Annotated in this window: 52 protein-coding genes and 2 pseudogenes (2 of these 54 running past the window's edge); 23 read left to right on the top strand and 31 right to left on the bottom strand. The window is 56.9% G+C overall.

All coding sequences use genetic code 11. The features are described 5' to 3' along the window. From potF to nfsA, 4 genes are all read right to left on the bottom strand, one after another. A protein-coding gene (potF, locus tag VPX56_RS07695) for a spermidine/putrescine ABC transporter substrate-binding protein PotF (RefSeq protein ID WP_131632879.1) crosses the window boundary here: on the bottom strand, positions 1–280 show its start. 833 nt of this gene lie to the left of the window's left edge; the window shows 280 of its 1,113 coding nt (coding positions 1–280); its start codon is at positions 278–280; the stop codon falls past the left edge of the window. Positions 281–631: 351 nt separating this feature from the next. Further along, positions 632–1,108, bottom strand: a complete 477-nt coding sequence (locus VPX56_RS07690) for a YbjN domain-containing protein (RefSeq protein WP_131632881.1) — start codon at positions 1,106–1,108, stop codon at positions 632–634. Positions 1,109–1,171: 63 nt separating this feature from the next. Then, entirely contained in the window at positions 1,172–2,074 is a 903-nt protein-coding gene (rimK, locus tag VPX56_RS07685; protein WP_131632882.1) for a 30S ribosomal protein S6--L-glutamate ligase, read from the bottom strand. Positions 2,075–2,125: 51 nt separating this feature from the next. Next, positions 2,126–2,848, bottom strand: coding sequence for a nitroreductase NfsA (gene nfsA / locus VPX56_RS07680; RefSeq protein WP_131632883.1), 723 nt, complete (start codon positions 2,846–2,848; stop codon positions 2,126–2,128). A gap of 185 nt (positions 2,849–3,033) precedes the next feature. Between nfsA and VPX56_RS07675 the strand changes: the two genes are divergently transcribed. Next, positions 3,034–3,303, top strand: a complete 270-nt coding sequence (locus VPX56_RS07675) for a GrxA family glutaredoxin (protein WP_014069504.1) — start codon at positions 3,034–3,036, stop codon at positions 3,301–3,303. A gap of 30 nt (positions 3,304–3,333) precedes the next feature. On the opposite strand, the gene VPX56_RS07670 is transcribed toward VPX56_RS07675, so the two are convergent. Next, positions 3,334–3,708, bottom strand: a complete 375-nt coding sequence (locus VPX56_RS07670; RefSeq protein WP_131632884.1) for an inner membrane protein YbjM — start codon at positions 3,706–3,708, stop codon at positions 3,334–3,336. A 273-nt stretch (positions 3,709–3,981) separates the two neighbouring features. Between VPX56_RS07670 and VPX56_RS07665 the strand changes: the two genes are divergently transcribed. After that, positions 3,982–5,667 carry an aspartate:alanine antiporter gene (locus VPX56_RS07665; RefSeq protein ID WP_119934927.1) on the top strand — a complete coding sequence of 562 codons (1,686 nt, stop codon included), beginning with the start codon at positions 3,982–3,984 and terminating at the stop codon, positions 5,665–5,667. Positions 5,668–6,281: 614 nt separating this feature from the next. Here VPX56_RS07665 and VPX56_RS07660 read toward each other — a convergent pair. Continuing rightward, positions 6,282–6,482 (bottom strand): ogr/Delta-like zinc finger family protein, encoded by a 201-nt coding sequence (locus tag VPX56_RS07660; RefSeq protein ID WP_326470890.1) that lies wholly within the window; start codon positions 6,480–6,482, stop codon positions 6,282–6,284. On the opposite strand from VPX56_RS07660, the pseudogene VPX56_RS07655 reads away from it, so the two are divergent. Continuing rightward, positions 6,462–7,461, top strand: a pseudogene (locus VPX56_RS07655) (phage portal protein). The gene VPX56_RS07660 and the pseudogene VPX56_RS07655 sit on opposite strands and share 21 nt — an antisense overlap. Before the next feature lie 29 nt (positions 7,462–7,490). Here VPX56_RS07655 and VPX56_RS07650 read toward each other — a convergent pair. From VPX56_RS07650 to VPX56_RS07635, 3 genes are all read right to left on the bottom strand, one after another. Continuing rightward, a complete protein-coding gene (locus tag VPX56_RS07650; protein ID WP_326470888.1) occupies positions 7,491–8,162 on the bottom strand; it encodes an HNH endonuclease in 672 nt (223 codons plus the stop codon). Beyond that, complete coding sequence (locus tag VPX56_RS07645) at positions 8,155–9,393, bottom strand: AAA family ATPase (RefSeq protein ID WP_326470887.1); 1,239 nt, start codon at positions 9,391–9,393, stop codon at positions 8,155–8,157. The genes VPX56_RS07650 and VPX56_RS07645 overlap by 8 nt, the downstream gene beginning before the upstream one ends. 592 nt (positions 9,394–9,985) lie before the next feature. After that, the gene (locus VPX56_RS07635; RefSeq protein WP_218401841.1) at positions 9,986–10,129 is read right to left on the bottom strand and encodes a hypothetical protein; all 144 of its coding nucleotides are present in this window, start codon (positions 10,127–10,129) and stop codon (positions 9,986–9,988) included. A 254-nt stretch (positions 10,130–10,383) separates the two neighbouring features. Here VPX56_RS07635 and VPX56_RS07630 point away from each other — a divergent pair, with 254 nt between their 5' ends. The 3 genes from VPX56_RS07630 to arsC are packed head-to-tail and all read left to right on the top strand — an operon-like array spanning position 10,384 to position 12,478. Further along, complete coding sequence (locus VPX56_RS07630) at positions 10,384–10,704, top strand: metalloregulator ArsR/SmtB family transcription factor (RefSeq protein WP_131632918.1); 321 nt, start codon at positions 10,384–10,386, stop codon at positions 10,702–10,704. Between the two features lie 40 nt (positions 10,705–10,744). Continuing rightward, on the top strand, positions 10,745–12,034 hold the full coding sequence (locus VPX56_RS07625; protein WP_131632919.1) for an arsenic transporter: 1,290 nt from the start codon (positions 10,745–10,747) through the stop codon (positions 12,032–12,034). A gap of 12 nt (positions 12,035–12,046) precedes the next feature. Then, positions 12,047–12,478 carry a glutaredoxin-dependent arsenate reductase gene (gene arsC / locus VPX56_RS07620; protein ID WP_131632920.1) on the top strand — a complete coding sequence of 144 codons (432 nt, stop codon included), beginning with the start codon at positions 12,047–12,049 and terminating at the stop codon, positions 12,476–12,478. 22 nt (positions 12,479–12,500) lie between these two features. Here arsC and VPX56_RS07615 read toward each other — a convergent pair whose 3' ends face one another. After that, entirely contained in the window at positions 12,501–13,052 is a 552-nt protein-coding gene (locus VPX56_RS07615) for a TetR/AcrR family transcriptional regulator (RefSeq protein ID WP_326470880.1), read from the bottom strand. 81 nt (positions 13,053–13,133) lie between these two features. Here VPX56_RS07615 and VPX56_RS07610 point away from each other — a divergent pair, with 81 nt between their 5' ends. Beyond that, positions 13,134–14,348, top strand: a complete 1,215-nt coding sequence (locus VPX56_RS07610) for an MFS transporter (RefSeq protein ID WP_131632922.1) — start codon at positions 13,134–13,136, stop codon at positions 14,346–14,348. Continuing rightward, the gene (locus VPX56_RS07605) at positions 14,338–15,150 is read left to right on the top strand and encodes a Cof-type HAD-IIB family hydrolase (RefSeq protein ID WP_326470877.1); all 813 of its coding nucleotides are present in this window, start codon (positions 14,338–14,340) and stop codon (positions 15,148–15,150) included. Before VPX56_RS07610 ends, VPX56_RS07605 begins: the two co-directional genes overlap by 11 nt. A gap of 60 nt (positions 15,151–15,210) precedes the next feature. Here VPX56_RS07605 and VPX56_RS07600 read toward each other — a convergent pair whose 3' ends face one another. Beyond that, positions 15,211–16,443 (bottom strand): MFS transporter, encoded by a 1,233-nt coding sequence (locus tag VPX56_RS07600; protein ID WP_131632923.1) that lies wholly within the window; start codon positions 16,441–16,443, stop codon positions 15,211–15,213. Between the two features lie 167 nt (positions 16,444–16,610). On the opposite strand from VPX56_RS07600, the gene VPX56_RS07595 reads away from it, so the two are divergent. The 3 genes from VPX56_RS07595 (at position 16,611) to deoR (ending at position 18,781) form a co-directional block, all read left to right on the top strand. Further along, positions 16,611–17,339 (top strand): phosphatase PAP2 family protein, encoded by a 729-nt coding sequence (locus tag VPX56_RS07595; RefSeq protein ID WP_131632924.1) that lies wholly within the window; start codon positions 16,611–16,613, stop codon positions 17,337–17,339. Positions 17,340–17,346: 7 nt separating this feature from the next. Continuing rightward, a complete protein-coding gene (gene ybjG, locus VPX56_RS07590) occupies positions 17,347–17,955 on the top strand; it encodes an undecaprenyl-diphosphate phosphatase (RefSeq protein ID WP_131632925.1) in 609 nt (202 codons plus the stop codon). A 67-nt stretch (positions 17,956–18,022) separates the two neighbouring features. Beyond that, complete coding sequence (gene deoR / locus VPX56_RS07585; protein ID WP_131632926.1) at positions 18,023–18,781, top strand: DNA-binding transcriptional repressor DeoR; 759 nt, start codon at positions 18,023–18,025, stop codon at positions 18,779–18,781. A gap of 67 nt (positions 18,782–18,848) precedes the next feature. Here deoR and dacC read toward each other — a convergent pair whose 3' ends face one another. Beyond that, positions 18,849–20,054, bottom strand: coding sequence for a serine-type D-Ala-D-Ala carboxypeptidase (gene dacC, locus VPX56_RS07580; protein ID WP_131632927.1), 1,206 nt, complete (start codon positions 20,052–20,054; stop codon positions 18,849–18,851). A gap of 242 nt (positions 20,055–20,296) precedes the next feature. Between dacC and VPX56_RS07575 the strand changes: the two genes are divergently transcribed. Next, entirely contained in the window at positions 20,297–20,923 is a 627-nt protein-coding gene (locus VPX56_RS07575) for a glutathione S-transferase family protein (protein ID WP_131632928.1), read from the top strand. Here the strand turns inward: VPX56_RS07575 and VPX56_RS07570 are convergent, their stop codons facing one another. Then, the gene (locus VPX56_RS07570; protein WP_326470872.1) at positions 20,924–22,042 is read right to left on the bottom strand and encodes a PQQ-dependent sugar dehydrogenase; all 1,119 of its coding nucleotides are present in this window, start codon (positions 22,040–22,042) and stop codon (positions 20,924–20,926) included. A 106-nt stretch (positions 22,043–22,148) separates the two neighbouring features. After that, on the bottom strand, positions 22,149–22,532 hold the full coding sequence (gene bssR, locus VPX56_RS07565) for a biofilm formation regulator BssR (protein ID WP_131632930.1): 384 nt from the start codon (positions 22,530–22,532) through the stop codon (positions 22,149–22,151). Between the two features lie 216 nt (positions 22,533–22,748). On the opposite strand from bssR, the gene rimO reads away from it, so the two are divergent. Next, positions 22,749–24,074, top strand: coding sequence for a 30S ribosomal protein S12 methylthiotransferase RimO (gene rimO / locus VPX56_RS07560; RefSeq protein WP_326470869.1), 1,326 nt, complete (start codon positions 22,749–22,751; stop codon positions 24,072–24,074). A gap of 108 nt (positions 24,075–24,182) precedes the next feature. Here the strand turns inward: rimO and gsiD are convergent, their stop codons facing one another. The 5 genes and pseudogenes from gsiD to iaaA all read right to left on the bottom strand — a co-directional run bounded on the left by gsiD (position 24,183) and on the right by iaaA (position 30,398). Then, complete coding sequence (gene gsiD, locus VPX56_RS07555; RefSeq protein ID WP_131632932.1) at positions 24,183–25,094, bottom strand: glutathione ABC transporter permease GsiD; 912 nt, start codon at positions 25,092–25,094, stop codon at positions 24,183–24,185. A gap of 1 nt (position 25,095) precedes the next feature. Continuing rightward, a complete protein-coding gene (gene gsiC, locus VPX56_RS07550) occupies positions 25,096–26,016 on the bottom strand; it encodes a glutathione ABC transporter permease GsiC (RefSeq protein ID WP_131632933.1) in 921 nt (306 codons plus the stop codon). A 4-nt stretch (positions 26,017–26,020) separates the two neighbouring features. Continuing rightward, positions 26,021–27,559, bottom strand: coding sequence for a glutathione ABC transporter substrate-binding protein GsiB (gsiB, locus tag VPX56_RS07545; RefSeq protein WP_326470866.1), 1,539 nt, complete (start codon positions 27,557–27,559; stop codon positions 26,021–26,023). Between the two features lie 23 nt (positions 27,560–27,582). Next, on the bottom strand, positions 27,583–29,448 hold the full coding sequence (gsiA, locus tag VPX56_RS07540; RefSeq protein WP_326470864.1) for a glutathione ABC transporter ATP-binding protein GsiA: 1,866 nt from the start codon (positions 29,446–29,448) through the stop codon (positions 27,583–27,585). After that, a pseudogene (gene iaaA, locus VPX56_RS07535) lies at positions 29,435–30,398 on the bottom strand (beta-aspartyl-peptidase). Before iaaA ends, gsiA begins: the two are co-directional and overlap by 14 nt. 189 nt (positions 30,399–30,587) lie before the next feature. Between iaaA and moeA the strand changes: the two are divergent. Together moeA and moeB are read left to right on the top strand one after the other, a co-directional pair. Continuing rightward, complete coding sequence (gene moeA / locus VPX56_RS07530) at positions 30,588–31,820, top strand: molybdopterin molybdotransferase MoeA (RefSeq protein ID WP_326470860.1); 1,233 nt, start codon at positions 30,588–30,590, stop codon at positions 31,818–31,820. Position 31,821: 1 nt separating this feature from the next. Continuing rightward, the gene (gene moeB / locus VPX56_RS07525; protein WP_326470858.1) at positions 31,822–32,574 is read left to right on the top strand and encodes a molybdopterin-synthase adenylyltransferase MoeB; all 753 of its coding nucleotides are present in this window, start codon (positions 31,822–31,824) and stop codon (positions 32,572–32,574) included. 98 nt (positions 32,575–32,672) lie between these two features. Here moeB and fsa read toward each other — a convergent pair whose 3' ends face one another. After that, the gene (gene fsa, locus VPX56_RS07520; RefSeq protein ID WP_010428983.1) at positions 32,673–33,335 is read right to left on the bottom strand and encodes a fructose-6-phosphate aldolase; all 663 of its coding nucleotides are present in this window, start codon (positions 33,333–33,335) and stop codon (positions 32,673–32,675) included. Positions 33,336–33,463: 128 nt separating this feature from the next. Here fsa and VPX56_RS07515 point away from each other — a divergent pair, with 128 nt between their 5' ends. The 4 genes from VPX56_RS07515 (at position 33,464) to VPX56_RS07500 (ending at position 39,215) form a co-directional block, all read left to right on the top strand. Continuing rightward, a complete protein-coding gene (locus VPX56_RS07515) occupies positions 33,464–34,363 on the top strand; it encodes a glycyl-radical enzyme activating protein (RefSeq protein ID WP_326470856.1) in 900 nt (299 codons plus the stop codon). 4 nt (positions 34,364–34,367) lie between these two features. Next, a complete protein-coding gene (locus tag VPX56_RS07510; RefSeq protein WP_326470854.1) occupies positions 34,368–36,800 on the top strand; it encodes a formate C-acetyltransferase/glycerol dehydratase family glycyl radical enzyme in 2,433 nt (810 codons plus the stop codon). A 193-nt stretch (positions 36,801–36,993) separates the two neighbouring features. After that, positions 36,994–37,809 carry a Cof-type HAD-IIB family hydrolase gene (locus VPX56_RS07505; protein WP_326470852.1) on the top strand — a complete coding sequence of 272 codons (816 nt, stop codon included), beginning with the start codon at positions 36,994–36,996 and terminating at the stop codon, positions 37,807–37,809. 149 nt (positions 37,810–37,958) lie between these two features. Then, entirely contained in the window at positions 37,959–39,215 is a 1,257-nt protein-coding gene (locus tag VPX56_RS07500) for a DUF1479 domain-containing protein (protein ID WP_131632942.1), read from the top strand. Here VPX56_RS07500 and VPX56_RS07495 read toward each other — a convergent pair. Further along, positions 39,212–40,285: a LacI family DNA-binding transcriptional regulator gene (locus tag VPX56_RS07495; protein WP_326470849.1), complete on the bottom strand. Its 1,074-nt coding sequence runs from the start codon at positions 40,283–40,285 to the stop codon at positions 39,212–39,214. The two genes, VPX56_RS07500 and VPX56_RS07495, sit on opposite strands and share 4 nt — an antisense overlap. Positions 40,286–40,572: 287 nt before the next feature. Here VPX56_RS07495 and VPX56_RS07490 point away from each other — a divergent pair, with 287 nt between their 5' ends. Further along, on the top strand, positions 40,573–41,874 hold the full coding sequence (locus tag VPX56_RS07490; protein ID WP_263611173.1) for an MFS transporter: 1,302 nt from the start codon (positions 40,573–40,575) through the stop codon (positions 41,872–41,874). Positions 41,875–41,891: 17 nt separating this feature from the next. Beyond that, positions 41,892–44,255 carry a glycoside hydrolase family 31 protein gene (locus tag VPX56_RS07485; protein ID WP_326470847.1) on the top strand — a complete coding sequence of 788 codons (2,364 nt, stop codon included), beginning with the start codon at positions 41,892–41,894 and terminating at the stop codon, positions 44,253–44,255. 85 nt (positions 44,256–44,340) lie between these two features. Here VPX56_RS07485 and VPX56_RS07480 read toward each other — a convergent pair whose 3' ends face one another. Continuing rightward, entirely contained in the window at positions 44,341–45,936 is a 1,596-nt protein-coding gene (locus VPX56_RS07480) for an ABC-F family ATPase (protein WP_131632946.1), read from the bottom strand. A gap of 222 nt (positions 45,937–46,158) precedes the next feature. Between VPX56_RS07480 and ldtB the strand changes: the two genes are divergently transcribed. Beyond that, positions 46,159–47,079, top strand: coding sequence for a L,D-transpeptidase (gene ldtB / locus VPX56_RS07475; RefSeq protein WP_131632947.1), 921 nt, complete (start codon positions 46,159–46,161; stop codon positions 47,077–47,079). Between the two features lie 337 nt (positions 47,080–47,416). Next, positions 47,417–48,124 (top strand): hypothetical protein, encoded by a 708-nt coding sequence (locus VPX56_RS07470; RefSeq protein ID WP_242673386.1) that lies wholly within the window; start codon positions 47,417–47,419, stop codon positions 48,122–48,124. On the opposite strand, the gene VPX56_RS07465 is transcribed toward VPX56_RS07470, so the two are convergent. From VPX56_RS07465 to VPX56_RS07425, 9 genes are all read right to left on the bottom strand, one after another. Beyond that, entirely contained in the window at positions 48,125–48,841 is a 717-nt protein-coding gene (locus VPX56_RS07465; RefSeq protein ID WP_326470843.1) for a GntR family transcriptional regulator, read from the bottom strand. It lies immediately after the preceding gene. Between the two features lie 16 nt (positions 48,842–48,857). Then, a complete protein-coding gene (locus tag VPX56_RS07460; protein WP_131632950.1) occupies positions 48,858–50,180 on the bottom strand; it encodes a PTS sugar transporter subunit IIC in 1,323 nt (440 codons plus the stop codon). A gap of 51 nt (positions 50,181–50,231) precedes the next feature. Beyond that, positions 50,232–51,608, bottom strand: coding sequence for a glycoside hydrolase family 1 protein (locus VPX56_RS07455; protein WP_326470841.1), 1,377 nt, complete (start codon positions 51,606–51,608; stop codon positions 50,232–50,234). A gap of 150 nt (positions 51,609–51,758) precedes the next feature. Next, positions 51,759–52,256, bottom strand: coding sequence for a YqhG/Tai3 family protein (locus VPX56_RS07450; RefSeq protein WP_131632952.1), 498 nt, complete (start codon positions 52,254–52,256; stop codon positions 51,759–51,761). Beyond that, a complete protein-coding gene (locus VPX56_RS07445) occupies positions 52,256–52,624 on the bottom strand; it encodes a hypothetical protein (protein WP_326470839.1) in 369 nt (122 codons plus the stop codon). Before VPX56_RS07445 ends, VPX56_RS07450 begins: the two co-directional genes overlap by 1 nt. 163 nt (positions 52,625–52,787) lie before the next feature. Next, entirely contained in the window at positions 52,788–54,311 is a 1,524-nt protein-coding gene (locus VPX56_RS07440) for an efflux transporter outer membrane subunit (protein ID WP_326470837.1), read from the bottom strand. After that, the gene (locus VPX56_RS07435; protein ID WP_263611180.1) at positions 54,311–55,882 is read right to left on the bottom strand and encodes a DHA2 family efflux MFS transporter permease subunit; all 1,572 of its coding nucleotides are present in this window, start codon (positions 55,880–55,882) and stop codon (positions 54,311–54,313) included. The genes VPX56_RS07440 and VPX56_RS07435 overlap by 1 nt, the downstream gene beginning before the upstream one ends. Then, positions 55,879–56,973 (bottom strand): HlyD family secretion protein, encoded by a 1,095-nt coding sequence (locus VPX56_RS07430; protein WP_326470835.1) that lies wholly within the window; start codon positions 56,971–56,973, stop codon positions 55,879–55,881. The genes VPX56_RS07435 and VPX56_RS07430 overlap by 4 nt, the downstream gene beginning before the upstream one ends. Positions 56,974–57,074: 101 nt before the next feature. Further along, on the bottom strand, positions 57,075–57,671 hold the 3' portion of the coding sequence (locus VPX56_RS07425) for an anion transporter (protein WP_326470833.1). Its footprint extends 513 nt past the window's final position; 597 of the gene's 1,110 nt are visible here — the last part of the coding sequence; the start codon falls outside the window, past its right edge; its stop codon occupies positions 57,075–57,077.

The raw sequence follows: 57,671 nt of genomic DNA, 5'->3' as shown, positions 1-57,671 counted from the left end.
TGAGCTGACGCTCCAGGAAGCTCGCAGATGGCACCACGAGATCAAAGCCGGTGCTGCCTGCCATCAGCTTGCCTTCCAGCACTTCGTTGGAATCGAACACGTCATAGACCACTTTAATGCCGGTCTCTTTTTCAAAATTGGCGACGGTATCCGGCGCAATATAGTCAGACCAGTTATAAACGTGGAGCGTTTTTTGTTCCGCAGCGAGCGTGCCGGCAGAGACGGCCATCAGAGCACCCGCAACCAGACCCGATAACCATTTTTTATTCAAGGCGATCATATCTTTATTCCTTCTGAAAGCTCGTTAACAAACGAGCTAAAACTGTGCAATCTGAAGATATGCAATAATCATGCATAGTTTGTCGCTCTGCCCGAAATAAAAATAACGCCCTTTATCCGGCAGGATCCGCTCGCTTTTTTAAGCATCGCAAGAATAACTGTAGCCCGTGTCTCCGGCTATAGCCCAGATGAAAAAACGCCTTTTATCAATTTTTTATGCAGGTTATGTCTACGGGATAAGCCGAAATGGCCTCAGAGGAGGTGAAAAATTCTTTACAGGAAGGTTAAAAGCAGCAGAAAAAATGGTGTTACGCAGCCGCTCTGGCAGCGACTGCGCAAAAGTCAGGCAGGCTTAGTGAAGAAAATTGGGAGATGCATCATTATTCTCTGCATCGTCTTCGGTGCTGTACAGCAGATGATGCGCGTTGGCTTCCATCATCACCATCGAAATTTGCTCTTCGCTCAGGCGCATAAACCAGGCAAACTGCTTGAACGAAAGCCCGGCACCGGAGAATAAAGACTGGCAAACCACCAGCTTCGGCAGATTATCATCCTGTATGTCCAGAAACGCTTTCACCGTCAAAGAACTGGCGTTAATCGCTGACAGGTCGGAGGCCAGCGCCAGCAGCGCAGAGGGTTTCACCTCAGCCAGCGCCGAGAAAAGAATGACGTCGTTAATCAGATCGACTTTGGCATCGAAAATACCGTCGAAATTTTGCATATGAGGCAGATGCAGCGCCTGGCAGGAGTCGCATTCAAAGAAGGTGATACCGGCATCATCAAGCCATTGACGTAACGTATCCAGTGTAGGGACGACCTGTAAATCCATCGCTGTGCAGCCTCTTCAATATAATCTGTGCATAGGGTACGCAAAAAGCGCGCGGTAATCTATTCAACCACCCGTTTTAAGACAGTAGCCCGGCGTCGCATGACGCTCGATCCATGCGATCATTTTACCCGCAATATCGACGCCTGTGGTTTTTTCCACGCCTTCGAGCCCCGGCGAGGCGTTAACTTCCATCACCAGCGGCCCGCGCGTCGCCCGCAGCAGGTCAACGCCCGCCACGTCCAGCCCCAGCGTTTGCGCCGCCTTTACGGCAATCTCGCGTTCACGCTCGCTGATCTCTGCCACCCGCGCCACGCCCCCGCGATGGAGATTTGAACGGAAATCGCCCTCTTTCGCCTGACGCTCAATGGCGGCGACCACCTCATTTCCAACCACGAAGCAGCGAATATCGCGCCCTTTGGCCTCTTCGATATACTCCTGCACCAGAATGTGAGCGTTAAGGCCGCGAAAGGCGTCAATCACGCTTTCAGCCGCCTGGCGCGTTTCCGCCAGCACCACGCCAATGCCTTGGGTGCCTTCCACCAGCTTGATAACCAGCGGCGCACCGCCCACCATGTCGATCAGGTCGCTGGTGTCGTCCGGCGAATGGGCAATCCCGGTGACGGGCAGATCGATCCCCTGACGCGCAAGCAGCTGCAGCGAGCGCAGCTTATCGCGGGCGCGGGAGATAGCGACGGATTCATTGAGGGGGTAACTGCCCAGCATTTCAAACTGGCGCAGCGCGGCGGTGCCGTAATAGGTAATCTGGGAGCCAATGCGCGGGATCACCGCATCAAAGTGGGGAAGCTTGCGGCCTTTGTAATGAATCGACGACGCGGCGGGGTCGATGTTCATATAGCAGGACATCGGATCGAGGATCTCGATCTGATGCCCGCGTTTCGCCGCTGCTTCTCGCAGGCGTTTACATGAATAGAGCGTTCCATCCCGGGACAATATGGCAATTTTCACCCTGCACCTCTCTAACGACATGGGAAAAGCCTGCATATCATACAGAAGGAACTATCGCGTCGCCCAGCCTTGTTTATGCAGATAATCGAGAATAAACGGGCGATTTTCCTTGATGATGGTGCGACGAATATGGTCGGTCCAGGTATCGCGGCGGTTGTTGCTGTCGCGCGTCAGGTAATAGTTCGCCAGCTCTTCGTCGTATTGATTCAGCACGTCCTGATCCACCGGCTGGTAGTGATTTTCATGTACCAGCATCGCGGCGGGAATGCGCGGCTTCAGATCCGGGTTATCCGCCGGCCAGCCGAGGCACAGGCCGAACAGCGGCAGGACATGTTTTGGCAGCTTGAGCAGCTCGGTCACGCTTTCGATGTTGTTACGCAGGCCGCCGATATAGACGCCGCCTAATCCCAGCGATTCCGCCGCCGTGAAGGCATTTTGCGCCATCAGCGCGGTATCCACCACGCCCAGCAGCAGCTGTTCGGCCAGGCCCAGTTCCGCTTCAGGGCAGATCTGCAGATGGCGGTTAAAGTCGGCGCAGAACACCCAAAATTCGGCAGCCTGGGCCACGTGCTTCTGCCCGCCCGTCAGCGTCACCAGCTGTTCGCGCATCGCCGGATCGGTGATGCGGATAATAGAGCTGCACTGCAGGAAACTTGAGCTGGACGTGCCTCTCGCGCTGTCGACGATCGCTTCGCGCTGGGCCTGGGTGATTGGCTCATCGGTAAAATGGCGAATGGAGCGGTGGGAACGGAGCAGGTCAATAGTTGGCGTCATTCTTTCTCTCTTTGTCTGTCTTTACGCGGTATGGCTGCCAGTATAGGCAAAGATGAAGAGCATGTAATTGGCGAAACATAGCTCGTAGATATTAAAGCGACAGGCGAAACCTTCTTTCCATGACGGCAGGTTATCGTGCACTATAGCGTTATTCGCCGTCAGGCTTGTTTTTTGAGGAGAGAGAAATGTTTGCAGTAATTTTTGGTCGTCCAGGATGCCCTTACTGCGTGCGCGCAAAAGAGCTGGCTGAGAAACTGACAGAAGAGCGTGATGACTTCAACTTCCGCTACGTGGACATTCACGCGGAAGGCATCAGCAAAGCGGATCTGGAAAAAACCGTGGGTAAACCGGTTGAAACCGTACCGCAGATCTTCCTCGATCAGAAACACATTGGCGGCTGCACTGATTTCGAAGCCTACGCCAAAGAAAATCTGGGCCTGTTTGCCGCTCAGTAATGCACAGACGCCCTCTCCGCGAGGGCGTTTTTAGTTTTGCCGTTTCCGTCTGTGCAGCAGGCTACGCACAAAAAGGAAGCAGAGCGCGCCCAGCGCGCACCAGAATACCCCGCTCAGCAACCACGCCAGCTCCTGCCAGACGCTTCTGGATGAGATATACATTAAGCGCATCATGAGCAGGCACAGAGGCGCGGCAAGCATCGCCCCCAGCAGCGGCTTTACCACCTCGCCATTACGCGAGAGAAAGCTTGCCACCGCCCCAGGCAAAAGGAAAAAGAGCAGCCCGAGTTCAGGATGACCTGACGCTCTGAACGCACCCTTCACATTAAATGCGAGCGACATACACACGACCGTGAACAGCAAAAAGCAGCTGACCACACCCGCCCAGTTTCGTTTATTGTTCACACAATCCTCCTGACTACATCTCTATCAAATACACATTCGTCCGGTGGACGCCCAGTCAGATAAAGCAATGTGGCAATCCGTGCCAAAGCCCGCATACGGTTATGCGATAATAGGTAGCTGTCGATAGCTAATACGATTAAACTATCCGCTTGCTATTGTTTTAGGGAATTTATTAGGAAGCAGGGAATGTTGTCGTTTTCCCTGACGCTAAAAACAGTAGCCCAAATAGTCCTTTCATTCAACAACTTACTGGTAAACAAGAAGTTAGCCTCCGTGAATATAAACGTCGCAGACTTGTTAAATGGGAATTACATCCTGTTATTATTTGTGGTACTGGCGTTGGGCCTCTGCCTGGGTAAATTGCGCCTGGGGTCAGTTCAACTTGGTAATTCCATTGGCGTTTTAGTCGTCTCCTTATTATTAGGTCAGCAGCATTTCAGCATTAACACGGACGCGCTCAACTTAGGCTTTATGCTGTTTATTTTTTGTGTTGGCGTGGAAGCGGGGCCGAACTTTTTTTCGATTTTCTTCCGCGACGGCAAAAATTATCTGATGCTGGCGCTGGTGATGGTCGGCAGCGCCCTGCTGATTGCGTTAGGGCTGGGCAAACTGTTTGGCTGGGATATCGGGTTAACGGCCGGTATGCTGGCCGGCGCTATGACCTCCACGCCGGTTCTGGTCGGTGCGGGTGATACGTTACGCCATTCCGGCATGGCCGGTTCCCAACTCTCTACTGCACTTGACCACCTGAGCCTGGGCTATGCCCTGACCTATCTGATTGGTCTTGTGAGCCTGATTGTCGGCGCGCGCTACCTGCCGAAGCTGCAGCATCAGGACCTGCAGACCAGCGCCCAGACCATCGCCCGCGAGCGCGGCCTGGATACTGACTCCAAGCGTAAAGTCTACCTCCCGGTGATCCGCGCCTATCGCGTTGGGCCTGAGCTGGTGGCCTGGGCGGACGGTAAAAACCTGCGCGAGCTGGGTATTTATCGCCAGACCGGCTGCTACATCGAGCGTATTCGCCGCAACGGCATTCTGGCGAACCCGGACGGCGACGCGGTGCTGCAGATGGGCGATGACATCGCGCTGGTGGGTTACCCGGATGCGCACGCGCGCCTCGACCCCAGCTTCCGTAACGGCAAAGAGGTGTTCGACCGCGACCTGCTCGACATGCGCATCGTTACCGAAGAGATCGTGGTGAAAAACCATAACGCCGTGGGCCGCCGTCTGGCGCAGCTGAAGCTGACCGACCACGGCTGCTTCCTCAACCGCGTGATCCGCAGCCAGATTGAGATGCCTATCGACGATAACGTCGTGCTCAACAAAGGCGACGTTCTGCAGGTCAGCGGCGACGCGCGACGCGTGAAAACCGTTGCCGACCGCATCGGCTTTATCTCCATTCACAGCCAGGTCACCGATCTGCTGGCCTTCTGCGCCTTCTTTATTGTTGGCCTGATGATCGGGATGATCACCTTCCAGTTCAGCAACTTTAGCTTCGGCATCGGTAACGCCGCCGGACTGCTGTTCGCCGGGATCATGCTGGGCTTCCTGCGAGCGAACCATCCAACCTTCGGCTATATCCCGCAGGGGGCGCTGAACATGGTGAAAGAGTTCGGTCTGATGGTGTTTATGGCAGGCGTTGGCTTGAGTGCCGGTAGCGGCATTGGCCATAGCCTTGGCGCCGTCGGCTGGCAGATGTTGGTTTCCGGACTTATCGTCAGCCTGGTACCGGTCGTTATCTGTTTCCTGTTCGGCGCCTACGTGCTGCGCATGAACCGCGCCCTGCTCTTCGGGGCCATGATGGGCGCGCGTACCTGTGCGCCTGCCATGGAAATCATCAGCGATACCGCGCGCAGCAACATCCCGGCCCTGGGGTATGCAGGCACCTATGCCATCGCTAACGTACTGCTCACGCTGGCGGGTACGCTGATCATCATCATCTGGCCAGGACTCGGATAAGTCTCAAGTTTGCGCGTGGTGAAAATTATTTTCGTTACGCGCAGAACTTTTTTATCAGGGGGCAGTCATAACTAGTGCCACTGCTTTTCTTTGATGTCCCCAATTTGTGGAGCCCATCAACCCCGCCGTTTTGGTTCAAGGTTGATGGGTTTTTTGTTGCCTGAAATTCAGACCCTGTAAAATCAATCGTTTACAACATCACTTTCACTTGCATGGCGACAAAGTGGCGGCAGCGCTAAGACAGCCATGGTAGCTCCAGACCGGAAGGTCCGTAGATATAGCCACCACTTATCCAAAACTTCCCACCGTGTTTAGATCCGTATATGTAGTTACCACTTATCCAGTATTTCCCAGAATTCCTTGGCCCATAGATGTATCCTCCTGAAATCCAGAAGCGGCCTGAATCTTTAGGCCCGTAAATGTAGTTGTTACTTATCCAATACTTACCAGAACTCATAGACTCTCCCTACTTACGATTCCTCACATTGCAGACGAAAGAAAAGTTAACATGCATCAATCGCCTGAAATGATTTGCGGGTAGCAAATTGGCGTTACAACGTAAGTTCGTTTTGCGGATATCAGTCATAAAAAAAACCGCCACTGGCGGGTTAGTATCAGTAAGCTAATTGTTCCTGCATTCCTTTCGGATGAGGTGGTGCGGCGCTGATTTTTTGCGGACGGCAGACAGAACGGACAAAAATTTCATGCGTCACGAACGTATGCCCGCACTCGATATTAGCACACTGGTTGTATCGTTCTTTGGTTTCGCTGGAAACCTGAAAGCTACTGCGTGTATGCGCGGCCTGGCCGCACATCAGAAGAACCCGACTCACGCCGAAGCGTTCAGCTTTGGCGACCCGATCCCGGTGCTGAACCGCCGCGAACTGCTGGACTATGTGGAATGCGTGCAGATAGGTAAGTGGTATGAGCCGCCAGTGAGTTTTGACGGGCTGGCGCGGACCTATCGTGCGGCCGTGCATCACAGCTCACCGATTGCCGTGAAGCGCAACATCCTGACCAGCACGTTTCCCGCACCCGCTGCTGAGCCAGCAGGCATTCAGCCGCTTTGTGGAGGATTATTTGGTGTTCGGTAATGCATATCTGGAGAAACGGACGAACCGGCTAGGCGGCATTCTGTCGCTGGAGCCATCGCTGGCGAAATACACCCGCCGCGGAATCGATCTCGATACCTACTGATTTGTGCAATACGGCATGACTACACAGCCCTATGAGTTTACCAAAGGCAGCATATTTCACCTGATGGAGCCGGACCTGAACCAGGAGATTTACGGCCTCCCGGAATACCTGTCCGCCATCCCTTCCGGCCTGCTCAACGAGTCCGCCACCCTGTTCCGCCGCAAGTATTACATCAACGGCAGCCACGCGGGGTTCATCATGTACATGACCGATGCCGCGCAGAACCAGGAGGACGTGAACAATATCCGCCAGGCGATGAAAAGCGCCAAAGGGCCGGGCAACTTCCGCAACCTGTTTATGTACTCGCCCAACGGCAAAAAGGACGGGATTCTGATCATCCCGCTGTCAGAGGTCGCGGCAAAGGATGAGTTTCTGAACATCAAGAACGTGAGCCGGGACGACATGATGGCGGCGCACCGCGTTCCGCCGCAGATGATGGGGATTATGCCGAGTAACGTTGGGGGGTTTGGGGATGTGGAGAAGGCAAGTGTGGTATTTGTCAGAAACGAGTTGTCGCCCCTTCAGAAACGATTGCAGGAAATTAATGGCTGGATAGGCGATAATATAATAAAACTCGAGAACTATAATCTAACTTAATTATCAGGGCCGTAACACGGCCCTACCACCTAAAAATCAAGGTCTACTCGAATATCCGGATATTTTTTCATCACCCTAATATCAGTTAGTAAATGCCAGCGCCAGAATACTGAAAACGGGTATGATACACTGCACATTGCTGCTAATTTTTCTTTTGCCTCCTGAATTTCAGCAAGGGTACTTCTCGCACTAACAAGTTTCATACGCCAACCAGTAAAGTAATATAACTCCTCTTGTAACTTCTCTGTTAAGTTTACCTTTGTAATACCTCTCAAACCAGTAGTAGATGAATTAAAACATTTATCTATTAACTCGACAGTATTTAAAACCTTTCTGCTGGCCCTTTTTCTTCTAGGGTAAACCTGAACACCACTAGTTATAGCGTTCCCAGCTAAATGGACTATTTCGCTAAAAACGTCAAAATTATCATCTGTACAATCTAGTAAATTTTCATAAGAATCACTTTTAATACTATTACAGCGACTACACGCAAGGAATAAATTATCCCAATCATATTTTATGGCAGCAATACCTCGATGAGGTATAAAATGCTCGATCTCTGGATCCATAAGATTACCTTGCTCACACAAATAACACTTCCCATGAAATATGGTTTCCAAGGCATTTACCACAGTAACATGATTATAGACATTTCTTGCCAAGCATGCAGGCGCAGAGATATTTCTTTTGACATTAAACATCTTCTTCCCTTTCGCTATAATCTAAATGTTTACTTTTAGCGAGCATAACTGCAGCTTTCGCAGACTTATCTAAAAAGTCAATGTTTTTTTCCAATAAGTTAAGTACTTTATCAAATCTATCATCGAAGATATTTTTTTCAGTAAAACCTATCAACTCTTCGACCATAGAATTTAATCTATTTGAAGATACATCCTCTCCGAGCAATCCTTTTATAATAGATGTGTATGAGTAGAGTGATAAATCACCCATCTGATCCAATGTTGAAAGATTGAATACAACTGCATCAGAAACTGACTGAATTACAAAAGGCGAATGGGTAGTAACAATAAATTGCATATTTGGGAAGGAGGATGAAAAAAAGCTGAATACTTTCTTTTGAAGTGTAACGTGAAGGTGAGCATCAATCTCATCGATTAATACAATCCCGTTCATATCATGTTTATTAATCTTGTCCAATTCAGCTTTAATTAATAAATCAGCGTATATAGAGAGAATTGATGAAAATCCAGAAGATAACTGGTCTAATCCAAATGGTTCTTTATTATCTTGTAAAAGATAGATTTTGAGCTTTTCCAAATCAAAATCCATTTTTAGACTATCATCTTCAAACAGCTCTTTTAAATCATTATTGATACTCTCTATAATATTAAAAACCCGCTGAGAGTCACTTTCATTTCCTGAACCCTTACTAACAAGCGCATAATTCCACAATGCAACAATATATCTTTCAAAATACATACCAGCATCTATTTTAGAATTGTTATCTTGAGCTTGTGAATATTCACTCAGCAACAAGTTTAAGCTACTAATCCTCCCGTCATTTTTTATATTAGCCTCACGAATAGCAGGGAACAACCTTATTATTGATTTCTTTTCCTTTACAGAAACCCTAAAATCAACCAATTCATTAAATATAATATTAAAATCATCAAAATCAGCTAATTGCTGTGTTAGAGATTCGACTGTGGATAAAAAATAGCTATAATTCCCTTCTCCACGATTACTATACTCCAGATTTTGCTTGTAATTTTCAAGCTCCTTTATAAGCTGGTCTTTAGTGAATGGATTATGAGAATCGACTGATTTTTCAATAAAATTAAATATCCTTTCAATCAGCTTTGTTTTCCCCGAACCATTGTTACCTGAGATTATTAGATTTTTACCTCCAAGTTTTAGCTCGTAAGGCCCTTCGTTTCTCTTAAAAAGAATATTTTCAATAAAATATCGCATTAGACATACCTTCCTTTGGATAGATGCTGGCAATAATATATTACTAGGTATGGATTTTCATCTTTTGGTAGATGTTTATGATTACGCGCGCTCGTATCCCCGCCACGCCTGCCCGCTTTGTGTAGTGGTTTTCATGCAGGTGCATGACAGGCCGGAAAGCGCGCCAGTTCTGGCGGCCCCGACCCATTGCGATCCTTTTTAGATCATGCGAATCCATGCACCATAGACATGCACTGCGTTCTCAAACCGCAGGGTGCCATATGAGAGGGAGTTTCCCATCGTGCGGAATCACTAATGCGTACTCTCATCCTGCCCTACTCCATATTCATTCAGCCTGATAACCAGATCGCTTGTCAGCTCCGACAGTCACGAAATCGCAACCTCCTTGTCGTCATCGCTACAATCTGAGCTGGCAACCAGCTGGGCCATAAGTTCTATCCGCTGCAGTGCAAGTGACTCCATGAACAAATCGTTCACAACTCCCTCCCAATATTACTGTTTATATACACAGAAAATCATGTAATTTTAAAGCTGAAATAGTTTTTTACTCAGCTAACTCTTTGATTAATAGATATGCCATTTCTCTGCGCTGTCAGTACCACTGACGCCATTTGTCATCCTCCTGTAGGCGCTGGTTCCGGTAGAACAGGCGCAGCCCGGCTCCAGATGGCAGGCTGCCGCCACGCAGAAGCAGATCCACTTCCGTTTCACTGGCGTCAAAGCCTCTGGACAGCAACTCCGCATCAAGCTGTAGCTACATTGCCAAATGGCGACAAAGTGGCGACAGCGGTTGGCATTGCCCCGTAATCACCGCTCCTAATAACCAATATAACTATTTGATTATATAGAAATTGTTATTTTCACTAACCCGATTGCATAAATGGGTTTTTTGTTGCCTGAAATTCCCGTACCTCTCATCTCTGCTTCTCTCCTGCAATCAAAACATATATGATTATACATATATAAACTATTACACCTGCAGGAACTCCCATGCTCCACCCGCTCCAGCTCTTCAAAACCCTCGCCGACGAAACGCGGCTCGCCATCGTCATGCTGCTCCGTGAAGCGGGAGAATTGTGCGTCTGCGATCTCTGCGCCGCGACCACAGAGTCGCAGCCGAAGGTCTCCCGCCACATGGCGCTGCTGCGCGAGTCCGGGCTGGTTATTGACCGTCGCGAGGGGAAATGGGTCTATTACCGCCTCTCTCCCACCATGCCTGCGTGGGCGGCAACCGTTATCGACTCCAGCTGGAACTGCCTGCGGGAAGAGACGCGCATGAAGCTGAAAAACAAACTTCCGGGTTCGTGCTAAGCAAAACACATTCACAAAAACAGATGTAACGGAGTAAAAAATGTTTCTGGCAGGGGCTATTTTTCTGTTTACGCTGGTACTGGTCATCTGGCAGCCCAAAGGGCTCAGTATCGGCTGGAGCGCCACCATCGGCGCCGTGCTGGCACTGGCCAGCGGCGTGATTCACATTAACGATATACCGGTCGTGTGGAATATCGTCTGGAACGCCACGGCAACCTTCATCGCCGTCATCATCATCAGCCTGCTGCTGGATGAGTCCGGCTTTTTCGAGTGGGCGGCGCTGCACGTTGCCCGCTGGGGAAAGGGTCGCGGGCGAATGCTGTTTACGTATATCGTGCTGCTGGGCGCAGCCGTGGCGGCGCTGTTTGCCAATGACGGTGCGGCGCTGATCCTGACCCCTATCGTCATCGCCATGCTGCTGGCGCTGGGGTTCAGCAAGCAGGCCACGCTGGCCTTCGTGATGGCAGCAGGTTTTATCGCCGATACCGCCAGCCTGCCGCTGATTGTGTCCAACCTGGTCAACATCGTGTCGGCAGACTTCTTCAAGCTGGGGTTCAGCGAATACGCCTCGGTGATGATCCCGGTGGATATCGCCGCGATCGCCGCAACGCTGGTGATGCTGCATCTCTTCTTCCGCAAGGAAATTCCCCCGGAATATGACCTGGCAAAACTCCGCGAGCCCGCGCGGGCCATTCACGATCTCCCAACGTTCAGAACGGGCTGGATCGTCCTGCTGCTTCTGCTTGTCGGTTTCTTCGTACTTGAACCTCTCGGTATTCCGGTCAGCGCCATTGCGACCGTCGGCGCGCTGATTTTATTCGCTGTCGCAAAGCGCGGACATGCGATAAACACCGGAAAAGTGCTGCGCGGCGCACCGTGGCAAATCGTTATCTTCTCGCTGGGGATGTACCTGGTGGTGTATGGCCTGCGCAATGCCGGGCTGACGGAATATCTCTCAGGCGTACTGGATAGTCTGGCCGGACACGGGCTGTGGGCTACCACGCTGGGTACCGGGTTCATCACCGCGTTCCTGTCATCCATAATGAATAATATGCCCACGGTGCTGATCGGCGCGCTCTCCATTGAGGGCAGTACGGCGACGGGATTGATCAAGGAAGCGATGATTTACGCTAACGTGATTGGCTGCGATCTGGGGCCGAAAATCACGCCTATCGGCAGCCTTGCCACCCTGCTCTGGCTCCACGTGCTGGCGCAGAAAAACATGACGATCGCCTGGGGCTACTATTTCCGGACAGGCATCATTATGACGCTGCCGGTCCTGTTTGTGACGCTCGCCGCGCTGGCGCTACGTCTCTCCTTCACCCTGTAATGAGCCACTGATATGAGCCACATCACTATCTACCACAACCCCGCCTGCGGCACCTCGCGCAACACGCTGGAGATGATCCGCAACAGCGGCACGGAGCCAGAGATTATCCTCTATCTGGAAACCCCACCGTCGCGCGATAAGCTAGCCACCCTGATTGCCGAGATGGGAATTCAGGTGCGGGATCTGCTGCGTAAAAACGTGGAGCCCTATGAGCAGCTCGGCCTTGCCGAAGATAACTTCACCGACGACCAGCTTATCGATTTTATGCTGCAACATCCGATTTTGATCAACCGCCCGATTGTGGTGACGCCCCTGGGCACTCGCCTGTGTCGCCCTTCAGAAGTCGTCCTCGACATCCTGCCGGACGCGCAGAAAGGGGCGTTTACAAAAGAGGATGGCGAAGCCATCGTGGACGCCAGCGGGAAACAGATCGTCCACAAGTAGATATACCCGGGGCAAGGGATACCTAACGGCCGCCCTCGCACGCTATCCGCCCGACCATCGCCCGGATCTCTTCGCGAGTTAACGGCGCGCGGTCGGTCACATAGTGCAGCGTCATTCCTTCAATAAACGCGTCCAGCGCGCGGGCGGTGACCGGGTCGAACCACTGCTCCAACGTATCCTGGCTCATCTTCATCCAGTCCTGCATCACCGTTTTCAGCGCCGCGCTGCAGTGCATGAAGGCGTAGAGCTGATACATCAGCGCCATGTTGTGCGGCGTCGTCACCTGCGAGCTGTGGATTAAGGAGGTGATAGCCTCGCACGCCATCTCAGGGCCGGTGACGCCAGCGAAGAAATCCCGGTACTGCTGCGACATCTGCCGGGTGAACCACGTGAAGGCCTCCTCCAGCAGCGGCTCCATGCCGTCGAAATAGTAGGTCATCGACCCCAGCGGTACGCCCGCGCAGCTGGCAATTTTACGGTGCGTGACGGCATGGATGCCGTGCTCGGCAATGGTGTCCAGGGTCGCCTGCAGAATTTTTTCCCGGCGGTGCGGATCGTTCGGTGGTCTGCTCATAAATTCCTCATCCGGTTTATGTACAAATGTACACAAACTTGCTAGTGTTGTCGCTATTGTTGTACTTCTGGTGCTATCCCAATGACGCAGACCTCTCCCCGCAAAGCCCTGCAGCTCCGCATGTGGGCGCTGTTTATGTTCTTCTTTATTCCAGGGCTGTTAATGGCCTCCTGGGCGACGCGTACGCCTGCGATCCGCGATATTTTGTCCGTCTCCACGGCAGAAATGGGCATAGTGCTCTTCGGCCTCTCGATAGGCTCGATGAGCGGCATTCTCTGCTCCGCGTGGCTGGTCAAGCGCTTCGGCACGCGGGCGGTGATCCGCACCACCATGTGCTGCGCGGTGTTCGGAATGGTGGTGCTGAGCGTCGCGCTCTGGTTTGCCTCGCCTATCCTGTTTGCGCTGGGGCTGACGGTATTTGGCGGCAGCTTCGGCTCGGCGGAAGTAGCAATTAACGTCGAAGGGGCCGCCGTCGAGCAGGAGATGAACAAAACCGTGCTGCCGATGATGCACGGTTTTTACAGCCTCGGCACGCTGGCGGGGGCTGGCGTAGGGATGGCGCTAACGGCGCTGGGCATTGCGGCCAACCTGCATATTTTGCTGGCAGCGCTGGTGTGTATTATCCCGATCCTGACCGGTATCCGATTGATCCCTGACGGCACGGGTAAAAACTCCGCTAACGAACACAAATCGGCTGAAAAAGGGCTGCCGTTCTACCGCGATATGCAGCTAATGCTGATTGGCGTGGTGGTGCTGGCGATGGCCTTTGCCGAAGGCTCTGCCAACGACTGGCTGCCGCTGCTGATGGTGGACGGACACGGCTTTAGCCCAACCTCCGGCTCGCTGATTTACGCCGGGTTTACCCTGGGCATGACCGTCGGGCGCTTTACCGGCGGCTGGTTTATTGACCGCTATAGCCGCGTGGCCGTTGTGCGCGCCAGTGCTCTGCTCGGCGGGTTAGGTATCGCGATGATCATCTTTGTGGACGTGGACTGGATTGCCGGCGTTTCGGTGATCCTGTGGGGATTGGGCGCGTCGCTTGGCTTCCCGCTGACCATTTCCGCCGCCAGCGATACCGGCCCGGATGCGCCAACGCGCGTCAGCGTGGTGGCAACCACCGGCTATCTCGCCTTCCTGGTAGGGCCACCGCTACTCGGTTTCCTGGGCGAGCACTACGGGTTGCGCAGCGCCATGCTGGTGGTATTAGGATTAGTGCTTATCGCAGCGCTGGTGGCGCGGGCGGTGGCAAAGCCGGAAGCAGAACACACGACACTGGAGAAGGGATATGAGCGTTAAACTGATTGCAGTCGACATGGATGGTACCTTTCTTAGCGATGCTAAGACCTACAATCGCGAACGTTTTCTGGCGCAGTATGCGCGCATGAAGGAGCAAGGCATTCGCTTCGTCGTCGCCAGTGGCAACCAGTATTACCAGCTGATCTCTTTCTTCCCGGAGATCGCGCATGAGATCGCCTTCGTGGCCGAAAACGGCGGCTGGGTGGTTGATGCCGGGGAAGACGTGTTCAACGGTGAGCTGACGAAAGCACATTTCGACGCCGTCGCGGCGGTGTTACTCGACGTGCCGGGCATTGAGATTATTGCCTGCGGGAAAGGCAGCGCCTATACGCTTAACGCCTATGACGATGCGTTCATTGATATTGCGTCAAAATACTATCACCGCCTCGAACGGGTGAATGACTTCAACAACCTGAGCGATATTTTCTTCAAATTCGGGCTTAACGTCTCTGACGACGAAATCCCACTGATTCAGCCCATGCTGCATGAAAAGCTGGGCGATATCATGGTGCCCGTCACCACCGGGCACGGCAGTATCGACCTGATTATCCCCGGCGTGCATAAGGCTAACGGCCTGCGGATCCTGCAGCAGCGCTGGGGGATTGAGGACGATGAGGTGGTGGCCTTTGGCGACAGCGGGAACGACGTGGAAATGCTGCGTCAGTCAGGATTCAGCTTCGCGATGGCCAATGCCAGACCGCATATTAAAGCCATTGCCCGCTTTGAAGCGCCGCATAACAACGAAGAAGGCGTTTTAAACGTGATTGAGAAGGCATTGAACGGGGACGCGCCGTTTCATTGATCGCGTGCGGCCTGGTGCCCTCACCCTGGCCCTCTCCCACGGGGAGAGGGAATAATCAGGTTAAGGCTGCAGTGCGCTTCCGACGCGTTTGTCTTTCAGGAACACCACCATTAATCCTACCCACAGCACGCCGTTGGCAAGGTTAAACAGGCTGAACAGCCCGTTGCCGCCAAACGCGTAGGCGTGTTTGCTCACCTCGATGCCGACGGTAAAAATCAGCATCTGCAGCATGCCCATTGCCGCCGACACCGTGCCTTTACTCATCTCGCTGGCAAACAGCGTCAGGCGCACCAGCCCGGCGTTCGCCACGCCGATACCGAAGGCATAGATGCTCAGCCCTGCGGTCATCCACAGGTAGGCGTGGGATGACGCCACGGTCGCAGCCGCAGCAAGGATCAGCCCCGCCGCAATCGGCCAGCCGCCCATGATAATCAGCGAACGTACGGTGCGCCGTGCCGTCAGGCGAGCCAGCACCAGGTTACCGATAATCAGCGCGCCAAAGATCGGCACCTGCAGCAGGCCGTATTCGTAGCTGCTGAGCTTTTCACCGCTGATGATAATGACCGGGGACTGGGCAATCCACGCCAGCAGCGGCAGGCTCACAAAGCCGGTTGCCAGCGCCCCCGCCACAAAGCGAACGTTTTTCAGGACGTCTTTGTAATCGCGTCCCAGCTCCTTCAGCGACAGCTTTTCACCCAGGCGGGTAGCGGTTTCCGGCATCGCGCGATGCAGGCCAAAGAAGGAGATGGCGGCGAGAACCGCGAAGAGAATAAACATCCCCTCCCACGGCGCGACGTGCACCCAGGCCGCCCCCACCAGCGGCCCTAACAGCGGCGCAATCAGCGCCACGTTCGCCATCAGCGCGGTAATTTTGATGCACACCGCCTCCTCAAACGACTCCTGGATGGCGGCATAGCCGACGGCGCCGATAAAGCACAGGCTGACCCCCTGCAGGAAACGCAGCAGCGTGAACTGTTCAATATTTTGCGCCAGCAGCGTGGCAAGACAGGTCACGATAAACCACACCACGCCCGTCAGCATCACCGGACGACGGCCAATACGGTCCGACAGCGGCCCGAGCAGCCACTGCAAAAACATGCCGCCAGCCAGATAGGCGGTCATGGAGGTTGGCACCCACTCAATACCGGCGTTGTACTGTTCCACCACGGCCAGCATGCCGGGCTGGATCATGTCGTTGCCGATATAGGTAGAAAACTCGTAGAGCACCAGACACAGGGGAAACAGTAACGCCTGACGACCCAGACGATGACCGGAAGAAGAACGGTTTATCATGCAATCTCTTTATGATGAAAAAATCGCGATGAGTGTAATGAATTGCCGCACGCTGAGATAGCACATTATCGAGATAAAACAGAAATAAAGCACATCGTGTTGTTGTTTAAGGTTTCCTTAAGTTGACGCTTATATGATAGCGATATTTCACGTCACCGACCCAAATTATGGCACTTAACTCCAGCCGTTCAGAATTGTCTAAGTTACAGACCAATAAGACAAAACGCCTTTACCGTTTGCCGCCCCGCTTTTATGGTTATCAGCTTTTCGTGCTGATAGCCCTTGCCGTGGTGTTTACCTGGCTATCTCGCGATGAAGCGCTGGATAGATGGATCACAGGGTTTTGGTACGACGCGGCGACACAGAGCTTCCCGCTGCAGAAAAATCATCTGTTGGATCTGCTGAACCACCGGCTGGCGAAGTATATCGCCATCGCGCTGGGTGCCGCGGCGCTGTTTTATGGTGCTTACAAGCGCAACGCACGGCTGGTAACAGCCGCGCTGCTGATGGGGCTTGGCGCACTGGTGGTGGGCCTGCTTAAAAGTATGAGCCACCACAGCTGCCCGTGGGATCTGGTGGAATACGGCGGTAAGGCAGTCTCTTATCCCCTGTTCAGTTCCCCCCCGGCGGAAAGCGGCCCCGGACGCTGTTTCCCCGGCGGCCATGCCTCCAGCGGTTTCATGGTGATGGGGCTGTTTTTCGCCTTCTGGCGCGAGCGTCCTCGCCTGGCCTGGTTCTTTGTGGCGCTGGGCGCGACGCTGGGCCTGGCAATGGGGTATGGCCAGGTGATGCGCGGCGCACATTTCTTCTCTCACAACCTGTGGGCCGGGTGGTGGGTTTGGTTTTCCCAGGTGGTGGTCTACGGACTTGTTTCCACCCGGTTTGCTAAAGAGTAACGACATTATGTTAGAGCAACTGAACTACGAGCTGTTTTATCTGATCAACGCCACCCCGGCGTCTCCCGAGTGGATGCTTGATTTCGCCACGTTTCTGGCGAAAGACCTGATCAGCATCGTTCCCGTGCTGGCCGTTGTCCTGTGGCTGTGGGGCCCCCGTGACCAGGTGACGGCGCAGCGCCATCTGGTGATAAAAATGGCGATGGCTCTCGGGGTTAGCGTGTTAGCCAGCTACATCCTCGGACACGCTTTCCCGCACGATCGTCCCTTCGTCGATCGTGTCGGCTATACCTTCCTGCACCATGCGCCGGATGACTCCTTCCCGAGCGATCACGGCACGGTGATTTTTACCTTTGCCCTGGCATTCTTCTTCTGGCATCGCCTGTGGTCCGGCGCGGTGCTCATGGTGGTGGCGGCCGCTATCGCCTGGTCCCGCGTCTATCTCGGCGTCCACTGGCCGTTGGATATGGTAGGCGGCTTCCTGGTGGGGCTGATGGGCTGCGTCAGCGCGTCAATCCTCTGGAGCCTCTTCGGCCCGGCGCTCTATCGCGGTTTATCTCGGGTTTATCGCGTGCTGTTTGCCCTCCCGATCCGCAAGGGTTGGATACGTGACTAACCCCGGTCTGACAGGTTACACTTGAGCCCCCGCCCTGCGGGGGCTCACTTTTTTACCCCGAGGAACTATGGAAACACGTCGCGATGACCGCATTGCTCAGCTGCTCCAGGCGCTGAAGCGCAGTGATAAGCTGCATCTGAAAGAGGCTGCCACTCTGCTCGGCGTCTCCGAGATGACCATTCGTCGTGACCTGAACAGCGAGAGCGCCCCCGTGGTGCTGCTGGGCGGCTATATCGTGCTGGAGCCGCGCAGCGCCAGCCATTACCTGATTAGCGATCAAAAGACGCGTCTGGTTGAAGAAAAACGCAAAGCCGCGCGGCTTGCGGCCTCGCTGGTGCAGCCGCATCAGACGCTGTTTTTTGACTGCGGAACGACTACGCCGTGGATCATCGAAGCCATCGACAGCAGCATTCCCTTTACCGCCGTCTGTTACTCGTTAAACACCTTCCTGGCGCTGCAGGAAAAGCCCGAGTGCCGGGTGATCCTCTGCGGTGGAGAGTTCCACGCCAGCAACGCCATTTTCAAGCCGCTGGATCTCCAGGACACGCTGAGCAACCTATGCCCGGATATCGCCTTTTACTCTGCGGCAGGCGTGAGCGTCCGTCAGGGGGCAACCTGCTTTAACCTGGAAGAGCTGCCGGTGAAGCACTGGGCATTAAATGCGGCGCAGTACCACGTGCTGGTTGTCGATCGCAGCAAGTTTGGCAAGGTGCGTTCGGCAAGAATGGGTGAACTGGCGCAGTTTGACGCCATCGTGAGCGATTGCCGGCCGGATGACGAGTATGTGGCCTATGCGAAGGCGCAGCAGGTGAAGTTGATGTATTGAGAGGGGTGCGGCCTGATGCCCTCACCCCGGCCCTCTCCCACAGGGAGAGGGAGAAAACCCATAAGGTTTAGCTAAACCAGCTGCCAAACCATCCGTGTAATTTCATCATCACGAAATCCCACATCCGGCTGAAGAAGCCGCCCTCTTCTACCGCTTCCATCACGATCAGCGGGCGCTGTTCAATCGATTTGCCGTTCAGCTGGAAATCAATCGTCCCGACGACCTGGCCTTTTTTCAGCGGCGCGGTCAGCTGTGGATCGGTCAGGGTATAGCTGGCCTTCAGGTTTTTCAGCTGGCCGCGCGGAATAGTCACTGAACCCGCCTCGCCGGCCCCCAGATTCACCTCGCTCTTGTCACCAAACCAGACGCGCTGGCTGATGAACGTGGCATCGGGCTTAATCGGCGTCACGGTTTCAAAGAAGCGGAAGCCCCAGGTCAGCAGCTTTTCTGATTCGTTAAAGCGAATGCGGTCCGTTTTGGTGCCCAGCACGACCGAGATCAGGCGCATGTCGCCCTGGGTCGCGGAAGCCACCAGGTTGTAGCCCGCCCCTGCCGTTGTGCCGGTCTTCATGCCGTCCACGTTGACGTTGCTGCTCCACAGCAGACGGTTGCGGTTAGGCTGGCGGATCTTGTTGAAGGTAAACTCTTTCTCTTTATGGATGGCGTATTCATCCGGCACGTCGTGGATCAGCGCCTTCCCCAGCAGCGCCATATCGCGCGCGGTGCTGAACTGGCCCGGCGCATCCAGGCCATGAACCGTTTTGAAGGTGGTGTTGGTTAAGCCCAGCTTCTGCGCGTAGCCATTCATAAGCCCAATGAATGAATCCTGGCTACCCGCCACATAATCCGCCAGCGCAATACAGGCATCGTTACCCGACTGAATGATCACCCCTTTATTCAGATCGGAAACGGAAACCTGATCGCCAGGCTTGAGAAACATCACGGAAGAACCGCGCAGCGCCGGGTTGCCGGTCGCCCAGGCGTCCTTCCCGATGGTGACCATATCATCGAGCTTAATCTTGCCCGCTTTTAACGCCTGCCCGACCACGTAGCTGGTCATGATTTTTGTCAGGCTGGCCGGGTCAAGCTGCTCGTCGGCGTTGCCTTCTGCCAGCACTTTCCCGCTGGCGTAATCCATCAGGATCCAGGCGCGCGCATCCACCGGCGGCGCTTCGGGCGCAGCCTGCTCGGCCGCATAGAGAGTTGGTGCAAACAGGAAAAGGAGCGCAGAGCCTGCCGCCAGGCCGCGCAGAGAAGTCATTTTTCGCGTCATAAATGCCACCCGAGTGTCCATTCAAAAAATTACGTCACATCACCGTGTCGCAAGAAGCGATGAGTAATAGCGCACTAAAACTTTTAAAGAAACCTAAACCAGGTAAAGTTTTTAAAGTTTATGCAATAACGTCCCGATACGCTTTGATTCATGCGATTTATTTGTCTCCTGTTGCGTAATTGTTAGGTTTATCTCAACATGGCGAATCGCTGACTCGGATTCACATCTCATCGGGAGTAAATATGATTACGCTGTGGGGCAGGAACAACTCAACCAACGTGAAGAAGGTGCTCTGGACGCTGGAAGAGCTGGATTTACCGTTTAAGCAGGTGATGGCAGGCCTGGAGTTTGGCGTGAACAAAGAGGCCGACTATCTGGCCATGAACCCAAATGGCCTGGTGCCGCTGCTGCGCGATGAAGAAACTGACGCGACGCTGTGGGAGTCCAACACGATTGTGCGTTACCTCGCCGCCCAGTACGGACAGAACCGCCTGTGGGTGGACAGCCCGGCACGGCGCGCGCAGGGTGAAAAGTGGATGGACTGGGCGAACCAGACGCTCTCTCCGACTCACCGCGTGATCCTGATGGGGCTTATCCGGACGCCTGAAGCCGAGCGAGATTATCCCGCCATTCATGCCGCACAGGACGCCTGCGAAACTCTGTTTGCGATGATGGACGACGAGCTGGCGAAGCACGCATGGTTCTCCGGCGACGCCTTCGGCGTGGGCGATATCGCCGTTGCGCCTTTCATCTGGAATCTGACCAATATGGGGCTGAAATGGACGCCGCGCCCTCATCTCGAGCGCTGGCTCCAGCAGCTGAGCGATCGCCCGGCGTACCGCAAGGTCGTGATGATCCCGGTTACCTGATCACCCGTCGGACGGGCTAACCTTCAACAGTTGCCCGTCCGATTCGTCGGTCAGCACATAGAGATAACCATCCGGCCCGACCCGCACGTCGCGGATGCGCCGATCGTTATCGCCCAGAATGCGCCCGTCCTCCGTCACCTTGTTGCCGTCCACGCTCATGACGATAACGTCCTTTTCCTTCAACGCGCCGACGAACAGCTTATTTTTCCACTGCGGGAAGACGTCGCTGTTATAAAACGCCATACCGCTCACGGCAGGTGAAACCTTCCAGACAAACAGCGGCTTTTCGGTTCCTTCAACGTGCTCACCTTTGGCTTCCGGGATCTTCAGGCCGCTGTAGTTAATGCCGTGGGTCGCCAGCGGCCAGCCGTAATTCTTCCCTTTTTCTGGGATGTTGATTTCATCCCCGCCGCGCGGGCCGTGCTCGTTAAGCCACAGCGCGTCGCTCCAGGGGTTCATCGCCATCCCCTGAGGGTTACGAATGCCGTAGGACCAGATTTCAGGACGCGCGCCGGAGGTGTTCACAAAGGGGTTATCCGAAGGCACTTTTCCATCCTCGGTCAGACGCACCACCTTGCCCTGTAGCTTGTCCAAATCCTGCGCCGTCGGGCGCTGGTTATTCTCCCCGAGGCCGATAAACAGGTAGCCTTTACCGTCAAACACTAACCGACCGCCAAAGTGGTTCCCCGTGGAGAGCTTCGGCGTCTGGCGTAACACCACCCGGAAGGCTTCAATCCGCGAGAGATCGTCGCTTAAGCGGCCATAGCCCACCGCCGTTCCCGCTTTGCCGTCATCCCCCTCTTCGGCATAGCTGAGCCATATTCGTCGAGATTTTGCGAAGTCCGGTGCCAGCACCACGTCGAGCAGCCCGCCCTGTCCGTTTGCCCAGACGCTGGGCACGCCGACGATCGGATCGGAAAGCCCTTTCCCCGCCTGCCAGTGTTTTAGCTGCCCGCCCCGAAGCGTCACGAGCAGCCCTTTGTTATCCGGCAGAAATGCCAGTGACCAGGGATGATCGAGCCGGTTCTGCAACACCTCTACGTTCACCGCGCCCGGCGCGGCAAGAAGATAAGCGGGAAATAACAACGCGGGCAGGAAAATCAGGGAGGATCGATGCATAACGCGCTCCTTTTTCGGCATATGGCTTAAAGGTTAGCCACAACCCCCGGTCGCGTTACTACTTTTACAAAAGCTTAATCAGAAGGGGGAGTTACCTCCCCCGGATCTAATGCTCTTCAAGCTGAGCGTGCTTGTTGAGACACATGATGCAAAGAGAGAGCGTCGTCAGGCAGTTCTCAAGCTTTTCTGCGTCCACGGCAATAAAATTGGGGCAATCATGACGCCCATTCATCAGGCATACCCCTGCGATGGAAAGCATTTCGGCGGCACGACGCAGCGCGATTAGCTCGCTTTCTGCGTATTCCGCTTTCAGAACGGGTGCTTTTTCACGCATAAAATTGCAAAGTTCAAAGAAGTTATCACGCAGATGTTCGCTTTCGCCGACTGACATATACCCTTTGGCCTTCCTCAACTGGAGATAAGCAGCAAGGTCGAGTCGGGCGTTGATCAGCTTGTAAAGCAGATCGCGTTTCAGTCTGTCAACGGACATGCTTTTTCCTCCTCTGTCAGCCATGTTGCACATTCAGAATAAGGTTAATTTTTGTACAATTGTCTGCTTGAGATCAATAAATCATAACTGATTAACATCATTTACAATGTTACAACCTCAGAGGGCGTCATCTGCCCTGCAAAGAGTGTATAAATCCCCCGCAATACGCTGTAAAATCCCGCCCTGATAACTCCATAATTGATGAATTTTTAACCTATGAGCAATGTTACGCACCAGCCGAAAATCGGCTTCGTCTCCCTCGGCTGCCCGAAAAACCTGGTGGATTCCGAACGCATCCTGACCGAACTTCGTACCGAAGGCTATGACGTGGTGCCAAGCTACGACAACGCCGATATGGTGATCGTTAACACCTGCGGGTTCATCGACAGCGCGGTTCAGGAATCTCTGGAAGCCATCGGCGAAGCCCTGACTGAAAACGGCAAGGTTATTGTGACCGGCTGCCTGGGCGCAAAAGTGGATCAGATCCGCGAAGTGCATCCGAAGGTGCTGGAGATCACCGGCCCGCACAGCTACGAGCAGGTGCTGGAACATGTTCATCACTACGTGCCAAAACCAAAGCACAACCCGTTCCTGAGCCTGGTGCCGGAACAGGGCGTGAAGCTGACGCCGCGCCACTATGCTTACTTAAAAATTTCCGAAGGCTGCAACCACCGCTGCACCTTCTGCATTATCCCGTCCATGCGTGGCGATCTGGTGAGCCGCCCTATCGGCGAAGTGCTGGCAGAAGCCAAACGTCTGGCCGACGCGGGCGTGAAGGAGCTGCTGGTCATCTCTCAGGACACCTCAGCCTACGGCGTGGACGTCAAACACCGCTCCGGCTTCCACAACGGCGAGCCGGTGAAGACCAGCATGGTGGGCCTGTGCGAGCAGCTGTCCAAGCTCGGTATCTGGACGCGTCTGCACTACGTCTACCCGTACCCGCACGTTGACGACGTGATCCCGCTGATGGCGGAAGGCAAAATTCTGCCGTACCTGGATATCCCGCTGCAGCACGCCAGCCCGCGCATTCTCAAGCTGATGAAGCGCCCTGGCTCCGTTGACCGCCAGCTGGCGCGCATCAAGCAGTGGCGCGAAATCTGCCCGGAACTGACCCTGCGCTCCACCTTCATCGTCGGCTTCCCGGGTGAAACCGAAGAAGACTTCCAGATGCTGCTCGACTTCCTGAAGGAAGCGCGTCTGGACCGCGTGGGCTGCTTCAAGTACAGCCCGGTAGAAGGCGCAACCGCCAACGAGCTGGCGGATCAGGTACCGGAAGAGGTGAAAGAAGAGCGCTGGAACCGCTTCATGCAGCTGCAGCAGCAGATCTCTGCCGAGCGTCTGCAGGAAAAAGTGGGCCGCGAAATTCTGGTCATCATCGATGAAGTGGACGAAGAAGGCGCGATTGGCCGCAGCATGGCGGATGCCCCTGAAATCGACGGCGCGGTGTACCTGAACGGCGAAACCAACGTTAAGCCGGGTGATATTATTCGCGTGAAGGTTGAAAACGCGGACGAGTATGACCTGTGGGGTAGCCGGGTTTAATTACATTCCCCTCACCCCGACCCTCTCCCCAAAGGGGCGAGGGGGAAAACCGCACCTAGCAGTCCCCTCTCCCCTGCGGGGAGAGAGTTAGGGTGAGGGGCAATAAACCTACCCCTTAATCCTCGGATCCAGCGCGTCGCGCAGCCCATCTCCCAGCAGGTTAAAAGCCAGCACGGTCAGAAAAATCGCCAGGCTCGGGAAGATCGCCACGTGCGGTGCAATCACCATATCCGCTCTCGCCTCGTTCAGCATCGCGCCCCACTCCGGCGTCGGTGGCTGCGCGCCTAGCCCCAGAAACGACAGGCTGGCCGCCGAGATAATCGATACGCCGATGCGCATGGTGAAATAGACCACGATGGACGACACCGTACCCGGCAGAATGTGGCTGAACAGGATCGTGGTATCGCTGGCCCCCATACTGCGGGCGGATTCGATAAAGGTCTGCTGCTTCAGCACCAGCGTGTTGCCGCGCACCAGACGGGCGAAGGCAGGTATCGAAAAGACCGCAACCGCAATGATGACGTTCGCCATCCCGCTGCCCATGATCGCCACCACCGCAATCGCCAGCAGGATGCCGGGGAAGGCAAACAGCACGTCGCAGATACGCATGATGATGCGGTCCCACCAGCCTTCGTAATACCCGGCTACCAGCCCCAGCACCGTGCCGATCGCCGCGCCGATTAATACCGCAAATACCCCTGCGGCCAGGGATATCTGTGCGCCCACCAGCACGCGGCTGAAAATATCGCGTCCGAGCGAATCCACGCCAAACCAGTGCATCATCGACGGACCGTCGTTCAGACGATCGTAATCAAAGTAGTTTTCGGCATCAAACGGTGCCACCCACGGCGCAATAATGGCCACCACGATCAGCAGCAGCACAAACAGCCCCGCCGTCATGGCGACAGGCTGGCGACGGAAACGCCGCCAGAATTCAGACCACGGCGTGCGGATATGGTCCGGCTTGAGCCCCGGCATAGCGCTTAACACCGCCTGACGACGCCAGTTCAACAATCGCATCTTACTTGTACCTGATGGCCGGGTTAATGGCGGCGTAGAGCACGTCCACCACTAAGTTGATAAGAATAAACTCCAGCGAGAAGAGCAGGACTTCTGCCTGTATCACCGGGTAATCGCGCATGTCGACCGAATCGACCAGCAGGCGCCCCAGCCCCGGCCAGTTGAAGACCTTCTCCACCACGATAGAGCCGCCCAGCAGGAAGCCAAACTGCAGCCCCATCATCGTCACCACCGGGATCATCGCGTTGCGAAAACCGTGCTTGAGGATGACCCACTTCTCGCTCACCCCTTTCGCCCGCGCGGTGCGGATGTAGTCTTCGCTCAGCACGTCAACAAACGAAGCGCGGGTAAAGCGGGCCATTACCGCGGCAACGGCCGCGCCCAGCGTCATGGAGGGGAGAATATAGTGCTTCCAGGTGTCGGCGCCCACGGTCGGCAGCCAGCCCAGCTCGACGGAGAAGATCTGCATCAGCAGCATGCCCAGCGCAAACGCCGGGAAGGAGATGCCGGTCACCGCCAGCGCCATGCCCAGCTTATCCGGCCAGCGGTTGCGCCAGATAGCCGCGACAATCCCCGCCCCCAGCCCAAACACCACCGCCCAGCTCATGCTGGCGAGGGTGAGCCAGAAGGTGGGCATAAAGCGGCTGGCGATCTCTTCCGATACCGGGCGACGCGACACCATCGAGGTGCCAAAATCGCCCTGCAGCACGTTGCCCATATAGTGCAGAAACTGCTTATACAGCGGCTGGTCGAGACCCAGCTGCTTGCGCACTAGGTCGATAACGGTCGCATCAGCCTCCGGCCCCGCCACCAGACGCGCCGGATCGCCCGGCAGCATATGAACGAACAAAAACACCAGCACCGCCACGATCAGCAGCGTCGGGATCAGCCCCAGCAGGCGTTTACAAACATAATTCAGCATGAGTTTATTTTAGATCCGCGTCTTCAAAGCTAAAGCCCGTGTCCGGCATGATGTAGAACCCGGTCAGCGCTTTGTTATGGGCAGACACCAGCTTTTCGACCACCAGCGGCACCCACGGCGACTCTTTCCAGATGGTGTCCTGCGCCTCTTTATACAGGCGCGCTTTCTCTTCCGGTTTGGTCGTTTTCAGCGCGTCGGCCAGGTCTTTGTCCACCTGCGGATTGCTGTAGAACGCGGTATTGAAAAGCGTTGGCGGCCAGTTCTGCGAGGCAAACAGCGGGGAAAGCGCCCAGTCCGCTTCGCCGGTAGAGGCCGTCCAGCCGGTGTAGAACATCCGCACGCCGCTCTCTTTCTGCCCTTTGCCCTCCACTTCCGCCGCACGCTGTCCGGCATCCATTGCGGTGACCTGCGCCTTAATCCCCACCTGCGCCAGCTGCTGCTGGGTGAACTGCAGCACCTTCTGGGCGGTACTGTGATTATGGGACGACCACAGCGTGGTGCTAAATCCATTCGGGAAACCGGCTTCCTTCAGCAGCTCGCGCGCTTTAGCGGGATCGTACGGCCATGGCTCATAGCGTTGCGCGTATTCAATGGCCGGCGGCAGCACGCCCGTTGCCGGGGTGGCATAGCCCGCAAAGGCCACCTTCACCAGCGCCTGGCGGTTAATAGCGTAATTGATGGCTTCACGCACCTTCGGGTTATCGAACGGTTTTTGCGTGACGTTCATGCTGATGTAGCGCTGCATGATTGACGGGCTGGCAACCAGCTCCAGCTTGCTGTTTTTAGCAAGCAGCGCCGCCTGTTCGTACGGGATCGGGAAGGCAAACTGCGCTTCACCGGTTTGCAGCATCGCCGCGCGGGTGTTGTTGTCCACCACCGGACGCCAGGTGATGGTGTCCAGCTTCGGTAATCCCTGCTGCCAGTATCCGGCGAATTTCTTCACCTTCACAAAATCGGTCTGATTCCAGGTGAGCAGTTCGTAAGGGCCGGTGCCGACCGGGTGGAAGCCAATCTCCTTGCCGTATTTCTTCAGCGCCGCTGGCGAAATCATTGCCGTTGCCGGATGCGCAAGGATATTGATAAACGCAGAGAACGGCTCTTTCAGGGTAATTTTCACCGTCACCGGGTCAACCGCCTCGGTGCTGGCGATGTTTTTGTACAGGTTATAGCGCTTGAGGCTGTTTTCCGGGTTGCTGGCGCGGTCGAGGTTCACCTTCACCGCGTCCGCGTTGAAATCCGTGCCGTCCTGGAACTTCACGCCGGAGCGCAGCTTGATGGTATACACCAGCCCGTCATCCGAAACGGTATAGCTCTCCGCCAGCACGTTTTTCAGCTTCATCTCTTTATCCAGGCCAAACAGCCCTTGGTAGAACGATTTCGCCACCGCCTGCGACAGCGTGTCGTTAGCGTCATACGGATCGAGCGTTGTGAAATTGGAGCCAACCGCCACCACCACATCTTTGGCAGCGAACGCGGGGGATGCGGCCAGGGCTGCCGTCACGCTCGCGGCTAACAGCCATGTCCGAGCAACAAATTTAACCATTGTGTTCTCCTGCCTGTTGTACGTTATAACCGCGAGAATGCATTGTCCTGACGCGGCGGTGCGACAAAATGTCCGGGGCCGACTTCGCGCAGCGTAACCCGCTCCACGCTTTCGCCCCTTTTTCGAATATTGCTCGGCATTTCGTCCTGCAGCAGCACGCGCTGGGCGTGGCGATGCGCAGGATCGGCAACCGGTACGGCGGCCATCAGCTTGCGGGTATAGGGATGCTGCGGATTTTCAAAAACCGCGCGGCGCGGGCCAATTTCAACGATTTGCCCCATGTACATCACCGCCACCCGATGGCTGATACGCTCAACCACCGCCATATCGTGCGAGATAAAGAGAAACGCGATCCCCATATCCCGCTGCAAATCGAGCATTAAGTTGATGATTTGCGCGCGGATAGAGACGTCCAGCGCCGAGACGGACTCATCCGCAATCACCACCTTCGGGTTCAGCGCCAGCGCCCGCGCAATGCAAATACGCTGCCGCTGACCGCCGGAAAATTCGTGCGGATAGCGCCAGGCGTGTTCGGGCTTCAGCCCCACCCGCTCCAGCAGCCAGGCCACACGACGCTGCGCCGCTTCGCCGTCAAGCAGGTTATGCACCCGAAGCGGCTCCATGATCGAGTACCCTATCGTATGGCGCGGATCGAGAGAGGCATACGGGTCCTGAAATATGAACTGAATGTCCCGGCGTATCGCCTGCAGCCGGCTGTCCGGCAGGGTATCGATACGCTCCCCGTTGAAGGTAATACTCCCTTCCTGCGATTCCACCAGCCTGAGCAGCGCCCGCCCGGTGGTGGATTTACCGCAGCCGGACTCCCCCACCAGCGCCAGCGTTTCGCCTGGCCACAGGTCAAAGCTGACGTTTTCAACCGCATGCACTTCGCGCTTCACGCGGTTCAGTATTCCGCCGCGCAGGGGAAAACGGGTGACCAGATCGCGCACTTCAAGGATCGGTTTGCCCGGCACCACCGTATCCTGTTCGACTTCCTGTTGTTCTGCCAGCTCCTGGGTGTTGAGCGGAAAACAGCGCGGTAAATCGCTGCCGTTCATCGCCCCAAGACGCGGCACCGCCGCCAGCAGCGCTTTGGTGTAAGGATGAACAGGCGCATGAAAGATCTGCTCAACCGTGCCCGTCTCCACGGCGTGCCCCTGGTGCATCACCAGTACGCGGTCAGCGATATCCGCCACCACGCCCATATCGTGGGTGATAAAAATCACCCCCATGTCCATCTCCTGCTGCAGCACTTTGATCAGCTGCAGGATCTGCGCCTGAATGGTGACGTCCAGCGCCGTCGTCGGCTCGTCGGCGATCAGCACCGCCGGGCGGCACGACAGCGCCATGGCGATCATCACCCGCTGGCGCATTCCGCCGGAAAGCTGGTGCGGGTAGCGCGCTAAAATGGCCTGCGCCTCCGGAATACGTACCAGCTCAAGCATCCGTTTGGCCTCAAGGAGCGCTTCATCGCCGCTCAGCCCCTGATGCAGCCGAATGGACTCGGCAATTTGTTCCCCCACCGGAAAGACCGGGTTCAGGGAGGTCATCGGCTCCTGGAAGATCATGGCGATATCCGCCCCGCGCACGCCCTGCATCTGCGAGGCGCTCAGTTCGTTTAAATCGATGACCTGTCGGTTACGGCGGCGCAGCAGCATTTGTTCGCTGGTCACCTGCCCGCCCGTCTGTTCAAGCAGGCGCATCAATGCCAGCGCGGTAACGGATTTACCTGAACCGGACTCCCCCACGATCGCCAGCGTTTCGCCGCGGTTAAGCGAAAACGATAAATTCTGTACTGCAGGGATGAACTGCCGCTCTTCCTGAAAGGCAATATTCAGCTGATGAACCGCCAGTACTTCCCGGCTGTCCAGCTCTTCACTGTGCGGCACGCGTTGCCCCCTTATTCACGATAAATCCCCGTACTGGGCTCGTCACCCGCATAGCCCCAGGCGCGGTACATCCCTTCGCTGTTGAACGGCAACGCCACGTTGCCCTCACGATCCACCGCAATAAGCCCGCCGACGCCGCCCAGCGCGGGCAATTTTTCCATCACCACGCGCTCGCAGGCTTCGCTCAGGCTTAGTCCGCCGTAGTCCATCAGCGCGGTGATGTCGTATGCCGCAAGTGCACGAATAAAGACTTCGCCGGTTCCGGTACAGGACACGGCGGCCGTGGCGTTATTGGCATAGCATCCTGCCCCCGGCAGCGGGCTGTCGCCTACCCGCCCCGGCAGCTTGTTGGTCATCCCGCCGGTCGAGGTTGCGGCAGCAAGATTGCCTGCTTTATCGAGCGCAACCGCGCCAACGGTGCCCATTTTGGTGCGCTCATCCAGCGGCGCGGCGTGGTCAAGCTGCGTCTTTCCTGCCGTGCGGGCGTTCAGCAGCTGCTGGTAACGCTCCTCGGTGGAGAACAGATCGGGCGATACCGCGTCCATCCCGTGCTCGAAGGCAAATTGCTCTGCGCCCGCCCCCGCCAGCAGCACGTGCGGGCTCGCCTCCATCACCAGACGCGCGGCCAGGATGGGATTTCGCAGACGGCTCACGCCCGCTACCGCTCCCGCTTTCAGGGTAATCCCGTCCATCACGCAGGCGTCCAGCTCGTGGGTTTCATCCCGCGTATAGACTGAACCGATCCCCGCGTTAAACAGCGGGCACTCTTCCAGCAGGCGCACCGCCTCGGTGACCACATCCAGCGCGCTCTCGCCCGCCTCCAGCATTCGCTGCCCCGTTTCCACAATGGCAGACAGCGCGTCAATGTAGCGCTTCTCCTGCTCAGGGCTGAGCTGTGCACGGGTGATTGCCCCGGCGCCACCATGAATCGCGATTACCGCATTAACCATTTCGCCTCACCCGTCAGCCTGATTTGCGGCTTTTTCTATAAATATCATTATCGTCGATGAAACTTCAGATGATTTTTGAATATAGAAAGACGCAACTGTGATGTAAAGCGTACACCCATCGGGTCATACAGTTAGCCGCACTTTTCTGCCATAATGAGCGCTTTCGTTGTTACTCCGCAGGAGCCCACCATGGATTTTACCGCCGGACTGATGCCGCTTGAGACGGCACTCACGCAGATGCTTGACCGAGTTTCCCCGTTGCATGACGTTGAGACGCTGCCCCTCGTGCGCTGTTTTGGCCGTATTGCCGCGCGCGATATCGTCTCTCCGCTTAACGTGCCGGGGTTTGATAATTCCGCGATGGACGGTTACGCGGTACGCCTGGCGGATATTCAGACGGGTAACGCCCTGCCGGTAGCAGGTAAAGCCTTTGCGGGTCAGCCGTTTGGCGGCGAGTGGCCTGCGGGCACCTGCGTGCGCATCATGACCGGTGCGCCGGTTCCGGCCGGCTGCGACGCCGTGGTGATGCAGGAAGAGACCGAACAGACCGACGATGGCGTGCGTTTTACCGCGAACGTTAAAGCGGGCCAGAACATCCGCCGCACGGGCGAAGATATCACGCTTGGCGCAACGGTCTTTGCCGCCGGACAGAAGCTGACGGTAGGTGAACTGCCGGTGCTGGCCTCGCTCGGCGTTGCGGAAATCGACGTGATCCGCAAGGTGCGCGTCGCCGTTTTCTCCACCGGCGACGAGCTGCAGCTGCCGGGCCAGCCGCTGCAGGAGGGCCAGATTTACGATACCAACCGCCTGGCGGTACACCTGATGCTGGAGCAGCTGGGCTGTGAGGTGATTAACCTCGGCATTATTCCTGACGATCCGGAAAAACTGCGCGCCGCGTTTATCGAAGCGGATAACGCTGCCGACGTGGTCATCAGCTCCGGCGGCGTCTCCGTGGGCGAAGCGGATTACACCAAAACCATCCTCGAAGAGCTGGGCGAAATCGCCTTCTGGAAGCTGGCCATCAAGCCGGGCAAACCGTTCGCCTTTGGCAAGCTCACGCACGGCTGGTTCTGCGGCCTGCCGGGTAACCCGGTCTCGGCGGCACTCACTTTCTACCAGCTGGTGCTCCCGCTGCTGGCGAAGCTTTCCGGCAACAGCGCCAGCCCGCTGCCGGCACGCCAGCGCGTGCGCGCCGCCACGCGCCTGAAAAAATCACCCGGCCGCCTCGATTTCCAGCGCGGCATTCTGACGCGCAACGCGGACGGCGAATTGGAAGTGAGCACCACCGGGCATCAGGGCTCGCACATTTTCAGCTCCTTCAGCCAGGGCAACTGCTTTATCGTGCTGGAGCGCGAGCGCGGCAATGTGGAAGCAGGCGAGTGGGTTGAGGTCGAAAGCTTTAATCACCTGTTCGGAGGCTGAGATGACGGTGGAGCTGAGCGACCCGGAGATGATGCGCTACAACCGCCAGATTGTGCTGCGAGGGTTTGACTTCGAGGGCCAGGAAGCGCTTAAAGCAGCAAGCGTGCTGGTTGTTGGCCTCGGCGGTCTGGGCTGCGCCGCCGCGCAGTACCTTGCGGCGGCGGGCGTAGGCAGGATGACGCTGCTGGATTTCGATACCGTATCGGTGTCCAACCTGCAGCGTCAGACGCTGCACAGCGACGCGACGGTTGGCCAGCCGAAAGTGGACTCTGCCCGCACGGCGCTGGCGCGCATCAACCCCAACGTTCAGTTCACCCTGATTGACGCAATGCTGGATGACGACGCGCTGTTCTTGCAGATTGCGCAGCACGACCTGGTGCTGGACTGCACCGACAACGTCACCGTCCGTAACCAGCTGAACGCGGGCTGTTTTGCCCACAAAATCCCGCTGGTTTCCGGCGCGGCGATCCGCATGGAGGGGCAAATCAGCGTCTTCACGTACGCGGAAGGTGAACCCTGCTACCGCTGCCTGAGCCGCCTGTTCGGCGAGAACGCCCTGACCTGCGTTGAGGCGGGCGTGATGGCGCCGTTGGTCGGCGTGATGGGGTCGATGCAGGCGATGGAAGCAATCAAGGTGCTGGCGCGTTACGGCACCCCGGCAGCGGGGAAAATCGTGATGTATGACGCGATGACCTGCCAGTTCCGCGAGATGAAGCTGATGCGTAACCCGGGGTGTGAAGTGTGCGGAGGTTAAACCCTGCTGCGGGATGATGCCCTCACCCCGGCCCTCTCCCACAGGGAGAGGGAGAAAATCGTAGGCCGGGTAAGCGTGAGCGCCACCCGGCAACAGCATTAGATAGACGTCCTTCCAAACGCTCCCTGCCAGTCCTGCTCAAACTTCACAATCGCCGCATCCACGGCCGGAGAGGTAATAAACTGCTGCGCCACGTCCAGCGGCAGCGTGATGGACTCGCACCCTGCCAGCAGGCAGTCCAGCGCCTGACGCGGCGTTTTAAAGCTCGCGGCCAGCACCTTTGACTGCGGCGCGTGCAGCGTCAGCAGCTGCTGTAGCTCAACAACCGTCTGGATACCGTCCCCGCCCTGCGCGTCCACGCGGTTAACGTAAGGCGCGACATATTCCGCTCCCGCCAGCGCGGAGAGCATCCCCTGCGCGGCACCGTAAACCGCCGTGCCCAGCGTCGGGATGCCTTCAGCTTTCAGCATCTTGATTGCCGCCAGCCCTTCCGCGGTCACCGGTACTTTCACTACTAGGTCGTTAATGATGGCGCGCAGCTTGCGCGCGTCCTCCACCATCCCTTCGGCGGTGGTCGCCATCACCTGAGCGAACAGACGACCTTTACCGCCCAGCGCGTCGTGCAGCTCTGGCAGCAAAACGTCCAGCGGCGTTTTGCCTGCCGCCACAATGCTTGGGTTAGTGGTCACGCCCGCCAGCGGGAAGATACGCGCCAGCTTTTTGACTGCCGCAACGTCAGATGTGTCGAGATAAAGTTCCATGATGTCACCCTCAAAATTAGCCTGCACTTACCCTATCACGACAAAACCTGCTCAAGAGTTGACCTGCATCAAGATAACTTTCATTCGAAAGTCATTTAATCTTCATATGCAAGATGAGAGGCAAAATCATGATCTTCAATATTCAGCGTTACTCAACCCACGACGGCCCCGGCATTCGAACCGTGGTGTTCCTGAAAGGCTGCTCGCTGGGCTGTCGCTGGTGCCAGAACCCGGAAAGCCGATCCCGCAGCCGGGACGTGCTGTTTGATGCGCGCCTGTGCCTGGACGGCTGCGACCTGTGCCAGCAGGCGGCACCGGGCTGCATCGAACGCGCGCTGAACGGGCTGGTCATCCACCGCGAAAAGCTGAATGAGGAGACGCTCACTGCCCTTACCGACTGCTGCCCGACGCAGGCGCTCACCGTCTGCGGTGAAGAACAGCAGGTCGAGGAGATCATGACAACCGTGCTGCGCGATAAACCCTTCTACGATCGCAGCGGCGGCGGGATTACCCTCTCCGGCGGCGAGCCGTTTATGAACCCTGAGCTGGCGCACGCCCTGTTTAAGGCCAGCCACGAACAGGGGATCCACACCGCCGTGGAAACCTGCCTTCACGTGCCGTGGCACTATATCGAGCCGTCATTACCCTACGTCGATCTGTTCCTCGCCGACCTGAAGCACGTCGACGGTGAGGTGTTCAGGCAGTGGACGGACGGTTCGGCTAAGCGGATCCTGGATAACCTGAAACGCCTTGCCGCGGCCGGGAAAAAAATCACCATCCGCGTGCCGCTGATCCAGGGCTTTAACGCCGATGAAGCGTCCATAACCGCCATCACCAACTTCGCCGCCGACGAACTCGGCGTCGAGGATATTCATTTTCTGCCGTATCACACGCTGGGCATGAACAAATACACCCTGCTCGGCCAACCCTACTCTGCCCCTGACAAACCGCTGGATAACCCTGCCCTGCTGGACTTCGCGCAGCAGTACGCCTGCCAGAAAGGGTTAACCGCGACCTTACGAGGATAAACCTATGACAACCCTGAATCTCAACACCCTCAGCGAGCGCATTAAGGCGCACAAAATGGCCCTGGTGCACATCGTTAAGCCACCGGTCTGTACCGAGCGCGCACAGCATTACACCGAAATGTATCAGCAGCACATGGACAAGCCGATCCCGGTGCGTCGCGCCCTGGCGCTGGCGCATCACCTGGCTGAACGCACCATCTGGATCAAACACGACGAGCTGATCATCGGTAACCAGGCAAGCGAAGTGCGCGCCGCGCCGATTTTCCCGGAATACACCGTCTCCTGGATTGAGAAAGAGATCGACGATCTGGCGGACCGCCCGGGCGCGGGCTTTGCGGTGAGCGAAGAGAACAAGCGCGTGCTGCATGAGATCTGCCCGTGGTGGCGCGGCCAGACGGTGCAGGATCGCTGCTACGGCATGTTCACCGACGAGCAGAAAGGCCTGCTGGAAACCGGCATTATCAAAGCCGAGGGCAACATGACCTCCGGCGACGCGCACCTGGCCGTTAACTTCCCGCTGGTGCTGGAGAAAGGTCTCGACGGCCTGCGCGCCAAAGTGGCCGAGCGCCGCTCGCGCATCAACCTGACGGTGCTGGAAGACCTGCACGGCGACCAGTTCCTGAAGGCGATCGATATCGTGCTGGAAGCGGTGAGTCTGCACATCAAACGCTTTGCCGATCTGGCGCGCGAGATGGCCGCGACCGAAACCCGCGCAAGCCGCCGCGACGAGCTGCTGGCGATGGCGGAAAACTGCGACATCATTGCCCACGAGCCGCCAAAAACCTTCTGGCAGGCGCTGCAGCTGTGCTACTTCATTCAGCTGATCCTGCAGATTGAGTCCAACGGCCACTCCGTCTCCTTCGCGCGTATGGACCAGTATCTCTATCCGTACTACCGCCGCGACGTAGAGCTTGACCAGAGCCTGGATCGCGAACACGCCATCGAGCTGCTGCACAGCTGCTGGCTGAAGCTGCTGGAAGTGAACAAGATCCGCTCCGGCTCTCACTCCAAGGCTTCCGCCGGTAGCCCGCTGTACCAGAACGTCACCATCGGCGGCCAGAAGCTGGTCAACGGTGAGCCAATGGACGCGGTAAACCCACTCTCCTACGCAATTCTGGAATCCTGTGGTCGCCTGCGCTCCACCCAGCCGAACCTGAGCGTGCGCTACCACGCGGGCATGAGCAACGACTTCCTCGACGCCTGCGTGCAGGTGATCCGCTGCGGCTTCGGCATGCCCGCGTTCAACAACGATGAAATCGTGATCCCGGAATTCATCAAGCTCGGCGTTGAGCGCGACGATGCCTACGATTACGCGGCCATCGGCTGTATCGAAACCGCGGTGGGCGGCAAGTGGGGCTATCGCTGCACCGGCATGAGCTTCATCAACTTCGCCCGCGTGATGCTGGCAGCGCTGGAAGGCGGGCGCGACGCCACCAGCGGCAAGGTGTTCCTGCCGCAGGAGAAAGCGCTCTCAGCCGGTAACTTCGACAACTTCGACGAAGTGATGGCGGCGTGGGACAGCCAGATCCGCTACTACACCCGCAAATCCATCGAGATTGAGTACGTGGTGGATACCATGCTGGAAGAGAACGTCCACGATATTCTCTGCTCGGCGCTGGTGGACGACTGCATCGAACGTGCGAAAAGCATCAAGCAGGGCGGCGCGAAGTATGACTGGGTCTCCGGCCTGCAGGTGGGTATCGCCAACCTCGGCAATAGCCTGGCGGCGGTGAAGAAGCTGGTGTTCGAACAGGGTACTATCGGTCAGCAGCAGCTGGCGGCCGCGCTGGCGGATGACTTCGACGGGCTGACCCACGAGCAGCTGCGCCAGCGCCTGATCAACGGCGCGCCGAAGTACGGCAACGATGACGACAGCGTGGACATGCTGCTGACGCGTGCCTATCAGACCTACATCGAAGAGCTGAAGCAGTACCACAACCCGCGCCATGGCCGCGGCCCGATTGGCGGTAACTACTACGCGGGCACCTCCTCTATTTCCGCAAATGTGCCGTTTGGCGCGGCGACAATGGCCACCCCGGACGGACGTAAGGCACACACCCCGCTGGCGGAAGGGGCAAGCCCGGCCTCCGGTACGGATCATCTCGGCCCGACGGCGGTAATCGGCTCGGTGGGCAAACTGCCGACCGAAGCCATTCTCGGCGGCGTGCTGCTGAACCAGAAGCTGAACCCGTCAACGCTGGAAAACGACAGCGATCGCCAGAAGCTGATGGTGCTGCTGCGCACCTTCTTCGAGGTGCATAAGGGCTGGCATATTCAGTACAACATCGTGTCGCGCGAAACGCTGCTGGAAGCGAAGAAGCATCCTGACCAGTATCGTGACCTGGTGGTGCGCGTGGCGGGCTACTCGGCGTTCTTCACCGCCCTGTCGCCGGATGCGCAGGACGATATTATTGCGCGTACTGAGCATACGCTGTAACGGTTTATCCCTTAAGGGGAAATGCGCACGCTGATGCCCTCACCCCGGCCCTCTCCCACGGGGAGAGGGAGAAAACACTAAAAACGGCAACCCAGGTTGCCGTTTTGTTTTTACTTTCGAATGAAATTAAATTTGTGCTCCCCGTCACCTTGTTATTAGAATGTTTCAAAACGCAGTGACCCAGGAGCACAGTATGACCGTTAAAGTTATCGTCACCGATATGGACGGAACTTTCCTTGATGATGCCAAGCAGTACGATCGTGACCGCTTCCAGGCACAGTTTGAACAGCTTAAAGCCCGCGACATTGAATTTGTTGTCGCCAGCGGCAACCAGTATTACCAGCTCATCTCCTTCTTTCCGGAGCTGAAAGAGCAGATCTCCTTCGTGGCGGAAAACGGCGCGCTGGTGTTCGAGCGCGGGGAACAGATTTTCCACGGCGAGCTAACGCGCCATGAGTTACAAATCGTCATTGGCGAACTGCTGAAAGACAAAGGTCTAAACTTTGTGGCCTGCGGGCTGGAGAGCGCCTACGTCAGCGACCAGGCCCCTGAAGAATTCGTGGCGCTGATGTCAAAGCACTACCACCGCTTAAAGCGCATCAGCGATTACCGCGACATTGACGACGTGCTGTTTAAGTTCTCCCTGAACCTGCCGGACAGCGATATCCCTAAGCTGGTGGATAAACTTCACGTCTCCCTGGACGGCATCATGAAGCCGGTCACCAGCGGCTTTGGCTTTGTCGATCTGATTATCCCCGGCCTGCATAAGGCCAACGGCATTAGCCGCCTGCTGAAACGCTGGAAAATTTCCCCGCAAGAATGCGTGGCCATTGGCGACAGCGGCAACGATGCCGAGATGCTGAAGCTGGTGAAATACTCCTTTGCGATGGGCAACGCGGCGGAAAGCATCAAAGACATCAGCCGCTACAGCACCGACGACAACAACCATCAGGGCGCGCTGAACGTCATTCAGGCCGTGCTCGAGAACCATTCCCCGTTCGACGCCTGATCCTCTCCTCGCCGGAGCCTCGCTCCGGCCTCTCACTCTTTTTCCGTCCTGTGGCTTGCGTCAAGTTTTTAAACTTGCATTAACTTATTTTTAACTTAAAGTATCACTTGTAGACACTTTTACTTTCGAATGAAAGATGCGAGGCGGTTATGACCTTTACCAGTGAAACTTTGCCAGCGGATCCCAAAGCGGCAATCCGTCAGTTAAAACGTGAGCTGCGCGCGCAGATCGGCGACGTGCAGGCGGTGTTTGATAAGCTCAGCGACAAAATTGCCACCCGCGTGGCGGAGATCAACGCCCTTAAGAACAAAGGCGAATCCGTCTGGCCGGAGATCCCGTTTGCGGATGTGAAAAACGGCGCCATCACCGACGCTCAGCGCGAGGCGGTCAAGCGCCGCGGCTGCGCGGTGATTAAAGGTCATTTCCCGCGCGAGCAGGCGCTGGCGTGGGATCGGTCGATGCTCGACTACCTCGATCTGAACAAATTTGACGACGTGTACAAAGGGCCAGGCGATAACTTCTTCGGCACCTTAACGGCATCCCGCCCGGAGATTTACCCGATCTACTGGTCGCAGGCGCAGATGCAGGCGCGCCAGAGCGAAGAGATGGCGCAGGTGCAGTCGTTCCTGAACCGTTTATGGACGTTCGAGAGCAACGGCAAGCAGTGGTTCGACCCGGACGTGAGCGTGATTTACCCGGACCGTATCCGCCGCCGTGCGCCGGGAACCACCTCGAAAGGGCTGGGCGCGCATACCGACTCCGGCGCGCTAGAGCGCTGGCTGCTTCCGGCCTATCAGCAGGTCTTTGCCCGCGTGTTTGACGGCAACGTCGATAAGTACGATCCGTGGAACGCCGCGCACCGCACCGAAGTGGAAGAGTACACCGTCGACAACACCACCAAATGCTCGGTGTTCCGCACCTTCCAGGGCTGGACGGCGCTGTCGGACATGATCCCCGGACAGGGGCTGCTGCACGTGGTGCCGATCCCGGAAGCGATGGCCTATATTCTTCTGCGCCCGCTGCTGGACGACGTGCCGGAAGACGAGCTGTGCGGCGTGGCGCCGGGGCGCGTGCTGCCGGTTTCCGAGAAGTGGCACCCGCTGCTCATCGAGGCGCTGACCAGCATTCCGGCACTCGAGGCGGGCGATTCCGTGTGGTGGCACTGCGATGTGATCCACTCCGTCGCGCCGGTGGAAAATCAGCAGGGCTGGGGCAACGTGATGTATATCCCTGCCGCGCCGATGTGCGAGAAAAACCTCGCCTACGCGAAAAAGGTCAAGGAGGCGCTGGAAACCGGCGCGTCGCCGGGAGACTTCCCGCGTGAAGACTACGAAAAAACCTGGCAGGACCGCTTTACCGTGAACGATCTCAACATCCACGGCAAGCGCGCGCTGGGCATGGCTTAACTGTCGTATAGCCCTTCCCGCTCAACGGCGGTGCGTCGTTTTCCCTGACGTATCCGCCGTACCGATTCCCGTACGGCCAGCGTGCCGTTAAGCAGTAACGTCCCCACTGGTGCGTCCGGGCGCATCAGCCGCTGCTGGAGCATATGTACCGCCTCCGTGCCCAGCTCATCGCGCGGAACGTGCACCGCCGTTAACGGCACATCCTGGATTGCCGCCAGGTTAAAGCCGTCAATACTCATCACCGACACGTCCTGCGGGACGCGCAGTCCGTGGTTTTGTAAGGCGCTAATGGTGCCCGCCGCCATAAAGTCGCCGCCCACGAGAAACGCGGTCGGCAGGTCCTTTCCCTGCTGTTTTTCAAGCCATTCGTTCACCATCCGCTCCGTTTCACGCGCGCTAAAGCTCGGCGCCACCAGCAGATCGCGTTTGTCGGTAAATTTCAGATTATGAGACCGCCACGCGTCGCGGACGCCGGACAGGCGCAGCTCCATGGTGTAACGACGCAGGCACAGCACGGTCATTACCTCGCGGTGTCCCATCTCGAACAGGTATTCCGCCGCACGCTCACCAATGGCACGATGGTCGGGGGCAACCGCAGGCAGGCGCATGTGTCGGTCACGGCAGTTAATCAACATGCAGGGTTTACCCAGATCCACCGCCAGATCGTGAATATGCGGATCGTCAATGCCGAGAAGTATGGCGGCCTGGGAATCCGGCTCGTTCATGCGCGCCAGAAACAGCTGCGCGTCGCTGTCGTTCTCCTCCAGCGCGCAGTAGCGCAGGCGAACCTCGTGCGATGCGAGACCTTTACTGATGCTCTGTATCACGCGGTAGTAAAAGATGTCGGACCGCTCGTCGAAGGCGCGCTGCGGCGCAAAAACCACCAGGCTATTCAACAGCAAACGCCCTGCCGCCATGCCGTCCATCACGCCCAGCTCCCGCGCGCAGGCCAGCACCTTTGCGCGCGCTTTTTCACTGGTATTGGCTTTCCCCGCCAGCACGCGGGAAACCGTGCTGATAGAGAGCTGGGTTCGGGCGGCAATTTCAGTGATTTTTAGCCTTTTGTCCATTTTGTGATCTGGCTCCATTTGCGAAATGAAAAAATTTTCATAGCCTGCTTTTCAGTTCATAACTGACGTTGCAGCCATCATGCCAAAGGATTGACGTTCTTAATGAGAAAGTTTGCACAAAATTGACTATTTCCCTCCCACAATCTCCCTTAAGGTGAACTTGTCACACAGCTTCCATACTAGTTGTATAGCAACTTCAAGCTTTAAAACCGATAACAATCAAAGCCATAAAAACCTGTGTGACACCTGAACCTCCGTCCCCTACCGTCCGTCTTGTGGAGAGTAAAATGAGTCAGGACATCAATAACACCGTTGCGACAAGCAAAACCCGTCGCGTCATCAAGAACCTGCGCTGGTACGTGCTGGTGCTGTTCTTACTTGGCGTCACCGTTAACTACATCACCCGAAATTCGTTAGGCATTCTTGCCCCCGAGCTGAAAGAGAGCCTCGGGATCACCACCGAGCAGTACTCCTGGATCGTCGGCGCGTTCCAGATCGCCTACACCATTTTCCAGCCCCTGTGCGGCTGGCTGATTGACGTTATCGGCCTGAAGATAGGCTTTATGGTCTGCGCCGGGCTCTGGGCGCTGATGTGTATTTTCCACGCGGGCGCCGGAAGCTGGCTGCACCTGGCGATTCTGCGCTTCTTTATGGGTGCCTCTGAGGCCGCCGCTACCCCCGCGAACGCCAAAACCATCGGAGAATGGTTCCCGAAATCAGAGCGCCCCGTTGCCGCAGGCTGGGCGGGCGTGGGCTTCTCCATCGGCGCGATGCTGGCCCCGCCTATCATCTACTTCGCTCACGCCTCGTTCGGCTGGCAGGGCGCGTTTATGTTTACCGGCGTGCTGGCGCTGCTGTGGGTGATCCTGTGGTGGGCGTTCTACCATAACCCGGAGCAGCACCCGAACCTGGGCAAGGACGAGCTGGCGTTTATCAAGCAGGATAACGAACCGCCTGCGGTGAAGCTGCCCTTCCTGACCGCGCTGAAAACCGTCTCGAAAAACAAACGCTTCTACGGTATCGCCATCCCGGCCTTTATGGCTGAACCGGCCTGGGCGGTGCTGAGCTTCTGGGTGCCGCTGTACCTCGCCAAAGAGCACGGCATGGACCTGAAGCAGATTGCGATGTTTGCCTGGCTGCCGTTCCTCGCCGCCGACCTCGGCAGCGTGGCGAGCGGCTACCTGACGCGTCTGTACACCCGCCTGTTCGGCTGCTCCCGCGTTAACTCGGTCGTCGCCAGCTCCGTGACGGGCGCGTTCCTGATGATCTCGCTGGGCATCGTGGCCATTACCCGCGACCCGTATATCACCATCGTGCTGATCTCCATCGGTGGCTTCGGGCACCAGATCATCTCCTGCATGCTGAGCGCCCTGGTCGTGGAGTCGTTCGACAAAGGCCAGATGGCGACCGTCAACGGCATGCGCGGCTCGGCGGCGTGGATCGCCAGCTTCCTGTTCTCGCTGTTAATCGGCGTGACCGCCGACAAAATCGGCTTTAACCCGCTCTTTATTGCCATGGGTTTCTTTGACCTGATTGGCGCTGTCTTCCTGGTAGCATTTATTGCTGAACGCCGCGCCAAGCGCGCCTGATAGTGGATGTATTGCATATGAAAACCCTGAAAAACTGGACCGTAGATAAGCAGTCGGCAAACCATCTGGAACTGCTGGTCGATAGCCAGCACCGCCTGTGCCTGTACGTGCTGGAAGAAAACCTGTTCCGCGTGCTGATTAAGCGCAAGGGCGAGCTGGCGCTGGACCGCACCTGGAGCATCGCGCCGGAAAAAGACGTACCCTGGGAAGGCCGCCGTCGTGACGACATAAGCGGTTTCTCCTGCCCCGCCTGGACCCTGACGCAGCAGGGCGAGACGCTCACCGTGGCAACCGAACGGCTGCGCGTGACGATCCACCAGCCGCTGTGGCTGGAGTGGCACTACCGCAATGACGCGGGCGAGTGGCAGCCGCTGGTCAACGACCGTCCGACCAGCGCCTACCTGCTGAACGCCCACGGCGACGGCGTGGCGCATTATCTCAGCCGTCGTAAGGACGAGCGTTTCTACGGCCTGGGCGAGAAAGCGGGCGATCTGCAGCGCAACGGTAAACGCTACGAGATGCGCAACCTCGACGCGATGGGTTACAACGCGTCCAGCACCGACCCGCTCTACAAGCACATCCCGTTCACCCTCACCCGCCGCGACGACGTGAGCTACGGCCTGTTCTACGACAACCTGAGCAACTGCTGGCTGGACCTGGGCAACGAAATTGACAACTACCACACAGCCTATCGCCGCTGGCAGGCGGAAGCGGGCGATATTGATTACTACATGTTTACCGGCAGGCGCGTGCTGGACGTCACCAAAGCCTTCGTGCGCCTGACCGGAAAAACGCTGTTCGGACCGAAATGGAGCCTGGGCTACAGCGGCTCGACCATGCACTACACCGACGCGCCGGACGCGCAGAACCAGCTGATGAACTTCATCCGCCTGTGCGAAGAGCACGCCATTCCGTGCGACTCGTTCCAGCTCTCCTCCGGCTATACCTCCATCAACGGCAAGCGCTACGTCTTCAACTGGAACTATGACAAGGTGCCGCAGCCGAAGGTGATGAGCCAGGCGTTCCACGACGCTGGGCTAAAGCTTGCGGCCAACATCAAGCCGTGCCTGCTGCAGGATCATCCGCGCTATAGCGAAGTGGCGGAAAGCGGCCTGTTCATTCGCGATTCAGAAACCGATGCACCGGAACGTTCCAGCTTCTGGGATGACGAAGGCTCGCACCTCGATTTTACCAACCCGCAGACGGTTCAGTGGTGGCAGAACGGCGTCACCACGAAGCTGCTGGAGATGGGCATCGACTCCACCTGGAACGATAACAACGAATATGAAGTGTGGGACGGAGAAGCGCGCTGCTTTGGCTTCGGCAAGGAGATCGCCATCAAGCACATTCGCCCGGTAATGCCGCTGCTGATGATGCGCGCCTCGCTGGAAGCGCAGCAGCGTTTCGCGCCGGAAAAGCGCCCGTACCTGATCTCCCGCTCCGGCTGCGCCGGGATGCAGCGCTACGTCCAGACCTGGAGCGGCGACAACCGCACCAACTGGGACACCCTGCGCTATAACATCCGCATGGGGCTGGGCATGAGCCTGTCCGGCCTGTTCAACGTCGGTCACGACGTCGGCGGTTTCTCCGGCGACAAGCCGGACGCCGAGCTGTTCGTTCGCTGGGTGCAGAACGGCGTGATGCATCCGCGCTTTACCATTCACTCGTGGAACGACGACCGCACCGTGAACGAGCCGTGGATGTACCCGGGCGTCACGCCGGCCATTCGCGGCGCGGTGGAGCTGCGCTACCGCCTGCTGCCGTATCTCTACACCCTGCTCTGGCAGGCGCATGCCGACGACGAGCCGATGCTCCGCCCGACCTTCCTCGACCACGAGCACGATGCGCAGACGTTTGAGGAGTGCGATGATTTCCTGCTGGGCCGCGATCTGCTGGTGGCCAGCGTGGTCGAAGCCGGGCAGCGCGAGCGCCGCGTCTGGCTGCCGGATAACGCCACCGGCTGGTACGATTTTTACACCCACGCGTGGTATGCGGGCGGCCAGTCGATCGTTCTCGACGCGCCGCTGGAGAAACTGCCGCTGCTGGTGCGCGCCGGTGCCGGTCTGCCGCTGAGCGAGCGCATTACCCACGTGTCCGCTGAAAAAGACAATACCCGCGAGCTGAAGCTGTTCCCGGTGAAGGGCGTCGGGACAACCTCGGGCATGCTGTTTGAAGACGACGGCGAAAGCTGGGGCTATCAGAACGGCAATGCGCTGTGGGTGGAATGGGACATGGTGTGCGACGGCGCAACCATCAACCTGAAGGTGAACGCGCGCGGGGATTATCGTCCGGCGTGGAAAGCGCTGAAGGTGTCGCTGCCTGTAGGGGAAAAACGTACGCTGCTGGTGAACGGGGTTGAAGGGGGCGAGTGGGTGGTGTAGTGCGGCCTGATGCCCTCACCCTCTCCCACAGGGAGAGGGGATAGAACGTAGGCCGGGTAAGGCGAAGCCGCCACCCGGCTTTTTTTTAGCCGTCGATACCTTTACTGCGCAGATAATCTTCGTAATTACCGGTGAAGTCCACCACGCGCTCTGGCGTAATTTCGATCACGCGGGTCGCCAGCGAGCTGACGAACTCACGGTCGTGAGAGACGAAGATCAGGGTGCCCTGATACATCTCCAGCGCCATGTTCAGGGATTCGATAGACTCCATGTCCAGGTGGTTAGTCGGTTCGTCCATCACCAGGATATTCGGTTTTTCCATCATCAGCTTGCCGAACAGCATGCGGCCCTTCTCACCACCGGAGAGCACTTTAGCCGGCTTTTTGATGTCGTCCTGGCTGAACAGCAGACGGCCCAGAATGCTGCGCACTGCCTGTTCGTCGTCGCCGTCCTGCTTCCACTGGCTCATCCAGTCGAAGACGGTGAGGTCGTTTTCGAACTCGTATTCATGATCCTGCGCGTAATAGCCAATCTGCGCGTTTTCAGACCACTTCACGGTGCCGTTGTCCGGCTGCAGCTCGCCAACCAGGGTTTTCAGCAGGGTGGATTTACCCACGCCGTTGGCACCGAGGATGGCAATCTTCTCGCCCACTTCCAGCAGCAGGTTGAATTTCTGGAACAGCGGGCCGTTCTCAAAACCTTTTGCCAGGGCTTCCACTTCCAGCGCGTTACGGAACAGCTTTTTGTCCTGCTCGAAGCGGATGAACGGGTTCTGACGGCTGGAGGCTTTAACTTCGTCCAGCTTGATTTTGTCGATCTGACGCGCACGCGAGGTCGCCTGACGCGACTTAGAGGCGTTGGCGCTGAAGCGGCTGACGAAGGACTGCAGGTCAGCAATCTGCGCTTTCTTCTTGGCGTTATCCGCCAGCAGACGTTCACGCGCCTGGGTGGCCGCCGTCATGTACTCGTCGTAGTTGCCCGGATAAACGCGCAGCTCGCCGTAGTCCAGATCCGCCATGTGCGTACAGACCATGTTCAGGAAGTGACGGTCGTGCGAGATGATGATCATGGTGCTGTCGCGGTCGTTCAGCGTCTGCTCCAGCCAGCGGATGGTGTCGATGTCCAGGTTGTTCGTCGGTTCGTCGAGCAGCAGGATGTCCGGGTTAGAGAACAGCGCCTGCGCCAGCAGCACACGCAGCTTCCAGCCTGGCGCGACTTCGCTCATCGGGCCGTAATGTTGTTCAACAGGAATGCCCACGCCCAGCAGCAGCTCGCCCGCGCGCGCTTCGGCGGAGTAACCGTCCATCTCGCCGTACTGCGTCTCCAGATCGGCCACTTTGTAGCCGTCCTCTTCGCTCATTTCGGCAAGCGCATAGATACGGTCGCGCTCCTGCTTCACTTCCCACAGTTCCCCATGCCCCATGATCACCGTATCAAGCACCGTGAACTCTTCGAAGGCGAACTGATCCTGACGCAGCTTACCGATGCGCTCGTTCGGATCGAGCGACACGTTGCCAAGCGTCGGCTCTAAATCGCCGCCGAGGATCTTCATAAAGGTGGATTTGCCGCTACCGTTGGCACCAATCAGGCCGTAACGGTTGCCGCCGCCAAATTTGACGGAAATATTTTCGAACAGCGGCTTACTGCCAAACTGCATAGTGACGTTGCTGGTAACTAACACGGGGAGATTCCTGCGAAAAGTGTGATAAACACGGCATTATGCCACAATTCCGAATTGAGATCCCGTGTTGCAGTAATGCACTAAAATTTAACAAAAGCGAAAAAAGTGTGATTTCGTACACATCTGAATTCCCTGTTAGCGGGAATGCACATATAATGCGCTCCCATCACAGATTCAGACTTATCAACTCATCGCCTGAATGGCTTAGATACCTCGCAAAACATGAACATGAAATTAACAACGCTTTTTGCGGCAGCGTTAGCCGTAGTAGGTTTTTGTAAGACCGCTTCAGCGGTGACGTATCCCCTGCCGACAGACGGAAGCCGTCTGGTGGGTCAAAACCAGGTAGTGATCGTGCCGGAAGGCAACTCCCAGCCGCTGGAATATTTTGCTGCGCAATATCAGCTCGGCCTGTCCAACATGCTGGAAGCCAACCCGGGCGTTGACCCGTACCTGCCAAAAGCCGGTACCGTGCTCAACATTCCACAGCAGCTGATCCTGCCGGACACCGTCCATGAAGGTATCGTGATCAACAGCGCCGAAATGCGCCTGTATTACTACCCGAAAGGCACCAATACCGTGATCGTGCTGCCAATCGGCATCGGTCAGCTGGGTAAAGATACCCCGCTGAACTGGACTACCAAGGTTGAGCGTAAGAAAGCGGGCCCAACCTGGACCCCTACCGCCAAAATGCACGCGGAATACATCGCGGCGGGCGAACCGCTGCCAGCCGTTGTGCCAGCAGGCCCGGATAACCCAATGGGCCTGTACGCGCTGTACATTGGCCGTCTGTACGCCATCCACGGTACCAACGCCAACTTCGGTATCGGCCTGCGCGTAAGCCACGGCTGCGTACGTCTGCGTAACGAAGACATCAAGTTCCTGTTCGATAACGTGCCGGTCGGTACGCGCGTCCAGTTCATCAACGAACCGGTGAAAGCGACCTCTGAACCAGACGGTAGCCGCTACATCGAAGTGCACAACCCGCTGTCCACCAGCGAAGACCAGATCAACAACAATGAAATCGTTCCAGTCACCCTGACCAGCGCAGTGCAGGCTGTAACTTCCCAGGCTGACGTTGAAACCACCGTTGTCGATCAGGCCGTTCAGAACCGCTCGGGTATGCCGGTGCGCCTGAACTGATCGCGACACAAATAGCGTTAAATCATGAGACCCCGACCTGTCGGGGTCTTTTTTTTTAAAGCCACACCCCTTCTGTGCCTAAATGCATAAATTGCTATTAATCCGACTCCAGCCATTTTCTGCTATGCGGGCGGGGTTACATCATTTTGACTAAGTGTTATGATGCGCAATCTCGAAAAATCAGTTTTTTCTGTATTTATCGAGATTTTTAATCTTCCTGGAGCCGCATAGTTCGATGATCAGCATTAACTTAACAACAACAAAATCACGCCTTTATCTCTGTTCGCAAACAGTGTGGTCACTTGCGAATCAGAGTAAAAAGGTCGATCAAATTGTTGTGTGGGTATCCAGCACGCCTTACCTCAGCGATGAAGGCATCACTGAAGAGCCGGAATGGGTTGAGAAAATTCGACTGACCGGCACCAACCTGGTTTTTAAATGGGTCAAAAATACCGGCCCTTACCGCAAGTTATTCCCGGCACTGCAGGCTGCGGCAGAAGACGATATCCTGATCTACGCTGACGATGATGCCATTTATAACGAAGTGTGGGCGGAAACCCTGCTGGATGATTTTTATCGCCATAATCAGGAATATGTGGTTGCTGCCCGCGTGCGTAAAACGGTAAAGAAGAAAAAAGAACTTCTTGATACTTACCGCAATTTCCCGCTCATCACCGCACCGAAGGTGGTCGAACAGGATTACATCATCACCGGCCTTGGCGGCGTGGTGCTTAAGAAAAAGATGATCCCGGAATATTTTCACTTCAATGAGGATTTTCTGAAGGTTTGTCCGCGCGCGGACGACATTTGGATCAGCAAATTAATTCAGTTAACGAAAACGCCTGTCTATGTGTCGGCCCAGAGCATTCGCTATGTTCATGAAATCATTCATGACTACGGATTATCTCGCGCTAATACCAGCAAAATAAAGCGCTCTCTGCTACAGAAAATTCGCTTCACGTTTAAGCCGGGGCAGATTCAGCACCTGTGTCAGAACGATCTTTATATCAAAGACACCGACAGCTATTTCGAAACCTGCGCCTGATTAACCGTTATTGACGATCACAATCCCCCCGTGGTCGTAACGGTAGTGACAGTGGGCATACTCCAGCGGTGTGCCATCTTCCAGATAGATCACCTGCTCCACCTCCAGCACCGGATCGCTTTCTTCGCAAACCAGATGCTGCATGTCCAGCGTATTCGGCTTTAGCGCTCTCACGACCCGATAAGAGCCCATGATTTTCAGCCCCAGCGTCTCCTGCACGTACCTGAACACCGAGCTTTCAAGATGCGTTTTATTCAGGCCCGGCACCAGGTTCAGCGGCATGACCGTTGAATCCAGCGACATCGGCTCACCGTTTAACAGGCGCAAACGAATAAAGTCATAGATGGGCGCATCGGCGTTGATCATCAGCGATGCCTGCTCTTTCTCGTTAGGGAAGCGCAGTTCAAAATGCACTACCTGGCTGGTTACCTTGCCAAGATGCTCCCAGGTTTTAGTTGCGCCAAAGTAGTCGCTGCCGGAGAGATCCCACTGCGAAAGCTGCAGGAAGTTTTTGCGTATGAACGTGCCCTGCCCCTGACGGGTATAGACCAGCCCTTCGACAATCAGCTGGCGCATGGCCTGCTGAATGGTCATCCGACTGGTGCTGAACTCCGCCGCCAGCGCAAACTGGTCCGGCAGCGGTTCATTGGCGGCGTACTGCTGGGTGATGATGCGTTTTTTAATTTCCCGCGCTATGGTGATGTACTTCGCCGCCATCGTCCTTCCCTTATGATTAGTTTTCTATCCCGCTGTTTTTCAACGCCACTCGCTCGGCAATCTTGAGGAAAGGCAGGTAGAAGAATACACCAAAAACAATGATTGCCAACTGCACGACCACCGCGCGCCAGTCCCCCGCCGTTGCCAGCCATGCGCTCAGGATCGGCGGCGTTGTCCAGGGGATCATCACCACGCAGCGCGACATCAACCCCAGCGTGGTGCAAAGCCAGGCGACGTAAATGCCGATGGCGGGCAGCAGCACAAACGGGATCATCAGCGGCAGGTTAAAGACAATCGGCAGGCCAAAAATAACCGGCTCGTTGATGTTGAACAGGCCAGGCGCCAGCGACAGGCGCGCCACCTGTTTTGCCGATTTTTGCCGCGAGAAGATAAAGATGGCAATGAGCAACGAGATCGTGCTGCCGGTGCCCCCCACCATGCCGAACGTCGGCACAAAGATGTTGTTGATGATATGCGGGATCGGCTGGCCGTTGGCAAAGGCGAGCATGTTCTCGTTGGTGTTGATCAGCAGGAACGGTTCCAGCACCACGCTGTTCACCACCGACTGGTGAATACCGAGCGTGAACAGGAAGTTACCGAAGCTGTAGATAAAAATCGTCCCCGGCAGGCTGGTGTTGATTAGCCGCAGCGGCTGCTGGATAAAGGTCGTAATAAGATGGATCAGATCAGTATGCAGCACGTTTGCCAGCACGGCCGCCAGTACCGCAAACAGAGAGAGCGTGAGGATAGTCGGGATCAGCGCGGTAAAGGATTTGCTGACCGCCGGGGGCACGTTTTCCCCGAGCGAAATGTGCAGCGCCTTCAGGCGCGAAATGGCGATAAACAGTTCCGTGGAAAGGAGGCCGATCAGCACCCCGGCAAAAATGCCGGTGGAGCCGATATTGGCAAACGTCAGCACCTGCGTGACGTTCACCGTAGCCTCACCGCCGACGGGCGTGAGCTGCAGGCGCATCGGCATCATGATGATAAAACTGCTCACGGCGATAACCACTGCCGAGACCGGATTGTCGAAATCTTTGTTGCGCGCCAGCGACCAGGCAATCATCGGCGCCAGCAGGAGCGCGGCGATGTTCAGCGTGCCGTTGATAATCGCCTCGCCCCACACCTTAAACTGTGCAAGCGTGTCGCCCTCAAAAATCCACGGAAACACCACGTTGTTCACCAGCACCGCCAGACCGGCGAGGATGAAAATCGGCATCACCGTCGCAAAGGCGTCGCGCAGGGAGCGAAGGTGCACCTGATTAGCCAGGCGCGCTGAAAACTCAACAAATTTATCGACGAAGGACTGCATGTGCGGTGTTATTTTTGCTTCAGACATAGCGGATAGTTCCCATCAATCAGTCACAAAAACGGCCCGGCAGCGTACGGCTTACATCTCGCGTCCGTTGGTATGGATAACCTGTTTTAACCACGCGTAGCTTTTCTTCGGCACGCGCTTCAGGTCTTTCAGGTCGTGGTTCTCACGGTTGACATAGACCACGCCGTAGCGCTTACGCATGTCGCCCTGTGAGCTAAGAATGTCGATCAACCCCCAGCCGAGATAGCCGATCACCTCCGCTCCGTCCTCGAACATCGCCTGTTTCATGGCATCAATGTGCGCCCGATGATAGTCAATGCGGTAGGTATCCTCTATCGGGTTCACGCCGTCCCAGGACTCAATCACCCCGATGCCGTTTTCAATCGGGAATACCGGCAGACGCCAGTCGTTGGCGTAGCGGGTGATGATGGTGCGGAAGCCCAGCGGATCGATCTGCCAGTTCCACTCGGTAGCTTTCAGGTACGGGTTGTTTTTCTCGCCGTGCAGCAGGTAATCGTTCACCGGCGTGCCTTCAGGGATGGCATCGCTGTCCAGCGTTTTGCTGGCGTAATAGCTGAAGGCCATGTAATCGTTTTTGGTGCGCGCAAGCAGGGCAAGATCTTCGGCGCGGTAGATATCGTCAAAGCCTTCCTGTTCAACCACCGCCATCACCGCCGGGCTGTAGCCCTGGCCGGCAAAGACGCGCAGCAGGTTCTGATTAAGGAATTCGTCGTACTGCTGGGCGCAGAAGATATCGCGCGGTTTGCAGGTGGCCGGGTAGATCAGCTGGTGCGCCAGCATACCGCCCATCAGCTGGCCCGGTTTGGTCTGGTGCAGGTATTCGGTAAGCGCCATGTGCGCCACCATCGTATGGTGCTGCAGCTCGTACAGTTCGCGCAGGGTTTTCTCGCCTTTCATGTAGCCCGAAATGCGGAACGCTTCCGGCATATGGAAGATGTTCTGCTCGTTGAAGGTCAGCCAGTACTTCACGCGGTCGCCAAAGCAGTCGATCATCTTTTTGCCGTAGCGAATAAAGGCGTCCATTACGCGGCGGTCGTTGAAGCCGTTATACTCCTGCGCCAGCGCCAGCGGCATATCGAAATGGTACAGGCAGACCATCGGCTCAATGCCGCGGGCGATGAGATCGTCGATAAAGCGGTCGTAAAACGCGATGCCTTCGTCATTGAACTCGCCGTCACCCTGCGGGCAGACGCGGCTCCAGGAGATCTGGAAGCGGTAGCAATTCATGCCGAGATCCTGCATCAGGTCGAAATCTTCCCGGTAGCGGTGGTAAGAGTCGGTTGCCACCTTCCAGTCCGAGATATTCTCCCCGGCTTCGCGAATGTCATAGACCGACATCCCCTTCCCCCCCTCGTTCCAGGCCCCTTCCGTCTGCATGCTGGACACCGAGTTGCCCCATAAAAAGTTGGCTGGCAATGATTTGTTCATGGTCGCTCCCTATATGACTAGTCATTTAAATTTCATGACTAGTCATATAGGCGAAGATGAAATTTCGATCAAAGAGGAGGATCGTTTTTTGTGAGATTGATAGAAATAAAAAGCCCCGGCTGTTGCCGAGGCTACGTTCCTGTTCAATGTTTAAAGCCCGCTTTGGGCCGCAACTTTTGCCTGGGCAATTGCTCCGGCATTGAATATGGGGTGCTCATAGTTGTCGGTGACATCACGAACCCTGTATATCTTCCATGCGCCAGCCTCACGACGAACGAATACCTGCAGCTCTACTTTTCCACCGTTTTCTCTCCCAATCCAGACGGGCATAACCTCACCCCCCATAAACGATTTGGCTGGACCGACATGTAGCGCCGACACCCAGGATGGATCATAGTCCTGCGCATAAGCAAAGTAATCCGATCCCAGCAGGTCTTGTTCGGGTATCGAGTCTATATCATTCAGTCTCTTGATCGTGTCAGCAGAGACATATTCGCGCAGGTCAGACGGCGTATATTCATTGTCGCTACTTGTAAGAGACATCAGATACGTGGCGTAAAAAGAATGTACTCGCGTCGGCGCGCTCTGATCCGGCTTAACTGCGCAAGCTGAGAGCAAACATGCGCATAACACCATTGCGGCTCGCATCAATTCATCCTGTATGTTTTGAAAGTCGGTTGAGCCGCGCGATACCCTGGGCCAGGGTACATGCTGCGCTGTCGGAAATCGGAGATCCATTGCGTCCCATCATACATTGTCATATGTCCACTGGCGTTTCCTCCCGGATAGGGTTGGATCACTGCGACATCACCGCTCAATAAGGTTGAACCCGGCGGGACTTCACGAAATCCCGCACGCAGCAATGCTGGCACGTAATCTTTGGCGTTTAGCGTTCTCTCCAGTCGAATGCCGCCTGCCGCTATAGCCTCTCTGGTAAAAGTCGCGCATTCGTTATGCGAACGACCAAGAGCGTGTGACCGGAGGTGTGAAACAGCAACATCTTTATTCCAACTCATTCTTAGTTCCCTTAAGTAAGTAAGAACGAAATTATGGTGCCAGCCATAAAGCTGATGTTGGCTAAAAAATGCTTAAATTTTCCGGTCAAAATATTAAGTTCTCGCCCAATAAAAAGACCGGATTCGCTGTGCGGATCCGGCCAGAGTCATCGCCGTTAGCTGATTACCCGCGCGGGGCTTCCCCAAAGACCTTGTAGTCCGGCAGCTGTACTCGCTGATACGGCTCCCAGCCGCCCCCGAGCGCCTTGTACAGCGCCACCAGATCGAGCGCGCTTTGCACCTGCGCCTGCGCGCGCTGCTGCTGAGCCTGCGCCAGCTGACGCTGGGCGTCCAGCACGTCGATAAAGCTGGCGATCCCCTGTCTGTAGCTATCGCTCGCCAGGTCAAAGGCGTTTTGCAGCGCATCGATGGTCTTCGCGAGGCCCGCTTCACGCTGCTGGTCGGTGCGATAGCTCACCAGCGCATTTTCCACATCCCCGAGCGCCGTCAGCACGGTCTGCCGATAGTCCAGCACCGCCGCGCCCTGCTGCGCGCGCACCACCTTGACGCTGGAGACCAGACGGCCGCCCTGGAAGATGGGAATGGAGACCTGCGGGCCGAAGCTGTAGAAATGGCTGCTCCAGTCGGTCAGCCAGTTCGACTCGCTGTTGCGCAGGCCGAACTGCCCGGAAAGCGTAAAGCTCGGGAACAGCTCCGCCACCGATACGCCAATCTGCGCGGTGGCGGCATGGAGGTTCGCCTCGGCTTCGCGCACGTCCGGACGACGGCGCGCCAATGTCGACGGAATGCCCGTTTGCACGATATCCGGCAGCGCGGGCATCGGCTGCGCGGATTGCAATTCTGCATCCAGCGCGCCCGGCGGCTTGCCGAGCAGGATCGCCAGGCCGTTCATCGCCTGCCGCTCCTGCGCCTGATACTGCGGCAGCTGCGCTTCAAGATTGCCCAGCTGCGCCCGGGCATTTTCCACGTCCATCTGAGGGGACAGCCCGCCGCGCTGGCGGCTTTCCGTGAGATCCAGCGTCTGCTGCGCGCTTTCAATCTGGGTATTCAGGGTGGCGATAATGCTCTGCGCCCCGCGCAGCTGCAGCCACGCGCGCGCCACTTCGGCTTCCAGCGACACCAGCGCGTCGTTACGCTGCTCTATCGCCGCCTTCTGCTGCGCTTCGGCGGCCTCCACCTGACGGCGCACCTTGCCCCACAGGTCGATTTCCCACTGGGCGTCGAAGCTGCCCTGGTAGAGGTTTATCGGCTGCGTCAGCGGCCCAAGCGCGCCCCGCAGCTGCGGATCGACGTTATCCAGCTGGTCGTAAACGCCGTGGGATTTTAGCTCCCCTTCCAGCCCGAGCTGCTGGCGCGTCGCCTGCAGATTGCCGTTCACCGACGGGAAAAACGCGCCGCCCGCCTGGTTAATCTGCTCACGCGCCCCGGCGATGCGCAGCACCGTTTGCTGCAGGGACAAATTCCCGGCGATGGCGCGCTCCACCAGGCTATCGAGCTGCGGCGAGCCGAAGGTTTTCCACCAGCGCGGGTTGGTCGCGCCGGAGGTGGTTTTCGACTTCACCTCGCCGTCGCCCCTGTCGTTCCAGTGCGTGACGGCCGGTGGTGCGGGCTGCTGATAGTCCGGCCCCACGGCGCAGCCCACCAGCAGCATCATTATCATCAGGGGGTGTAAACGTCTGTGTATCATCAGTGTGCTCCTGCACTCCCCTCGCTCTTAACCGGCGAGAGCAACAAACAAAACGGAATCAGTAAAAAGGCCACCGCGCTCAGAAGGGTGAACACGTCGATGTAGGCCAGGAAGCGCGACTGCTCGATCATCGTCTGGTACATGCGCCCGGTGGCGATGCCGGTGGGGTCGCCCACCTGGGTGGTAAAGTTCTGGATCGCCTGGGCGCTCTCGCGTATCGCCAGCTGGAACTGCTCGTTAAACGGCGAGGCGTGGTAGGCCAGATGGGCGCTGTGCGCCTGCGATCGCTCGGTGATGGCCGCCGTCGAGAGCGAAATCCCAATCGACCCGGCCACGTTGCGGAACATGGTAAACAGCGCCGCCGCGTCGGCGTTCAGCCGCCTCGGGATCGAGATAAAGGCGATGGTGGTCAGCGGCACAAACAGGAACCCCAGCCCAATCGACTGCGCGCTGCGGAACAGCACCAGCGTTTCGAAGTCGATATCCGGCGTCAGCGTGCGGGACCAGAAGAACGACACCGCCAGGCAGGTAAAGCCAAAGGCGATGATCCAGCGCGTCTGCACCACCGGCATCAGCTTCAGCACCAGCGGAATGGTCAACACAATCAGCACCGCCCCGGGCGAAAGCACCAGCCCGGACCAGGTGGCGGTATAGCCTAAATCCTGCTGCGCCAGCTGGGGGATCACCACCGAGCTGCCGTAGAGGATCATCGCCATCCCTGCCATTAACAGGCTGGAAATGGCGAAGTTCCGATCCTTCATGCAGTGCAGATCCACCACCGGCTTTTTGGCGTACAGCAGCCAGTAAATCGCGCCGACAATGCCGATAAGCGTCAACACGGCGAAGATGCGGGTAAAGTCAGAGTTAAACCAGTCCTCGTCTTCCCCGCGGTCAAGCATCACCTGCAGGCAGCCCAGACCGAGGGCGATAAAACCAATCCCCGTCCAGTCGACGGAGAGCTTCTCTTTAGATTTGCTCTCCCACGGCGGATCTTCCAGCAGCTGGTAGATCGCCAGCACCGTCACAATCCCCACGGGAATGTTGATGAAAAACACCCAGCGCCAGGAGTAGTTATCGGTGATCCAGCCGCCCAGGGTTGGCCCGAGGACCGGCGCAACGATAATGGCAATCGACGAGAGGCCAAAGGCTTTGCCCCTGTCTTCGGGCTTGAAGTAATCGAGCAGCACCGACTGCTGCGTGGGCTGCAGCCCGCCGCCGAAGAAGCCCTGCATCACGCGAAACAGGATGATCTGCCACAGCTCGGTGGCGATGCCGCACAGGAACGAGCAGATGGTGAACATCACGATGCAGATCAGGAAGAACTGCTTGCGGCCAAACAGCCGGCTCAGGAAGGCGGAGATAGGCAATACGATGCCGTTCGCCACCAGGTAGCTGGTCAGTACCCAGGTGGATTCGTCGTAGCTGGCCGAGAGCGATCCCGCCACGTGCGGCAGCGCCACGTTGACGATGGTGGTGTCCAGTATTTCCATAAACACCGCCAGCGTCACCACGATCGCCACCGCCCACGGGTTGCTGGCAGGCTTCCAGCTGTCGTGGCTGTGGTCCGTCATTCGAGCGTGACCTTCGGCTCAACCGACAGCCCCAGCGGCAGCGGCCTGTTCGGGTCCAGACCTTTGTCAATCACGATTTTCACCGGCACGCGCTGAACGATTTTGACAAAGTTGCCGGTGGCGTTTTCCGACGGGAACGCGGAGAAGCGCGAGCCGCTGCCCTGCTGGATGCTGTCGATATGGCCTTCAAGCTCCATATCCGGCCAGGCATCCACGGATACCGTCACCTTGTTGCCCGGCTTCATGCGTTCAAGCTGCGACTCTTTAAAGTTCGCCACGACCCACACGTTCGGGGAAACCAGCGAGAACAGCGCCGATCCCGCCTGCACCAGCGTGCCGGGCTGGACGTTGCGTTTGGTGACAAAGCCGTCGAACGGGGCGCGGACTTCGGTATAAGCGAGGTTCAGGTTCGCGGTTTCGAGCTGCGCTTTAGCCTGATCGACCTGCCGTTCGCGGGCTTCAACGTTCGTCTCCTGCTGGCGGATCTGCAGCTGAACCTGCTCCGCCACCTCAAGCTGCGCCTGCGCGCTGGCCAGACCGGCCTGGGCGCTGCGCAGCTGGGCATTGGCGGAATCGATACTTTGCTGCGTAGTCGCGCGCGGGTCGACGCCGCGCTGGCGGCGGTACTCGGCCTGCGCGTTAGCCATATCGGCCTGGGCTTTTAGCACCTGCGCTTTGGCTTCGTCACGCTGGGCGGGGTATTGCACCTTCGAGAGCGCCAGCTGCGCCTGCGCCTGGTGGAGCTGAGCAACCGCCAGCCCCAGCTGGGCCTGGGCCTGATCGCGCTGGGCAGCGTTATCGCGGGGATCGATAACCACCAGCAGGTCGCCCTTCTTCACGCGCTGGTTGTCACGCACGCGCAGCTCGGTTACATAGCCTGCCGCTTTGGGAGCAATGGTCACCACGTCGCCGTCGGTAAAGGCGTCGTCGGTCGTCTCTTCGTTACGGGTTAAAAACCACCAGACTAACGCCACGACGACCATTACCACCACGACGATGCCGAGGATAATTAACGGTTTTTTGCCCGGACGCTTGCGCGCGTTATTGTTGTTCTCCTGCTCGTCAGCAGGCGGGGATTGATCTTCAGCCATAGTTCAGCAACGGTCCTGTCAGTGAGCGGCATCACACTATGCCGTTCACTAAAGCTAGGACGTTGCTATACATTTGCCAGGATAAACTGACAAATAGCGCACTATATGAGAAGGATTAGTCCGAATCCGATCGCGGCGGCCCAGGCGAGCATCGGGATCGACCATAAATGGAAGCGCCACCAGATGCGGCGATCGTTGGCCATGCGCAGGGCAATCAGGTTCGCCAGCGAGCCGGGCAGCAGCCCAAAGCCGCCGATATTCACCGCCCAGGCGAGCAGCGCGTCAGGGGGAACATAGTTGAGCAGCAGGATGGTAGAGGGCACGTTGCTGATAACCTGCGAAAGCCCAATTGCCGTCAGCCATAGCCCCGGCTGAGACAGTCCGCTCACGCCGTGCAGGACGTTTTGCAGCGCAGGCAGCTGAATAAGCAGATGCACATCGATAAACATCGCCATAAAAACCAGCAGCAGCGTCCAGTCCACGCTCACCAGCACGCGTCTTGCCAGCACCAGGAACCCGGCGGCGACCAGCAGCACGCCCGTCAGCTCAAGCTTCATTTCCAGCGCAATCAGGAACACGACGTACAGCGCCAGACAGCTCCAGACCAGCCGGGGCTGCCACTGCGGACCCGCTGTTCCACTATGGTACTGCAGCTTTTTATCCGGGAAGGCAAACCAGCAGACCGCAAGCAGGGATAC

The sequence above is a fragment of the Enterobacter wuhouensis genome, assembly GCF_035835995.1.
GTDB classification, from domain to species: Bacteria; Pseudomonadota; Gammaproteobacteria; order Enterobacterales; family Enterobacteriaceae; genus Enterobacter; species Enterobacter wuhouensis.
The sequence above is the reverse complement of the archived record's forward strand: the minus strand, read 5'-3'. Positions and strand labels throughout refer to the sequence as shown.

Coding starts and splice junctions, on each gene's coding strand:
- VPX56_RS07690 (WP_131632881.1), bottom strand. CDS start 1,108: ATGGATTTACAGGTCGTCCCTACACTGGATACGTTACGTCAATGGCTT.
- nfsA (WP_131632883.1), bottom strand. CDS start 2,848: ATGACGCCAACTATTGACCTGCTCCGTTCCCACCGCTCCATTCGCCAT.
- VPX56_RS07675 (WP_014069504.1), top strand. CDS start 3,034: ATGTTTGCAGTAATTTTTGGTCGTCCAGGATGCCCTTACTGCGTGCGC.
- VPX56_RS07660 (WP_326470890.1), bottom strand. CDS start 6,482: ATGTGCGGCCAGGCCGCGCATACACGCAGTAGCTTTCAGGTTTCCAGC.
- VPX56_RS07650 (WP_326470888.1), bottom strand. CDS start 8,162: ATGTTTAATGTCAAAAGAAATATCTCTGCGCCTGCATGCTTGGCAAGA.
- VPX56_RS07645 (WP_326470887.1), bottom strand. CDS start 9,393: ATGCGATATTTTATTGAAAATATTCTTTTTAAGAGAAACGAAGGGCCT.
- VPX56_RS07630 (WP_131632918.1), top strand. CDS start 10,384: ATGCTCCACCCGCTCCAGCTCTTCAAAACCCTCGCCGACGAAACGCGG.
- VPX56_RS07625 (WP_131632919.1), top strand. CDS start 10,745: ATGTTTCTGGCAGGGGCTATTTTTCTGTTTACGCTGGTACTGGTCATC.
- arsC (WP_131632920.1), top strand. CDS start 12,047: ATGAGCCACATCACTATCTACCACAACCCCGCCTGCGGCACCTCGCGC.
- VPX56_RS07615 (WP_326470880.1), bottom strand. CDS start 13,052: ATGAGCAGACCACCGAACGATCCGCACCGCCGGGAAAAAATTCTGCAG.
- VPX56_RS07610 (WP_131632922.1), top strand. CDS start 13,134: ATGACGCAGACCTCTCCCCGCAAAGCCCTGCAGCTCCGCATGTGGGCG.
- VPX56_RS07605 (WP_326470877.1), top strand. CDS start 14,338: ATGAGCGTTAAACTGATTGCAGTCGACATGGATGGTACCTTTCTTAGC.
- VPX56_RS07600 (WP_131632923.1), bottom strand. CDS start 16,443: ATGATAAACCGTTCTTCTTCCGGTCATCGTCTGGGTCGTCAGGCGTTA.
- VPX56_RS07595 (WP_131632924.1), top strand. CDS start 16,611: ATGGCACTTAACTCCAGCCGTTCAGAATTGTCTAAGTTACAGACCAAT.
- ybjG (WP_131632925.1), top strand. CDS start 17,347: ATGTTAGAGCAACTGAACTACGAGCTGTTTTATCTGATCAACGCCACC.
- deoR (WP_131632926.1), top strand. CDS start 18,023: ATGGAAACACGTCGCGATGACCGCATTGCTCAGCTGCTCCAGGCGCTG.
- dacC (WP_131632927.1), bottom strand. CDS start 20,054: ATGACGCGAAAAATGACTTCTCTGCGCGGCCTGGCGGCAGGCTCTGCG.
- VPX56_RS07575 (WP_131632928.1), top strand. CDS start 20,297: ATGATTACGCTGTGGGGCAGGAACAACTCAACCAACGTGAAGAAGGTG.
- VPX56_RS07570 (WP_326470872.1), bottom strand. CDS start 22,042: ATGCATCGATCCTCCCTGATTTTCCTGCCCGCGTTGTTATTTCCCGCT.
- bssR (WP_131632930.1), bottom strand. CDS start 22,532: ATGTCCGTTGACAGACTGAAACGCGATCTGCTTTACAAGCTGATCAAC.
- rimO (WP_326470869.1), top strand. CDS start 22,749: ATGAGCAATGTTACGCACCAGCCGAAAATCGGCTTCGTCTCCCTCGGC.
- gsiD (WP_131632932.1), bottom strand. CDS start 25,094: ATGCGATTGTTGAACTGGCGTCGTCAGGCGGTGTTAAGCGCTATGCCG.
- gsiC (WP_131632933.1), bottom strand. CDS start 26,016: ATGCTGAATTATGTTTGTAAACGCCTGCTGGGGCTGATCCCGACGCTG.
- gsiB (WP_326470866.1), bottom strand. CDS start 27,559: ATGGTTAAATTTGTTGCTCGGACATGGCTGTTAGCCGCGAGCGTGACG.
- moeA (WP_326470860.1), top strand. CDS start 30,588: ATGGATTTTACCGCCGGACTGATGCCGCTTGAGACGGCACTCACGCAG.
- moeB (WP_326470858.1), top strand. CDS start 31,822: ATGACGGTGGAGCTGAGCGACCCGGAGATGATGCGCTACAACCGCCAG.
- fsa (WP_010428983.1), bottom strand. CDS start 33,335: ATGGAACTTTATCTCGACACATCTGACGTTGCGGCAGTCAAAAAGCTG.
- VPX56_RS07515 (WP_326470856.1), top strand. CDS start 33,464: ATGATCTTCAATATTCAGCGTTACTCAACCCACGACGGCCCCGGCATT.
- VPX56_RS07510 (WP_326470854.1), top strand. CDS start 34,368: ATGACAACCCTGAATCTCAACACCCTCAGCGAGCGCATTAAGGCGCAC.
- VPX56_RS07505 (WP_326470852.1), top strand. CDS start 36,994: ATGACCGTTAAAGTTATCGTCACCGATATGGACGGAACTTTCCTTGAT.
- VPX56_RS07500 (WP_131632942.1), top strand. CDS start 37,959: ATGACCTTTACCAGTGAAACTTTGCCAGCGGATCCCAAAGCGGCAATC.
- VPX56_RS07495 (WP_326470849.1), bottom strand. CDS start 40,285: ATGGACAAAAGGCTAAAAATCACTGAAATTGCCGCCCGAACCCAGCTC.
- VPX56_RS07490 (WP_263611173.1), top strand. CDS start 40,573: ATGAGTCAGGACATCAATAACACCGTTGCGACAAGCAAAACCCGTCGC.
- VPX56_RS07485 (WP_326470847.1), top strand. CDS start 41,892: ATGAAAACCCTGAAAAACTGGACCGTAGATAAGCAGTCGGCAAACCAT.
- ldtB (WP_131632947.1), top strand. CDS start 46,159: ATGAACATGAAATTAACAACGCTTTTTGCGGCAGCGTTAGCCGTAGTA.
- VPX56_RS07465 (WP_326470843.1), bottom strand. CDS start 48,841: ATGGCGGCGAAGTACATCACCATAGCGCGGGAAATTAAAAAACGCATC.
- VPX56_RS07460 (WP_131632950.1), bottom strand. CDS start 50,180: ATGTCTGAAGCAAAAATAACACCGCACATGCAGTCCTTCGTCGATAAA.
- VPX56_RS07455 (WP_326470841.1), bottom strand. CDS start 51,608: ATGAACAAATCATTGCCAGCCAACTTTTTATGGGGCAACTCGGTGTCC.
- VPX56_RS07450 (WP_131632952.1), bottom strand. CDS start 52,256: ATGCGAGCCGCAATGGTGTTATGCGCATGTTTGCTCTCAGCTTGCGCA.
- VPX56_RS07445 (WP_326470839.1), bottom strand. CDS start 52,624: ATGAGTTGGAATAAAGATGTTGCTGTTTCACACCTCCGGTCACACGCT.
- VPX56_RS07440 (WP_326470837.1), bottom strand. CDS start 54,311: ATGATACACAGACGTTTACACCCCCTGATGATAATGATGCTGCTGGTG.
- VPX56_RS07435 (WP_263611180.1), bottom strand. CDS start 55,882: ATGACGGACCACAGCCACGACAGCTGGAAGCCTGCCAGCAACCCGTGG.
- VPX56_RS07430 (WP_326470835.1), bottom strand. CDS start 56,973: ATGGCTGAAGATCAATCCCCGCCTGCTGACGAGCAGGAGAACAACAAT.